Here is a 56,887-nt window from a genome sequence, read left to right on the forward strand (position 1 = left end):
CGGGCGCGGCCGCCCGGACGATCCGGCGCAGCCGCCAGGCCTCGGCGGCGGTGTGCGGGCCCGGCGAGCGGCCGGCCGGCCAGTCCTGGACCAGCGCGCCCACGGCGGCGGCCTCCTCGGCCAGCCGCCCGCCGCGCGGACAGGCGACCAGGACCCGGTGGCCGGCTTCCCGCTGCCCCCGCACGAGGTCGGTCACGACGCGGGCGACCCCGCCGTCCACCGGTTGCGAAATGTGAAGGATCGTCATATGCACGGCGGCGAGCCTAGGGTGGCTCCCCCGTGCCGGGCGGCCCTCGTCACCCGGAGGTGGCGGTTCGGCCACCCGTACGGCTTTTGTATCGCACGGGCGGCCGAACCACTCGAATTCCCTGGCGATTCAAGCGCGTTGACGGGTTCGTGCGCTCGGATGCCCGGTTTCGCCCGCCCGTCGCCGGCCGCTTCCGGCGCGCGGGGCGCGCTTCGACGGGCTTCGACGTGCTTCGACGGACCGTGGCCGGCCTGGGCGGCCGGGCGGCCCTGGGCGGGCTTTGGCGGGTGCCGGCCGGCTTTGGCGGGTGCCGGCGGGTGTCAGCGGACCTCGGCGGCCAGGTTGGCCAGCACCTGGTCGTGGATCCGGTTCAGGCCCTTCGGGGCGAAGGTGCGCTCGAAGAAGCCGCCGATGCCCGTCGCGCCCTGCCAGGTGGCGGTCACGGTGACCTTGGAGCGGCCCTCGCCGGCGGCGGCGACGGTCCAGGTGATCACCATGCTGGAGTTGGCGTCCTTCTCCACCAGCTGGTCGGGCTTCGGCGCCGAGACGGTGAACAGGCAGTCGCGCACCCGCTTCTCGGTGGCCTGCAGCTTCCAGTGCACCTGGGTGCCGGCGCCGGTGCCGCCGACCCGGACCTCGTACTCGCTGTACTGCGCGGGCAGCAGCTTCGGGCGGGTCACCTGGTAGTCGGCCAACGCCTCGTACACCCGCTCGGGCGCGGCGTCGTAGACCCGCTCGGTGGTGGCCTGCACCTGTCCCATGACCTTGCTCTCCTCGTGTGGTGGGTAGCGCTCTCACCGGCAAGCCAACCACAGGGTCACGCCCGCGACACGGCGGGATAGGGTGACGGGTGTGCTCGATCTGGTGACTGCAGTGCGCTACGTCGACCCCCTGCGGGCCGGCGGCTCGGTACCGGGCGTGGTGGAGACCGACGACCTGGGAACGTACGTGGTCAAGTTCACCGGGGCCGCGCAGGGCCGCAAGGCGCTGATCGCCGAGGTGATCGTCGGCGAACTGGCCCGGCGGCTGGGGCTGCGGGTGCCGGAGCTGCGGCTGGTGGACTTCGACCCGGCCGTCGCCGCGGACGAACCGGACACCGAGATCCAGGACATGCTCAAGGCCAGCGCGGGCCTCAACCTCGGGATGGACCTGCTGCCCGGGGCGCGGGACTTCCGGCCCGGGACGATCGCGGTGGACCCCGCCGAGGCCGGCCGGGTGGTCTGGCTGGACGCGCTCACCGGCAACGTCGACCGCACGGTGCACAACCCCAACCTGGTGGTCTGGCACCAGCGGCTCTGGCTGATCGACAACGGCGCCGCGCTGGTCTTCCACCACCGGTGGGCGGGGGCCGAGGCGTCGGTCGGCAAGCGGTACGACCTCAGCGCGCACGCGCTCGGCGGCTCGGCACCGGACGTCCGGCTGGCCGACGAGGAGCTCGGCCCGCTGGTCACCGTGCCGCTGCTGGAGGAGGTCGTGGCGCTGGTCCCGGACGAGTGGCTGGCCGACGAGCCGGGCTTCGACTCGGTGTCCGCCGTCCGGCACGCGTACGTCGCCCACCTGGCGGCCCGGGTGGTGCTCTCGGAGGAGTGGCTGCCGGAGGGGTTCGCCACGCCGGCGCAGCTGCGGGAGGCCGAACGGCGGCGGGCGGCCCGGACCAGGGCCGGGCGCCCGGCCTGGCTGCGGGAGGTGCCGGACCTGCACGGGAAGCCGTCGGTGGAGACGGTCTGGGAGCCCCACGTCGGCGAGGACTAGCCGATCACGGGGCGCAGCCATCCGACGTACTCGACCGAGGTGCCGAGCAGCAGTCCAGCCATGAGCAGTGCGGCCACCACGGACGGGTTGGTGCGGCCGACGGCCGGGGCGAACAGCGCGACCAGCACGGCGGCGACGGCCGCCCCCAGGACCGGGCCGGCGGCCAGCGTCAGGAGCAGCAGGAGCGCCGAGCCCGGCGTCGCACCGGCGGCGAGCCCCATCACCCCGGCCACCAGGCCGGTCAGCGCGAACCGGACCAGGACTGGTGCGGCGGCCAGGAACTCCGCGGCGGCGAGCGCCAGCCAGGGCCAGTGCCGCGCACCCGCGGTGCTCCGACGGGCCGGGGCCTGCCGGCCGGGGAAGGTCTGTGCCATGCCGCTCAACTCCTGGGGTGACTCCGTCGGTGACGGAACCATCGTGGGCGGCGGCGGGGGTCGCGGGCCTGAGTACGGGTACTCAAACGCGACCGGGGAGCGGGACCCAGTGGGCCCGCTCCCCGGCTCAACGATCAGGTGGTGCGGTGGTGGTGGGGGTGACGGCCGGCCGAGGGCCGGGGCAGCGTCAGCGCCACCACTGGACCGCCTTCTCGGCGTTGATGATGCCCGCGCCGTAGAAGCCGTTGTCGTCCGCGCCGCCCTCACAGGTGGCCTTCCACTGGCCGGTGCCGCCCGGGTTGAACTCGCCGGTCGGGCACGGGTGGGACTCGGCCTGGCTGGTGAGCATCTCGGTCAGCTCCTCCGGGCTGGCCCACGGGAAGGTGCTGGCGAGCAGGGCGACCACACCGGTGGTGTGCGGGGAGGCCATCGAGGTGCCCTGCATGTAGCCGTACTTGCCACCGGGGATGGTGGACAGGATGCGGCCGTCCTTGTCCGGGGTGTCCGGCAGCTGGAAGCGGCGGTCGCCGCCCGGCGCGGCGACGGTCACGACGCCCTTGCCGTAGCTGGAGTAGTACGACTTCTGGCCGTTGACGCCCACGGAGGAGACGGCGATGACGCCGGGCAGCTCGGTCGGCAGCGACAGGCAGTCGTTGGTGACCGGGCGGGTGCCGGGGGTGGTGTCGTCCGGGCTGGAGACGTCAGTGGTCTTGTGCGCCAGGTCGATGTTCTCGTTGCCCGCCGCGGCGACGTTCAGGACGCCCTTGCGCTGCGAGAACGCGACGGCCTTGCGGACGGCGGCGGTGATGGCCGCCTGGTCCTTGTCGTTCGGGCAGTTGAACATCCACGGGTCGATGTAGTAGCTGTTGTTGGTCACCTTGAACTGGTGCTCACCGGCCCACACGAAGCCGCAGATCGCGTACTCCGGGTAGATGAACCCGGCGTCGTCCACGACCTTGACCGCGGCCAGCTTGACGTTCGGGGCGATGCCGACGATGCCCTTGCCGTTCTTGGCGGCGGCGATGGTGCCGGCCACGTGGGTGCCGTGGTCGCCGTCCGGGCCCGGCTGCCAGGCCTTCCAGTCGGTGTTCGGCTTGCCGCCGTCGATGCAGGAGACCGACTGCGAGGCGTCCACGTTGGCGGCCAGGTCCTCGTGCGTGGCGTCGATGCCGGAGTCCAGCACGCCGACGGTGACGTTGCGGCTGCCGAGCGAGAGCTTGTGCGCCTTGTCGACACCGATCTGGCGCATGTCCCACTGGTTGGCCTCGTACGGCTCCTGGCCGGGCGCGGCGGTGCCGGTGGGCTCGGCGGCGACGTCGGCCTTGCCCTGGTCGGCGGCGGTGATGCCCTTGGTGCGGCTGGCGCCGACGGAGTCGACGCCCTTCGCCAGGCGCAGCTTCTCGGCGAACTTGGTGTCGGTCGAGCGCGCGATGACGACGCCGATCTGCTCGTACGAGTAGACCACCGTGCCGCCGAGGCTCTTGACGGCCTGCTCGACCTTCTGCACCTGGCCGTGGTTGGCCTTGGTGTTGACGACGTAGCTGAGCAGCGGACCGGTCGTGGAGTCGGCCGTGGGAGCCGCGACGGCGGTGCCGGCCGGGAGCGCGAGGGCGCCGGCGGTGGCGAGCACGAGGCCCACCGCCGCGTACCGGGTCCGGCTGATCCGAGGAACTCTCATTGGGGTTGGCCCTCCCGAGTCGTCATGCGGGCAGCTGCGGTTGGCAGGTGCACCGGGAATGACCGGGACGCTAATGAATATTCGATGAGATGCGCAAGAGGTAGTCATCTAATCGTCACATCTTGACCAGCAGCGGATGTCAGGAGTCCGCAGGTCAACAAGAAGAACAGGTTCAAGATTGTTAAAAAGTGATGGTTCGCCGACGTGCGACAGTCACGCGCTACAACGCGTACAGCCGACGTGCGTTGTCCGCCCCGACCAGCCGCGCCAGCCGTCGGGCGTCGGCCGCGGAACACGCACCGCCGGCCTGCCAATCGTCCAGCAGCAGGCCCAGTCCGTACCGGAACTGACAGGTGCCCACCAAGAATAGTTCGGGTAGCCCGTAAGCGTCCGTGGAGAACAGCAATTTGCCGAACGGCGCCAGTTCCAGCATCTCGCCCAGGACCGCCGCCACCCGGGGGCCGGTGTAGGAGGCCGTCAGCCCGAGGTCGGTGAAGACCGTCGGAAAAGCCTGGGCGAGCCAGGCGGCCTGCCGGTGGTACGGGTAGCAGTGCAGCAGCACCAAGGGGACGCCACTGGGCTCGGCGGCGCGCACGAAATCCGTCAGCAGCGACGGGTCGGCCCGGTGCAGGGTGAGGTCGGGATCGCCGAAACCGGTGTGGAGCTGGATCGGCAGCCCGAGCTCGGCGCAGACGTCCACGGCCGTCCAGAGCAGGTGGTGCAGCAGGACCGGGTCGCTCAGCCGGCCGCGCCCCTCGCGCAGCCGGGCGCCGGCCGCGGTCACCACGGCCGCCCGGGACGGCCGTTCGGCGGGTGCGGCCAGACCGTGCCGGTAGGCGAGCACCGACTTGACCGCGACGGCCCGGCCGGCGGCGGCCGCCAGGGCTTCGGCGACGGCCCGCGGCCAGTCACCGGCTCCGCTCTCGACCGTCTCGGCGACCGACTCCAGCCGGACCACCTCGCGCACCGTCGCCCCGGTGGCCCCGGCCAGTTCGCCCAGCGGCAGCAGCGGCAGGCCCGCCGCCGCGGTCAGCCCGGTGTCCACCAGGCAGGTGTCCAGACCGGCCGCGGCGAGCAGCCGACCGGTCGCCTCGGCGGCGCCCAGCTCCCGCCGCCGGGCCAGGTAGTCGGCGGCCGGGGCGTGCGCCGGCAGGCCGAGCGCGGGCGGGCACCAGCGCCGGACGGCGAGGCCGAGCGCGCTGTCGAAGGGCGAGCAGCCGGGCGCGGGCGGCCGGTCGGACTCGGTGAGCAGCCCGGCCAGGGCCTCGTCGGTGAGCTCGCCCGCCACCACGCTGTGGCAGTGGTGGTCGACCAGCGGGACCGGGCCGAACGGTTCGACGGACCCGCCCGGCACGACCGGCTCGCCCGCCCCGGGCACGGCGGGCGGCTCGGGCGGCGGCGAGGCCGGCTCCGACCGGGGCACCGGTCAGTACCGCCAGCGGGTGGCCGTGGCCAACTCCTCGGCCGTGGCGGCGGCGTACTGCTCGCTCTCGGCCCGGCGCACCGCCAGCACCGCCTGGTAGAGCGGCTCGCCGAGCGCCTCGCGCAGCACCGCCGAGCGCTCGTACGCGGCCAGCGCCTGCGCCGGGCTCTGCGGCAGCCGGGGCACCGTGCCGGGTTCGGCGGCGGCCGGATCCCCGGTGAACTCCGGTGGCAGCGCGCGCCGTTGGTCAAGACCGGCGAGGCCGGCCGCGATCACCGCGCCGACCGCCAGGTACGGGTTGGCGCTGGCGTCGAAGCACTTGACCTCGGCGTTGGCGGCGGCGGCCCGCTCCCCGGTGGAGCCGGTGACCAGGCGCAGCGCGGCCTCGCGGTTCTCCAGCCCCCAGCACTGGTAGGCGCCGGCCCAGTGCGAGGGCACCAGCCGCAGGTACCCGGCCGGACTGGAGCAGCCCAGCACCAGCAGTTCGGGCAGTGCGTCGAGCACCCCGGCGAGGAAGCCCTCGGCCTCGGCCGTCAGGCCGTGCGGCCCGGGGCCGCCGTGCCCGAGGTTGAGCCCGTCCCGCCAGAGGCTGAGGTGCAGGTGCCCGCCGTTGCCGACGGCGCCCGCCTCGACCACCGGCGCGAAGGAGGCCCGCAGACCGTGCTTGGCGGAGACGGCGCGGATGGTGTGGCGGACCAGGACGGAGGTGTCCGCGGCGCCGACCGGGCCCTCGGGGGCGACCGAGACCTCGAACTGGCCCGGGGAGTACTCGGGGTGGATCTGCAGGACCTCCAGGCCCTGCCCGCCGAGGGCGCGCAGGACGTCCCGGAGGTAGTCGGAGAGGTCGGTGAGCCGGTGCATCCCGTACGCGGGGCCGTGCGTCGGGTACTGCGGCGCTTCCTGGGGGCCGCCGGCGAGGGCGACCACCCACTCGACCTCGATGCCGGCCTTGAGGATCAGGCCGCGCTCGGCCGCCGCGGCCTGGGCCCGGCGGGCGAACAGCCGCTGGCAGCCGGGGTGCGGGGCGCCGGCCTGGGTGTACCTGTCCCCCGGGGCCCAGGCCCAGCCGGGCTGGGCGGCCAGCGGGACGATCCGGTCGAGGGCGGGGTAGAGCCGCAGGTCCCCGGTGGGGCCGCCGATGATCGGGCTGGTGGTGATCGCGTCGTCGGCGAGGAACACGTCGAAGCAGGGCGCCGTGCCGACGCCCCACTGCGCGGCGTGCGTCAGGCCGCCGAGCGGCACGGCCTTGACGCGGGTGACGCCCGCGTTGTCCACCCAGGTGACGGCCACCGCCTCGACGGCGGCGGTGCGCAGCCGGTCGACGGCCTCCTCCGCGCGCTCGGCCCGCTCGGCGCGCGGGGGCAGCGCGACGGCGGCCGCGGGCCCGGCGAGGTCGAGCGGCCCGCCGGAGCCGGACGGCTGGGCGGGCCCGGACGCGGTGGCGCCGGCGGTGGCGGTGTCGAGGGTCATGTCACCATGCTGCCCCGGTGGCCGGGCCCGTGTAACTCCCCTATCGGGTGGTCCAAACGGAAGCCCGTCCACCCGGTCACCCGTTCGGGGCGAACCGGGCCGTCGGCTCCCCGGCGGTGATCCGCTCTGGGGCGTCCGGGGCGGCGGCCGCCCCGGCGCCCGGGCGGTTTCCCCGGTGCCCCGTTCTTTCGGCCGCCGCCCTCTTCCTACCGGCGAGTAGCTTCGCTACAGTGGCCGGACGCACCACCGCCGGGCTTCGGGAGCCGCACCGGCGGGAGTCTGCGGTCGCCGTGTCTGCGGCGCTCGCGCGGTGCGCTTTCACCGGCCGGTGCCGCGGACCGCGGCGGGCCGGGTTCCTCCTCGTATCAGAGCCGCTTCCTTCACCTTCGAGCGCCTGAGCACCACGGCACACCCGCAGTTCGGCCGGAGCGGACCGGCCGCTGCCCGGGTGGGCCGCACCCCGTCATCTCCCCAAGCCCCCGCGCGTGGACCCTCCCCCGGCGGCGGCCGTCCCCGGCGTGCGTCCGGGCGCGGCGGCGCGCCCGCCGGGGCACGCGCGGGCCCTTCATGACTAGGAGTCAGGACAGATGGAGCGTCCCTTCCCCGCCGTCGCCGTGGTCGGCCTCGGCACGATGGGTGCCGGCGTCGCGGTGGCGGTCGCCAAGAGCGGCCGCCGGGTGATCGGCATCGAGGCCACCGAGGACTCGGCCGCCCGGGCGCTGGCCCGGATCGAGGAGGCGACCGCGCACGCGGTCGACCGGGAGCGGCTCACCGCCGAGGAGCGCAGCGGGCTGCTGGCCCGGATCTCGGTCGGGCACGAGCTGGCGGCCGCCGCCGAGGCGGACCTGGTGATCGAGGAGGTGCCCGAGCAGCTGGAGCTGAAGCGGGAGGTCTTCGCCGAGCTGGACCGGATCTGCCCGGAGACCACCGTGCTGGCCACCGGCACCACCGCGCTCTCGGTCACCCGGATCGCCGCCGCGACCGCCCGCCCGGAGCGGGTGCTGGGCCTGCACTTCTTCAACCCGGTGCACACCATGAAGCTGGTCGAGGTGGTCCGCACCGTGCTGACCTCGCCGCAGACCGCCGAGGACGCCGCCGCCTTCGCCCGGGACCTCGGCAAGGAGCCGGTGGCCGCCGGCGACCGGGCCGGGTTCGTGGTGAACGGCCTGCTGTTCGCGTACCTGAACCAGGCCGCCGCGATGTACGAGTCCAAGTACGCCTCGCGCGAGGACATCGACGCCGCCATGCGGCTCGGCTGCGGCCTGCCGATGGGCCCGCTGGCGCTGCTCGACCTGATCGGCATCGACACCGCGCGCACCGTCCTGGAGGCGATGTACGAGCAGTCCCGGGACCGGCTGCACGCCCCCGCCCCGATCCTCGGCCAGCTGGTCGCGGCCGGGCTGCTGGGCCGCAAGACCGGCCGCGGCTTCTACGCCTACGAGGCACCGGGCTCGTCCAGGGCCGTGGACGCGGTCACCGGGCCCGCCCGGCCGAAGGTGCCCGGTCGCGCGGTGCGCACCGTCGGCGTCTGCGGCTCGGGCACCATGGCCACCGGCATCGCCGAGGTCTTCGCCAAGGCCGGGCACCCGGTGCTGCTGGCCGCCCGCAGCCAGGAGAAGGCCGACCGGGCCAAGGCGCAGCTGGCCAGGTCGCTGGAGCGTTCGGTCGCCAGGGGCCGGATGTCCGCCGAGCAGCGGGACGCCGCGCTGGCGCTGGTCACCCCGGTCGGCCAGTACGCCGAGCTGGCCGAGGTCGACCTGGTGGTCGAGGCGGTGGCCGAGGACCTGGCGGTCAAGCGGGAGCTGTTCGCCACCCTGGACAAGATCGTCAGGCCGGGCGCGGTGCTCGCCACCACGACCTCCTCGCTGCCGGTGATCAGCTGCGCGACCGCCACCTCGCGGCCGCAGGACGTGATCGGCATGCACTTCTTCAACCCGGCGCCGGCCATGAAGCTGGTCGAGGTGGTCTCCACCGTGCTGACCGCGCCCGAGGTCACCGCCACCGTGCTGGACCTGACCGCGAAGGTCCGCAAGCACCCGGTGGAGTGCGGCGACCGGGCCGGCTTCATCGTCAACGCGCTGCTCTTCCCGTACCTGAACGACGCGGTGCGGATGCTGCAGGAGCACTACGCGACGGTGGACGACATCGACACCGCGATGAAGCTCGGCTGCGGCTACCCGATGGGCCCGTTCGAGCTGCTGGACGTGGTCGGTCTGGACGTCTCGCTGACCATCGAGCAGGTGCTGCACCAGGAGTTCCGCGAGCCCGGCCTGGCCGCCGCGCCGCTGCTGGAGCACCTGGTCGCGGCGGGCTGCCTGGGCCGCAAGACCGGCCGCGGCTTCCGCGACCACGCGCGCCGGTGACCACGCCGCAGGCCGGGGGCGGCCGGTACGGGCCCGGCACGCCCGCCGGGCCCCCGCCGTACGGCGGTGCGGCCTACGGCAGCGGCACGGCTCCGGCCGGGGCCGCGCCCGGCGCGCGGCCCGGCTGGAGCCCCGGGACGGTCTCCGCCCGCTGGCCCCGGCCGGCCGTGACGGGACCGGTCGCCCCGGTGCGCCGGGGAAGGCCCGCGGCCGTGCCGCCGGGGCCGTGTAGCGTTCCGGACATGGATCGGGTTCAGTCAGCCTCCCCGCAGCACCCCGCCGGTTCGCACGGCGCCGACCGGCCGGCCCCCTCGACCGGGAGCACCGGGCCGGAGGCCGCGCCGGGCAGCCGCCGGGCCGCGGCGCAGCGCCAGCAGATGCGCCAGGACCTGGCCACGGCCGCGATGGAGCTGTTCGCCTCGCAGGGCTACGAGGAGACCACGGTCGACCAGATCGCGGCCGCCGCCGGGGTGGCCCGGCGCACCTTCTTCCGGTACTTCCGGTCGAAGGAGGAGGCGATCTTCCCGGACCACGACGACACCCTCGTGCGGGTGGCCGACCTGCTGGCCAGCGCCGAGCCGGAGGAGCACCCGCTGGACGTGGTCTGCCGCGGCATCAAGGAGGTGCTGCGGATGTACGCCTCCACCCCGGGGGTGTCGGTCGCGCGGTACCAGCTGATCCGTCAGGTGCCGGCGCTGCGCGAGCGGGAGATCGCCGTGGTGGCCCGCTACGAGCGGCTGTTCACCCGCTACCTGCTGGGCCGGTTCGACACCGGCGAGTCCATCCCGTCCGGCTGGCAGCGCGGCGGCGAGGACGACTCGATGCTGGCCGAGGTGTCGGCGGCGGCGGTCGTCGCGGCGCACAACCACGTGCTGCGGCGCTGGCTGCGGGCCGGCGGCCGGGGGGACGTGGAGGCGCAGCTGGACCACTCCTTCGAGGTGATCCGGCGGACCTTCTGGGCCTCCAGTGCCCCGGGTGCCAGACGCCGGGGATCCTTGGTGGCACCCGGTGCCAGTGGGATGCCCGGTGACCTCGTGGTGGAAAGCGCACTGAGTGCCAGTCCCGGAGGTGAGGTGCTCATCACAGTCGCCCGGACGGACGCTCCGCTGGACGTCGTGGTGGACAGCATCCGGGCGGCCCTGAGTGGCGCCCGGGAGTCATAGCGCCAGCGTTTACGCAGGTCAGAGCGATGCGAAAGGCCCGTGCCGATTCCCCGGCGCGGGCCTTCCGCATGCCCGCACAGCGCGCGTAGAGCGACGTTTCGACCCGTTTCGGACCGCCGGAATTCCTGACACCCGGTGTCTTTACGAGTGGCACAGGGTGCCACTACCTTGTTACCCACCAGTCGCGGCGCCGCGGCTCCCCACCTCGGCGCGCCTCGTCCGGCGTTCCCACACCCCGGGAACGGAGCCAGCACCGCCCGGTCCGCACCGGGCGCCCAGCCCGACCCACCCACCACCCACCTCAGCGAAGCCGGTGTCCGCTCCCGGTTCCCCCAGACGCCCTGTGACCCTCACACAGGTACGCCTTCGGAGGCAGCCATGCAGGAAATCCTCGACGCGATCCTCAGCACCGACAGCACGTCGGCGGACTTCGCGGCGATCAAGCTCCCCGAGTCCTACCGAGCGGTGACGCTCCACAAGGACGAGGAGCAGATGTTCGCGGGCCTCGACAGCCGCGACAAGGACCCCCGCAAGTCCCTTCACCTCGACGAGGTCGCCCTGCCGGAGCTGGGCCCCGGCGAGGCCCTGGTCGCCGTCATGGCGAGCTCGGTGAACTACAACACCGTGTGGAGCTCGATCTTCGAGCCGGTCTCCACCTTCGGCTTCCTGGAGCGCTACGGCCGGCTGTCGCCGCTCACCAAGCGCCACGACCTGCCCTACCACGTGCTCGGTTCCGACCTCGCGGGCGTGGTGCTGCGCACCGGCGCCGGCGTCAACTCCTGGAAGCCGGGCGACGAGGTCGTCGCGCACTGCCTCTCGGTCGAGCTGGAGTCCCCGGACGGCCACAACGACACGATGATGGACCCGGAGCAGCGCATCTGGGGCTTCGAGACGAACTTCGGCGGCCTGGCCCAGCTCGCGCTGGTGAAGACCAACCAGCTGCTGCCCAAGCCGAAGCACCTCACCTGGGAGGAGGCCGCCTCCCCCGGCCTGGTCAACTCCACCGCCTACCGCCAGCTGGTCTCGCGCAACGGCGCCGGAATGAAGCAGGGCGACAACGTGCTGATCTGGGGCGCCAGCGGCGGCCTCGGCTCGTACGCCACCCAGTACGCGCTGGCCGGCGGCGCCACCCCGATCTGCGTGGTCTCCAGCGAGGCCAAGGCCGAGATCTGCCGCGCCATGGGCGCCGAGGCGATCATCGACCGCTCCGCCGAGGGCTACCGGTTCTGGAAGGACGAGCACAACCAGGACCCGCGCGAGTGGAAGCGCCTGGGCTCCAGGATCCGCGAGTTCACCGGCGGCGAGGACGTGGACATCGTCTTCGAGCACCCGGGCCGCGAGACCTTCGGCGCCTCGGTGTACGTCACCCGCAAGGGCGGCACCATCGTCACCTGCGCCTCCACCTCCGGCTACATGCACCAGTACGACAACCGGTACCTGTGGATGTCGCTCAAGCGGATCGTCGGCTCGCACTTCGCGAACTACCGCGAGGCCTTCGAGGCCAACCGCCTGATCGCCAAGGGCAAGATCCACCCGACCCTGTCCAAGGTCTACTCCCTGGAGGAGACCGGGCAGGCCGCCCTGGACGTGCACCACAACAAGCACCAGGGCAAGGTCGGCGTGCTCTGCCTGGCCCCCGAGGAGGGCCTGGGCGTGCGCGACGAGGAGCTGCGCGCCAAGCACCTCGGCTCCATCAACCGCTTCCGGAACGTGTGAGACGGATCCGATGACCGAGCCCCGGAAGCGCGACCGCCCCTGGCTGATGCGCACCTACGCCGGCCACTCCACCGCGAGCGACTCCAACGCGCTCTACCGGCGGAACCTGGCCAAGGGCCAGACCGGCCTGTCCGTCGCGTTCGACCTGCCGACCCAGACCGGCTACGACTCCGACCACATCCTCGCCCGCGGCGAGGTGGGCCGGGTCGGCGTCCCGGTCGGCCACGTCGGCGACATGCGCACCCTGTTCGACGGCATCCCGCTCGAACAGACCAACACCTCCATGACCATCAACGCCACCGCGATGTGGCTGCTGGCGCTCTACCAGGTGGTCGCCGAGGAGCAGGGCGCGGACATCGCCAAGCTCACCGGCACCACCCAGAACGACATCGTCAAGGAGTACCTGTCGCGCGGGACGCACGTCTTCCCGCCCGGCCCGTCGGTGCGGCTGATCACCGACATGATCGCCTACACCGTCGGCAACATCCCCAAGTGGAACCCGATCAACATCTGCAGCTACCACCTGCAGGAGGCCGGCGCCACGCCCGTCCAGGAGATCGCGTACGCGATGTGCACCGCCATCTCGGTGCTCGACGCCGTCCGCGACTCCGGCCAGGTGCCGGCCGAGCGGATGGGCGACGTGGTCGCCCGGATCTCCTTCTTCGTGAACGCCGGCGTGCGCTTCGTCGAGGAGATGTGCAAGATGCGCGCCTTCGCCCGGCTCTGGGAGAAGGTCACCCTGGAGCGCTACGGCGTGACGGACCCGAAGCAGCGCCGCTTCCGCTACGGCGTCCAGGTCAACTCCCTCGGGCTGACCGAGGCCCAGCCGGAGAACAACGTCCAGCGGATCGTCCTGGAGATGCTGGCCGTCACCCTCTCCAAGGACGCCCGCGCCCGGGCCGTCCAGCTGCCCGCCTGGAACGAGGCGCTCGGCCTGCCCCGGCCCTGGGACCAGCAGTGGTCGCTGCGCATCCAGCAGGTGCTGGCGTACGAGTCGGACCTGCTGGAGTACGGCGACATCTTCAACGGCTCCGAGGTGATCGAGGACAAGACCTCGGCGCTGCTGGCCGGCGCGGAGGCGGAGATCGCCAAGGTGCTGGAGATGGGCGGGGTCATCCCCGCCGTCGAGTCCGGCTACCTGAAGTCCAACCTGGTCGCCTCGCACGCCGCCCGCCGGGCCCGGATCGAGTCCGGCGAGGACAAGATCGTCGGGGTCAACTGCTTCGACACCACCGAGCCCAGTCCGCTCACCGCCGACCTCGACACCGCGATCATGGTGGTCGACCCGGCCTCCGAGCGGTCCGTGCTCGCCGCCCTGGAGGCCTGGCGCGGGCAGCGCGACGAGGCCGCCGTCCAGGCGACGCTGGCCGAGCTCAAGGCCGTCGCCGCCACCGAGGCCAACCTGATGCCGGCCACGCTGGCCTGCGCCCGGGCCGGCGTCACCACCGGCGAGTGGGCCTTCGCCCTGCGCGAGGTCTTCGGCGAGTACCGCGCCCCCACCGGCGTCGGTGGCGCCCCCGTCGCCGTGGCCGCCGAGCCCGGCGGGGAGCTGGAGCAGGTCCGCGCCGCGGTCGCCGCGACCGCCGCGGAGCTGGGCGCCGGCAAGCTGCGCCTGCTGGTCGGCAAGCCCGGCCTGGACGGGCACTCCAACGGCGCCGAGCAGATCGCCGTCCGGGCCCGCGACGCCGGGTTCGAGGTGGTCTACCAGGGGATCCGGCTGACCCCGGAGCAGATCGTCTCGGCCGCCGTCGCGGAGGACGTCCACTGCGTGGGCCTGTCCATCCTCTCCGGCGCGCACTGCGAGCTGGTGCCCGACGTCCTCAAGCGCCTGGAGCGCGCCGGGGTGCAGGATGTCCCGGTGATCGTGGGTGGCATCATCCCGGCAGCGGACGGCGAGGCCCTCAAGGCCGCCGGCGTCGCCGCCGTGTTCACCCCGAAGGACTTCGGCATCACCACCATCATCGGCCGGATCGTGGACGAGATCCGGCTGGCCAACGAGCTCCAGCCCTGGACGCCCGCACCCGCGACCACCAGCTGACCACTGGGAAGGACAGAACCACCCCCATGACAACCGTGAACCGCCTGCGCCCGCGCCGCTCCTGCCTCGCCGTACCGGGCAGCAACCCGCGCTTCCTGGAGAAGGCCCAGGGCCTCCCGGCCGACCAGGTCTTCCTCGACCTGGAGGACGCGTGCGCCCCGCTGGTGAAGGAGAGCGCCCGCCACAACATCGTCGACGCCCTCAACAACGGCGACTGGGGCGGCAAGACCAAGGTCGTCCGGGTCAACGACTGGACCACCCACTGGACCTACCGCGACGTGATCACCGTGGTCGAGGGCGCCGGCCCGAACCTGGACTGCATCATGCTCCCCAAGGTCCAGGACGCCGAGCAGGTCAAGGCGCTCGACCTGCTGCTCACCCAGATCGAGAAGACCATGGGCTTCGAGGTCGGCAAGATCGGCATCGAGGCGCAGATCGAGAACGCCAAGGGCCTGATCAACGTCGACGCGATCGCCGAGGCCTCGCCCCGGCTGGAGACCATCATCTTCGGCCCCGCCGACTTCATGGCCTCGATCAACATGAAGTCCCTGGTGGTCGGTGAGCAGCCGCCCGGCTACGGCGCCGACGCCTACCACTACATCCTGATGCGCATCCTGATGGCCGCCCGCGCCAACGACCTGCAGGCCATCGACGGCCCCTACCTGCAGATCCGCAACGCCGAGGGCTACCGCGAGGTCGCCGGCCGCTCCGCCGCCCTCGGCTTCGACGGCAAGTGGGTGCTCCACCCGGACCAGGTCGCCGCCGCGAACGAGATCTTCTCGCCCTCGCAGGAGGACTACGACCACGCCGAGCTGATCCTCGACGCCTACGACTACTGCACCTCCGAGGCGGGCGGTGCCAAGGGCTCCGCGATGCTCGGCGACGAGATGATCGACGAGGCCAGCCGCAAGATGGCCCTGGTCATCGCCGGCAAGGGCCGGGCCGCCGGCATGGAGCGGACCACCAAGTTCGAGATCCCGGAAAGCTGAGGACCTGAGCCATGCAGTTCGGACGCACCTACGAGGAGTTCGAGGTCGGCGCGGTCTACAAGCACTGGCCCGGGAAGACGGTCACCGAGTACGACGACCACCTCTTCTGCCTCCTCACCATGAACCACCACCCCCTCCACATGGACACCAACTATGCGGAGAAGACGACGGACTTCGGCAAGAACGTCGTGGTGGGCAACTACATCTACTCGCTGCTGCTCGGCATGTCCGTCCCGGACGTCTCCGGCAAGGCGATCGCCAACCTGGAGATCGAGTCGCTGCGCCACGTCGCGCCGACCTTCCACGGTGACACCATCTACGGCGAGACCACCGTCCTCGACAAGTGGCCGTCCAAGTCCAAGGACGACCGCGGCATCGTCTACGTCGAGACGAAGGGCTACAAGCAGGACGGCACGGTCGTCTGCGTCTTCCGCCGCAAGGTGATGGTGCCGACCGAGACGTACACCAAGGAGCGCGGCGGCGAGCAGCCCGGTCGCCCGACCCCGCTGTCCTGACCGCTCCCCCTCCCCGCAGACCCCGGAGGGGCAGGCCGCCGTCATCGGCCGACCCCCACCCGGTAACGGGGGCCCTGCTGCCGCAGCCACGCCGGCAGGGCCCCCGCAATCCCCCCCCCCCGCCTTTCTTCAGACATTTTCGGAGCCGCACGATGGGACGCCTCGCACAGACCGACGGCCTCACCGAGATCCAGCGGGACATCCTCGCCACCGTGCGGGATTTCGTCGACAAGGAGATCATTCCGGTCGCGACCGAGCTGGAGCACAAGGACGAGTACCCCTCCGCGATCGTCGAGGGCATGAAGCAGCTGGGCCTCTTCGGCCTCACCATCCCCGAGGAGTACGGCGGCCTCGGCGAGTCGCTGCTCACCTACGCCCTGGTGGTCGAGGAGATCGCCCGCGGCTGGATGTCGGTCTCCGGCATCGTCAACACCCACTTCATCGTGGCGCACATGATCAACGCCCACGGCACCCAGGAGCAGAAGGACTACTTCCTGCCGAAGATGGCGGCCGGTGAGATCCGCGGCGCCTTCTCGATGTCCGAGCCCGGCCTCGGCTCCGACGTTTCGGCCATCTCCACCAAGGGCGTCAAGGACGGCGACTTCTACGTCCTCAACGGCCAGAAGATGTGGCTCACCAACGGCGGCACCTCCACCCTCGTCGCGGTCCTCTGCAAGACCGACGAGGGCGGCAGCACCCCGTACAAGAACATGACCACCTTCCTGATCGAGAAGGAGGCCGGCTTCGGCCCGAACCCCCGGGTTCCCGGCCTGACCGTGCCCGGCAAGATCGAGAAGATGGGCTACAAGGGCGTCGACACCACCGAACTGGTGCTGCAGGACGTCCGGATCCCGGCCGACCGGATCCTCGGCGGCGTCCCGGGCAAGGGCTTCTACCAGATGATGGACGGCGTCGAGGTCGGCCGCGTCAACGTCGCCGCCCGTGGCTGCGGCGTCGCCCGCCGCGCCTTCGAGCTGGGCATCTCCTACGCCCAGCAGCGCTCGACCTTCGGCAAGAAGATCGCCGAGCACCAGGCCATCCAGTTCAAGCTCGCCGAGATGGCCACCAAGGTCGAGGCCGCCCACCAGATGATGGTGATGGCCGCCCGCAAGAAGGACGGCGGGGAGCGCAACGACCTCGAGGCCGGGATGGCGAAATACCTCGCCTCCGAGTACTGCAAGGAGGTCGTCGAGGACGCCTTCCGCATCCACGGCGGCTACGGCTTCTCCAAGGAGTACGAGATCGAGCGCCTCTACCGGGAGGCCCCGATGCTGCTCATCGGTGAAGGTACTGCGGAGATCCAGAAGATGATCGTCGGACGGCGGCTCCTGGAGGAGTACCGGATCGCCGAGTGATCCGCGGGCCGCCCGCCGAGCGATCGCCGCGCCGGGTGGCCTCCTCGAACCGCCGGTCGACGGGCGTGCGGGCCCGTCCCGGCGCGGTGCCGTGCCCCGTCACGGGCCCGGCCTGGTCCGCCAGGGTCCGGCACGGCCCTCCGGAAGCGGCCGTAGGGCGTACAGCTGCGACAACGCGCCCTGCGGCCGCTTCCGCACACCTTCTTCCGACCACCGCGGCCGTTACCTCCGGCGGGTTCCGCAAGGGCGGCTGTTGAGACAAGTCTCACCAGCCGTGTCCGGCCCCTTGGGAACCGGACCGGGTCGAGCTACGGTCGTAGAGGCGGGACGCGCGGACGCGCTCCCACCGGACACATGAACGAGCAGGCGGGTTGCCCACCCACCGTGTGCTCCCGATAGCATCCACCGGGACAGCAAGCCGTCCCCTTCTATTACCGATCCCGCGGTGGCCCCCCGTCCAGCGGCCATGATCCCCCGCGACAAAGGTCTTCGATGCCCATCAGCCCGTCCCCTCACACCTCCGTCACGGACCGCGATGCCCTCGCACCCACGACGGCCGGTCGGCGACCCCGCGTGACCATCGCGCGCGGAGCCACCCCCTGGTTCGTCCCCACCCTCGCCACGGCCGCCGTGACCACCGCCCTCACCCGGCGCAGCGGCACCTGGGCCCTGGCGGCGGTACCGGCCTGTGCGCTCAGCGCGGGCATGCTGTGGTTCTTCCGCGACCCCGAGCGTGAGATCGGCACGGGCAGAGTGATCTCCCCCGCCGACGGCGTGGTGCAGAGCATCGACGCCTGGCCGGACGGCCGCACCCGGATCGCGATCTTCATGAGTCCGCTCAACGTCCACGTCAACCGCGCGCCCCTGCCGGGCACGGTGACGTCGGTCGAGCACGTCGCGGGCGGCTTCGTCCCCGCGTTCAACAAGGACAGCGACCAGAACGAGCGGGTCGTCTGGCATTTCGACACCGAGCTCGGCGACATCGAGATGGTCCAGATCGCGGGGGCCGTGGCCCGCCGCATCGTGCCGTACGTGGCCGCCGGAACCAAGGTCGAGCAGGGCGAGCGGATCGGTCTGATCCGGTTCGGGTCCCGGGTCGACACCTACCTGCCGGCCGGCGTCGAGGTCGGCGTCGAGGTCGGCCAGAAGACCACAGCCGGGGTGACGCGCCTTGACCGTGACTGATCCTGAGACAATCGTCGGCCTGGACGACGAGGAGACGGCCCTGCGGCGCCGCCGCTGGGCGCGCGACCGCGAGCTGCGCGCCCCGCGCTCTCCCCAGCACCTGTCCACCGCCGACTTCCTGACCCTGGGGAACGCCGTCTGCGGCTTCCTGGCGATCTACTCGATCACCACCGGGGTCCTCGTCCCGCACATCACCAACCCGGACGCGGCTCCCGACCGGCACAGCGCCGCCACCGCGGTCACGCTGCTGCTGATCGGCTCGATGTGCGACCTCTTCGACGGCCTGGTGGCGCGCAAGCTGCGCTCCTCCGCCCTCGGAGCGGAACTGGACAACCTGGCGGACCTGATCAGCTTCGGCATCGCGCCGGCCTACTTCGTCGCGGTCTGGGGCATGGTCTCCCAGGGCTCCAACAGCAAGCTCTCGGCGCTCATCGCGCTGACCGTGCTGCTCGCGGTCGTCCTGCGGCTGGCCCGCTTCTCGGCCGTCAAGATGCGGCCCGGGGTGTTCCAGGGCATGCCCTGCCCGATGGGCGCCATGACGGTGATCGCCATCGTGCTGCTCGACCCGCCGTTCCTGCCCGGTCTGCTCGCCATCTTCGGCGCCGCGTACCTGATGGTCAGCCGGATCGAGTACCCGAAGCCGCAGGGGCTGCTGGCCACCGCCACGCTCTGCTGGATCGTGGTCTCCATCGGCTGCCTGGCCGCCTGGGCCACCGGCCTGCCGGGCGGCGACAAGCTGATGCACGTCGGCGCGTTCGCCCAGATCACGCTGGCCGCGATGGCACCGCTGCTGGTCATCCGCCGCAAGGTGGGGCAGAAGGTCGGCGACGTCCGCGCCCGGCGGGCGGAGTCGCGGCTCGGCTGAGCCGCTCGACGTGCGGAAGGGCCCGGAACCGATCGGTTCCGGGCCCTTCCGCATGTCGCGCTGGAGTGTCGCGGTCCGGAGCGTCGCAGGGCGCTCCGCCGGGGCTACGCGCCGCCGGTGTGGACGCTGAAGGCCGAGCGGCGGGCCGCCCGGGCCACGCCCGGGTCCGGGTGCACGCCCGAGACCGCCGTCAGCACCGAGGCCGCCCGCGGGTGGCCGGACTGCCGCGCCCGGGCGAACAGCCGCACCGGGTCCCCCGCCGCGGCGCCCTCGACGTGGCCCACCAGCAGCTCGGTCTCACCGTGGTCGAGCACCGCGGCCGCGGTGTCCACCCAGAGCCAGGCCGCGTCCTGCGCGCCCAGCACGTCCGCCGGGGAGACCCCCTCGTCCGCGCGCTCCGCCAGCCACAGCAGCGCGTACGGGCGCAGCACCGGCTCGTCCACCGAGGCCCGCACGGCCTGCTCGGCCGGCCCGCCGGCCACCCGCAGCGCCTCGAAGGCCAGCCCGCGCACCAGCGCGTCGTCGCCCTGCGCCGCCTCCAGCAGCTCGGCCACCGCCCGGTCCGCCGGACGGGCCGCGACCCAGGCGCGGTACTCGGCGCGGGCCGGGCCCGGCGAGTAGTCGGCGCAGGCGTTCAGCAGCTCGAAGGCGCTCTGCTCGATGTGCCCGGCGGCGGTCTGCGCGACGGTGCAGATCTCCTCCAGCTTCGCCCGCACCGCCCAGTGGCCCAGCGGCGACAGCTCGGCGGCGTCGTCGCGGCGCGTCAGGGCGCCGACGGCCGCCAGGCCGTCCAGCATCCAGTCCAGGACGGCGGCCACGTCCGAGGGCGCGGGCGGAGTGTCGATCTGCGGCTCCCGGCAGGTGCCGCGGACCGCGGACACCGCGGAGGCGGCGTGCGGCACCGGCGACAGGCCCGGGCCCCCGGCGCCGCCGCCGACCCGGCGCTCGTCCAGGCCGCGGCGCAGCAGCTCCAGCAGCTCGCTCTCGGCCACCGGTCCGTCCACCAGGTGCAGGAAGGAGAGCAGCTGCGGGGCCTGGTCCACGGCCTGTCCGGCCAGCAGCGCGAACACGCCGCGCAGCGCGGCGGGCGGCACCGGGGCGAGCAGGGTCCAGGCGTCGAACAGCGCCGACCAGCCGCGCACCACGGCCTCGTCGTCGTGCTCCCAGGCGTGCAGCCGCCACCCGGGGCCGGCCCCGCCGTCCCGGGCCTCCACCAGGCCGACCAGGAGCGCCTGCCCCCAGGCCTTGGCGGCGGCGCCGACGGTCATGGCCAGCGCCCGGCCCGCCGCGCGGGCGTCCTCCGGGAGCAGCTCGCCGCGCTTGTCGACCTCTTCCAGCTCTCCGGCCCAACGGGCGATCCGGACGGCGTCCACCAGCATCCGGCGGGCCAGCGGGGCCAGCTCGGCCGGTGCCGGGAAGCCCTCGGGCACGGGAACCCGGCCCCGCCCGGGGGCCGGTGCGGGCCCCCGTCGCCGGGGGACGCCGTTACGGGGTACACCCGCCCCGCCCGGCCTGCCACCGGCGGGCCGGTTGGCCGTACCTGGGAGACGGGTCACCGTCGCACCGGTACCGATCGTCGGCGGGAGCGGGGCATCACGGTCGCGCGGGTTCCGAGACGTCACGTCGAGCAGTCTTCCCCTTGTACCGGCCTTCTGTCACATCCGGTTGTCCGTACGAGCGGACGACCGCCCGCGGCACCTCCGCAAGATCGGGCAACAGTGGCAAACCGCCTGGCCGGAAACGTGTGGCCTGCCCATGCCAGGTGAACCGGGACGGTTGCGGGGCCCGCTCGCTCGGTGACGGAGTGTAGCCGACGGGTGGGGAGGCGGGGGCCACCAGGTGCCCCTGACCGGACCTCCGGCCCCACGGGGGCCATCGGTGCCCTCGGGGAACGGCGGGGGTGTCCAGCCGGAATCCGGACGGATGGCGGGGCGGACCGGCCGATCCCGTGGCGGGGGACGTCGGGGGGCCGACGTCCGGTACGGGTGGGGCGCCCGCGGCCGGGCTCCACCCGGGCGACGCGGCGCCGGTCCCGGGGCCGGGGGCTCGCTCAGAGCAGGGGGGTGAGCCAGCGACGCAGGAGTTCGGTGTAGTGGTCCGGCGCGCTGTTCCAGAGGGTGGCGTGGTCGCCGCCGGGGAAGGGCTGGAGGTTGACCACGTCGGGCCGGGCGGCGGCGAGGCGTCGGGCGCCGCGGAACGGGGAGATCCGGTCGTCCGGGCTGTGCAGCAGCAGGGTCGGCACGCGCAGGTCGGCGCCCTCGGCGATGCGGGAGAAGTCGGCCAGGTCGACGCCGGTGCGGCCCTGGGCGGCCAGGACGCCGAGTTCGGCGACGGCCCCGCGGAAGCCGTGCCGTTCGGCGTCCCGGCGGGCGGAGCCCGGCAGGTCGAGGACCGGCGAGTCGAGGACCAGGCCGCTGACGGCGTGCGACCAGGCGGAGCGGGCCGCCGTCTGCAGGACCATGGTGGCGCCGACCGACCAGCCGTACAGGATCACCCGGCCCGCGCCGTTGTCGAGCGCCAGCCGTACCGCCGCCTCGACGTCGCGCCACTCGGTCTCGCCGAAGTGGCTGTACCCGTCCGGGGAGGCGGGGGCGCCCTCGTCGCCGCGGTAGGTGACGCACAGGACGGGCAGGGACAGCCGGTCGAGCACCGGCAGGACCGGGAGGGTCTGCCCGCGGTCGGCCTCCGGGCCGTGGACCAGGATCACCCAGGTGCCGCGCTTGCCCTCCAGGCGCCAGGCGGGGAGGTCGCCGAGTTCGCCGTCGACGACGGTGTCCGTGTAGGCGAGGCCGAGCGCCCGGGTCGGGTCGCCGAGGTGGACGCGCGGGGTGAAGCGGACCTCGGTGCCGGGCGCGAGGGTGCCCTGGTCGGCGCGGACCAGCCGGCGGGTGACGCTCTGCTCGTCGCTGTGCAGCACCTCCTCGACCACCGCGTGGCCGTCGTCGCCCCACTCGACCGCCCAGCGCCCGGGGCGCAGGCTCCCGGGACCGCGGGTGAAGGTGACCCGCCCGGCGCCGAGGCTCCTGACCAGGACCGGCCCGGACTCCTGGACGGCGGTCACCGGACGCACCATCCGCTCGGAGGCCCGGCGGCCGATCACCAGGACGACGGCCCCGGTCCCGACGGCGGCGGCAGCCACGGCGGCGGCGGTTCCCCAGCGCATATCGATCCCCGCTCTGTTGGTCACGGACCGGACGGTGTTCGTGCACCAGTCCACCGGCGCCCCGCCCGCCCGGCCACCGGGCTGGGCCGTCCGGGGTACGCGTGGCGGGGCCGGGCGGGGCCGGGTCGAGGGCGGGGCCGGACCGGGTCGAGGGCGGGTCAGTGCGGCGGGGGCCGGGGCGGGGCTTCGCGGGGTGCGGCGGTCAGGGCGTCTCGGCCGCCGTCTCGACGCCGAGGAGGTGCCAGAAGCGGGGGACGAGGTCGTCGGTGGCGGGGGCCTGGTCGGCGCGGGCGCTGCTGCCCCAGTGGGTGGGGACCTGGTGCTCCTGGTGGAGGGTGGCGAGGACGGCGGAGAGCGCCTCGGCGGGGGCGGGGACGATCCGGGCCAGGGCGCGGAGCTGGGGCTGCCAGCGGCCGCCGACGCACTGGCGGAGCAGGCTCTCCAGGGCCTCCTCGCGACCGGTGGCCGCGACGAGCTCGGGCAGGCTCAGGCCGAGGACCTGGGCGAGGGCGGCGGTCTGGTCCTCGTCGCCCTCCCACCGCCCGGTCAGTTCGGCCCGCTGGTAGGCGGTGAGGGTGGTGCCGGTGCGTTCGGCGACGGTGCCCTGCGGGAGTTCGCGGGCGACCCGGTGGTCGCGCAGCAGCACGGGGCGGGCGTCCATCAGCTGGACGGTGGGGCACCAGAGGGCGCGGGCGAGGGCGATGAGCTCCGTTTCACTGGGGCGCAGCCGGCCGTCCTCCCAGGCGAGGACGTGGCCGGGCAGCAGCCGGACGCCGTTCGCGGCCATGCCCTCCGCGACCTGTTCGGGGGTCAGGCCGAGTCCTGAGCGGTGGGAGCGGGCGGCTGCGGGGGAGAACGGCACCGGGGGCGGGGCGGCGGGGGACTTTCTGCGGCGCATGCCCCCGAACGTAGGCGCGCGGCGGGGCGCGCCCCCACCGACCGAACGCACGAAGCGGCCGGTGCCGGGGCGGCGCCGCGCTGGGCGATCCCACAGGCTGTCAGGCGCTGTCGGTGCCCGGCCTCCGTGTGACCAACCCCTCCGTGACCTCGGTTGACTCCCGGTTCGGGCGCGTGATGGGATCCTGAGGCCAATCGGAGGCATGGAGAGGAAGCCGGTGCGAGTCCGGCGCGGTCCCGCCACTGTCACCGGGGAGCACGCTCGGAACTATCGCCACGGCGGGCCGTCAGAAGCCGCTGGAAGGCCCCGGGGGTGCGTCCGACCCGGAAGCCAGGAGACTCTCGCCCCCGTTACGTCGACCCAGGGCGCGGACCCTGAGTGAGGACACGCACGCGATGCAGGCTGCCCCGCCCGGCCGGACTCCGAGCTGCCTTCCGCCGTGCGGCCGATGACCGCCCGTGCGCTGACGCCGCGCCCCTCGCTCCTTGCCCCGGCCCGCCTCCCGGCCCGCGGCGCGGCCCGCCGGTCGGCCCGCGCCGCCGCGTTCGCGCTGGGCGCCGTCGCGGGCTACGCCGCCGACGCCCGCTTCGCCGACCCGCGCCGGGGCCACCCGGTGGCGCTCTTCGGCGCCGCCGCGACCCGGCTGGAGCGCCGGCTGTGGCGCGACGACCGGGCCGCCGGGGCCGGGTACACGGCGCTGTGCGTGGGCGCCGTCGCGGCGGGCGCGCTCGCCCTGGACCGTACGGTGGGCCGGCGTCCGCTGGGCCGGGCGGCGCTGGCCGCGGCCGCGACCTGGACGGTGCTCGGCGGCACTTCGCTGACCCGGGAGGCCCGCACCGTCGGCCGCTCGCTGAGGGACGGCGACCTGGCCGCCGCCCGGGAGCGGCTGCCGCACCTGTGCGGACGGGACCCGAGCGCGCTGGACGAGCAGCAGATCGCCCGCGCGGTGGTCGAGTCGGTGGCCGAGAACACCGCCGACGCCGTGGTCAACGCGCTGGTCTGGGGCGCCCTGGCGGGCACGCCCGGTCTGCTGGCGTTCCGCGCCGTGAACACCCTGGACGCCATGGTGGGCCACCGCTCGCCGCGGCACGCCCGGTTCGGCTGGGCCTCGGCCCGGCTGGACGACGTGGCGGGCTGGCCGGGCGCCCGGCTGACCGCGCTGCTGACCGTCGCCGCCGCCCCGCACCCCCGGACGGCCTGGCGGGTCTGGCGGCGCGACGGCTCCGCGCACCCGAGCCCGAACGCGGGTCAGGCGGAGTCGGCGTTCGCCGGCGCGGTGGGCGTACGGCTGGGCGGCGCGCTGCGGTACGGCACGAGGGTGGAGCACCGGCCGGTGCTGGGCGCGGAGCTGCGGCCGGTGACGGTCGACGACATCGAGCGGGCCTGCGCGCTCTCCCGGCGGGTGGGCGCGCTGGCACTGGGTACGACGGTCGCGGGGCATCTGGCGATCAGGGCGTTCCGCACGAGGAGGGGTGGGGCATGAGCAACGCGCTGCTGGTCGCCGGGACGACCTCGGACGCGGGCAAGAGCGTGGTGACGGCGGGCATCTGCCGCTGGCTGGCCCGCCAGGGCGTGCGGGTCGCGCCGTTCAAGGCGCAGAACATGTCGCTGAACTCCTTCGTCACCGCCGACGGGGCCGAGATCGGCCGCGCCCAGGCGATGCAGGCGCAGGCCGCCCGGGTGGAGCCGGAGGCGGCGATGAACCCGGTGCTGCTGAAGCCCGGCGCGGACGGCCGCAGCCAGGTGGTGCTGCTGGGCAGGCCGGTCGCCGAGGTGGGCGCGCTGGACTACCGCGAGCGCAAGCCCGTCCTGCTGGAGCGCGCGCTGGAGTGCCTGGCCGATCTGCGCCGGCGCTACGAGGTGGTGGTCTGCGAGGGCGCCGGATCGCCCGCCGAGATCAACCTGCGCGACCGGGACATCGCCAACATGGGCCTGGCCACGGCCGCCGGGCTGCCCGTGGTGGTGGTCGGGGACATCGACCGGGGCGGCGTGTTCGCGGCGATGTACGGGACGCTGGCGCTGCTGTCGGCGGAGGACCAGCGGCACGTGGCGGGCTGGTTCGTCAACAAGTTCCGCGGCGACGCCCGGCTGCTCGCGCCCGGACTGGAGATGCTGCACGGGCTGACCGGCCGTCCGGTGCTGGGCACCCTGCCGATGCTGTCCGGGCTGTGGCTGGACGCCGAGGACTCGCTGGACCTGTCGACCGTGGTGGACCGGGTGGACGGGCGCGGGCCGCTCGGCGCGGACGTGCTGCGGGTGGCCGTGGTGCGCTTCCCCCGGCTGTCCAACTTCACCGACCTGGACGCGCTGGCGCAGGAGCCGGGCGTGCTGGTGCGCTGGGCGACCCGGCCGGAGGAGCTCGCCGACGCCGACCTGGTGGTGCTGCCCGGCACCCGGGCCACCGTCGCGGACCTCGCCTGGCTGCGCGAGCGCGGCCTGGAGCCGGTGCTGAGCGCGCGGGCGGCGGCCGGGCGGCCGGTGCTCGGGGTGTGCGGCGGCTACCAGATGCTGGCGCGCGGGATCGTCGACGAGGTGGAGTCCAGGGCGGGCGCCGTCGACGGGCTGGGGCTGCTGCCGACGCACGTGCGGTTCGGCGCCGAGAAGGTGCTGGCCCGTCCGGTCGGCGAGGCGTACGGGCAGCGGGTCGAGGGCTACGAGATCCACCACGGGGTGGTGGCCGTGGAGGGCGGGGAGACGTTCTTCTCCGACGGCCGGGGGCGGCCCCTGGACGGCTGCCGGGTGGGGGCGGTCTGGGGCACGACCTGGCACGGCGCGCTGGAGAACGACGGCTTCCGCCGCGAACTCCTGCGCGAGGTCGCCGAGTTGTCCGGACGGGCGTTCGTCCCGGCACCGGACACCTCCTTCGCCGCGGCGCGCGAGGCCCGGCTGGACCGGCTGGGCGACCTGATCGAGGAGCACGCGGACACCGACGCGCTGTGGAAGCTGATCGAGGGCGGGGTACCGGCGGCCGGATCGCTGCCGTTCCTGGCGCCCGGGGCACCTGGGAGTGACGCATGACCGACGTCCGCTATCCGTTCACCGCGATCGTCGGCATGGCCGACCTGCGGCTCGGGCTGCTGCTGAACGCCGTCTCCCCGGCCGTGGGCGGCGTGCTGGTGCGCGGCGAGAAGGGCACCGCGAAGTCCACCATGGTGCGCGCGCTGGCCGGCCTGCTGCCGTCCATCGCCGCGGTGGACGGCTGCCGCTTCGCCTGCGACCCGGCCGCGCCCGACCCGCAGTGCCCGGACGGGCCGCACTCCGCCGCCGGGAGCCACGAACGGCCCTCCCAGCTGGTGGAGTTGCCGGTCGGCGTGGCCGAGGACCGGATCGTCGGCTCGCTCGACCTGGAGCGCGCGCTGGCCGAGGGCGTCAAGGCCTACGAGCCCGGGCTGCTGGCGAAGGCGCACCGCGGCGTGCTCTACATCGACGAGGTCAACCTGCTCCAGGACCACGTGGTGGACCTGCTGCTGGACGCCGCCGCGATGGGCCGCTCGTACGTCGAGCGCGAGGGCGTCTCCGTCCGGCACGCGGCCCGGTTCCTGCTGGTCGGCACGATGAACCCGGAGGAGGGCGAGCTGCGGCCGCAGCTGCTGGACCGGTTCGGCCTGACCGTCGAGATCGCCGCCACCCGGGACCCGGCCGAGCGCGCCGAGGTGGTCCGCCGGCGGCTCGCGTACGACGCGGACCCGGCCGGCTTCGCCGCGCGGTTCGCCGAGGAGGAGCGGGCGCTCGCCGCGCACATCACCGCCGCCCGGGAGCTGCTGCCGCAGGTGCGGCTGACCGATGTGGCGCTGCGTCAGATCACCGCCGTGTGCGCCGCGTTCGAGGTGGACGGCCTGCGCGCGGACATCGTGATGGCCCGCACCGCCGTCGCGCTCGCCGCCTGGGACGGGCGCACCGAGGTGCTGGAGGAGGACGTCCGCCGGGCCGCCCGGCTGGCGCTGCCGCACCGGCGCCGGCGCAACCCCTTCGACGCGCCCGGGCTGGACGAGGAACAGCTGGAGCGGACGCTGGAGGAGCACGCGCAGCCGCAGGAGCCGGAGCCCGACCCGGAGCCCGAAGGCGACGGTCCCGACGGCGGCGGTCCGGACGGCGGCGGCCCCGAGGGCGGCGACCCGGACGGGGACGGCCCGGACGGCGGCGACGGCGGACCGGGCGGCGGCGCGCCCGAGCCCTCCGACGGCGGCGCCCCGGAGGCGTCCGCCCCCGAACCCGGCACCGAGGACACCGGCGCGCACCCGGCGGGCGGGGACGACCGGCCGCAGCAGCCCGTCCCCGCCCAGCACCCCTCCCCCGCGCGGGAGTCGGCGCCGGTCGCGGCCGGCGACCCGTACCGCACCAAGCTGTTCACCGTCCGCGGCACCGGCCACGGTGCCCAGGGCCGCCGCTCCCCCGCCGAGACCACCGGCGGGCACACCATCCGCTCCCGCCGCCCGCAGGGCGCGCTCGGCCGGCTGCACCTCACCGCGACCCTGCAGGCCGCCGCGCCGCACCAGGTGGCGCGCGGGCGGGGCGGCCGGGCGCTGGTGCTGCGGAAGGACGACTTCCGCGAACAGGTGCGCCAGGGCCGGGAGTCCAACCTGGTGCTGTTCGTGGTCGACGCCTCCGGCTCGATGGCCGCCCGGCAGCGGATGACCGCCGTCAAGGGCGCCGTGCTGTCCCTGCTGACGGACGCCTACCAGCGGCGCGACAAGATCGGCATGATCACCTTCCGCGGCGCCGGCGCCGAACTGGCGCTGCCGCCCACCTCCTCGGTGGAGGTGGGCGCGGCCCGGCTGGAGTCGCTGCCCACCGGCGGACGGACCCCGCTGGCCGAAGGACTGCTGCGCGCCCACGAGGTGCTGCGGGTCGAACGGCTGCGCGACCCGAGCCGGCGCCCGCTGCTGGTCGTGGTGACCGACGGCCGGGCCACCGGCGGGCGGGACGCGCTCGCGCGCTCCCACCGCGCGGCCGCGCTGTTCGCGGCGCAGGGCACCTCCAGCGTGGTGCTGGACTGCGAGTCCGGCCCGGTCCGGCTGGGGCTGGCCCGCACGCTGGCCGGGCGACTCGGCGGCAGCGCCGTCAGCCTGGACGAACTGCGCGCCGAGGGCGTGGCCTCGCTCGTCCGCGAGAACCGTCGCGAGGGCCGGCGCGAGAACGGTCGCGAGAACGGTCGCGAGAGCCGGCGCGACAACCGTCGTGAGAACCGTGCAACCACCCTGCGAAAGGCGGCCTGACCCATGCCCAAGGGCGTCCCCGAGAGCGTCCCCGACGACGGCCTGACCACCCGCCAGCGCCGTACGCTGCCGATCACCGCCGTGCACACCGGCCCTGGCAAGGGCAAGTCCACGGCCGCCTTCGGCATGGCGCTGCGGGCCTGGAACCAGGGCTGGTCGGTCGGGGTGTTCCAGTTCGTGAAGTCCGCGAAGTGGAAGGTCGGCGAGGAGAACGCGCTGCGCGTGCTCGGCGCCTCCGGCGAGGGCGGCACCGTCGACTGGCACAAGATGGGCTCGGGCTGGTCCTGGATCCAGCGCTCCGCCGAGCAGGAGATGTCCAGCGAGGAGGCGGCCAAGGAGGGCTGGGAGCAGGTCAAGCGCGACCTCGCGGCCGAGACCTACCGCTTCTACGTGCTCGACGAGTTCACCTACCCCATGCACTGGGGGTGGATCGACGCGGACGAGGTGGTCGCCGTGCTCAAGGACCGTCCGGGCAGCCAGCACGTCGTGATCACCGGCCGGTACGCGCCCGAGGCGCTGACCGGCTTCGCCGACCTGGTCACCGAGATGACCAAGGTCAAGCACCCCATGGACGCCGGCCGCAAGGGCCAGCGCGGTATCGAGTGGTAGGCCGTTGAGCACCGTCCGCCGCCCGTCCGGCACCGCCCCCGGCCCGTCGGTCACCGTCCCCCGCCTCGTCATCGCCGCGCCCTCCTCGGGCGCCGGCAAGACCACCGTCGCCACCGGCCTGATCGCGGCGCTCGCCGCGCGCGGGCTGGCGGTGTCGCCGCACAAGGTCGGCCCGGACTACATCGACCCGGGCTACCACGCGCTCGCAGCCGGCCGCCCGGGCCGCAACCTGGACGCCTTCCTGTGCGGCCCCGAGCGGATCGCCCCGCTGTTCCTGCACGGCGCGGCGGGGGCGGACGTCGCGGTGGTCGAGGGCGTCATGGGCCTGTTCGACGGCGCCTCCGGGCGGGGGGAGCTGGCCTCCACGGCGCACGTCGCCAAGCTGCTGCGGGCGCCCGTGGTGCTGGTGGTCGACGGCTCCTCGCAGTCCCGCTCGGTCGCCGCGCTGGTGCACGGCTTCGCGTCCTGGGACCCGCGGGTCCGCCTCGCCGGGGTGATCCTCAACCGGGTCGCCTCCGACCGGCACGAGCAGCTGCTGCGCGAGGCCCTGGAGGAGGGCTCCGGTGTGCCGGTGCTCGGCGCGCTGCGGCGCTCCGCGGCGGTCGCCACGCCCTCCCGCCACCTCGGGCTGATCCCGGCGGTGGAGCGCTCGGCGGAGGCGCTGAAGGCGGTCTCCGACATGGGCGACCTGGTCGCCTCCTCCGTCGACCTGGACGCCCTGCTGGAACTCGCCCGCACCGCACCCGCGTTGGACGCCGAGCCGTGGGACCCGTCGGCCGAGGTCACCCCGGTGGCCGGGCGGCCCCGGATCGCGGTGGCGGGCGGCGCGGCGTTCTCCTTCTCGTACGCCGAGAACGCCGAACTGCTCGGCGCGGCCGGGGCCGAGGTCGTCCCCTTCGACCCGCTGCACGCCACCGCGCTGCCCGCCGGGACCACCGGGCTCGTCATCGGCGGCGGCTTCCCCGAGCTGTACGTCCGGGAGTTGAGCGGCAACGCCGAACTGCGCTCGGCCATCGCCGCGTTCGCCGCCTCGGGCGGGCCGATCGCCGCCGAGTGCGCCGGACTGCTCTACCTGGGACGCGAGCTGGACGGCCTGCCGATGTGCGGCGTGCTGCCCGCGGAAGCCCGGATGACCGAACGCCTCACCCTCGGCTACCGGGAGGCCGTCGCCCTGCACGACTCCCCGCTCGCGGCGGCCGGCACCCGACTGCGCGGCCACGAGTTCCACCGGACGGTCTGCGAGCCGGGCTCCGGCGAACACCCCGCCTGGGGCTGGCACCTGCCGACCGGCCCGCGCACGGAGGGCTTCGCCCACGGCAACGTGCACGCCTCCTACCTGCACCTGCACTGGGCCGGGGCGCCGGCGCTGGCCTCCGCCTTCGCGGCGGCCGCGGCGGCGTACGGGAGCGGCCGCTAGGCCGGACGCGGCCTGCTGGGCCGGGAGCGGCCGCTGGGCCGACCCCCGCCCGGCGGGGCGCGCCCGGCAGAGCGCGGGTCGGGGGCGCGCATCGCACGGCGGAGGACGGGGGTATCTCCCGGCCGAAGGCCGGGGGGAGCGTCGCGCTCCCGGCGGGAACGGTCAGACGCCCCTTAGGATGCCGCCATGCACGTGATCGTCCTCAACGGCGGTTCCAGCTCGGGGAAGTCGAGCATCGCCCGGGCCCTGCAGGAGCTGCTGCCCGAGCCGTGGCTGCACCTCGGCGCGGACACCCTGGTCGGCGCGCTGCCGCCCGCGCTGCTGGACGGCGGCGAGGGCATCGGCGGCCTGGCGGGCGGGGACGGCACGGTCGAGGTCGGACCGGTCTTCGCCGCGCTGGACGCCGCCTGGACGGCCGGGGTGGCCGCGATGGCCCGGGCCGGCGCCCGGATCGTGGTGGACGAGGTGTTCCTCGGCACGACCGCCTCGCAGTCCCGCTGGAGGACGGCGCTGGCCGGCCTGGACGTGCTCTGGGTCGGGGTGCGCTGCGACCCGGCGGTGGCCGCGGCGCGGGAGGCCGCGCGCGGCGACCGGGTCGCCGGGATGGCCGCCGCGCAGGCGAAGGCGGTGCACCGGGGCGTCGAGTACGACCTGGTGGTGGACAGTTCGCGGACCTCCGCCGCCGAGTGCGCGCGGGCCGTCGCCGCCCGGGTCGCCGCGGTGCGGGCCGCCTACGCCCGGGCGTCCGCCGGCGGGTGAAGCCCCGCGCGGGTGAGCGACGCGCGGGTGAGCGACGCGCGGGTGAAACCACCCTCGGGTGAGCGGCGGGCGGCTCCCGTCAGGATGCGCCCCAGGGCCGGTCGAGCGGCGCGTCGAGGTGGCACGCCGCCTCCTCCTGCCGCTCCTCCCGCTGCTCCGGCACCGGCGCGCACCGCCGCCCGCTGCCGGCCGTCGCCTTGCGAAACGCGTTCCGGGGTCGATCGCGATCGCCGCGCGGCCCGGCGGCGGTGTCGGTGGTGGGGGTGACAATGCCCGCGTGAGTGGATCCGAGCCTGACATCGCGCAGTACTGGGACGCGGCCGCCGAGCGGTTCGACGAGGAGGCCGACCACGGGTTGCGGGAGGTGTCCGTGCGGGAGGCGTGGGTGCGGCGGGTACGGGGGTGGGTGCCGGGCCGGGCGTCGGACGTGCTCGACGTCGGGTGCGGCACCGGCTCCCTGTCGGCGCTGCTCGCGGCGGACGGGCACCGGGTGACCGGGGTGGACCTGGCGCCGCGGATGGTCGCGCGGGCACGGGCGAAGCTGGTGGCGGCGGGGCTGCCGGGGCGGTTCCTGGTGGGGGACGCGTCGGCGCCGCCGGTGCCGGGTGAGCGCTTCGACGTGCTGCTCTCCCGCCACCTGGTCTGGACGCTGCCCGATCCGGAGCGGGCGCTGCGCACCTGGGCGGGGCTGCTGCGGCCGGGCGGGCGGCTCGTCCTGGTCGAGGGCCGGTGGCGCGAGGCCGGGCAGGCGGCCCGGGCGCCGTACGCCGCCGGGGCGCAGGCCCTGCCGTGGGGTGGCGGCGTCGGGGCGGAGGAACTCGCCGAAGCCGTGCGGCCGCTGGTGTCCGGGCTGCGCGTCGAACCGCTCAGCGGGGAGGCCGGGCTGTGGGGCGGCCCGGTGGAGGACGAGCGTTACGCGCTGGTCGCGTACCGCTGAGCGGCCCGGACGGCCGCGCGCCCGGGCCGGCTGCGTCAGGTGCCGTTGCCGAAGGTGCCGCGCAGGGGGTCGGCGCGGTGGCAGGCGGCGCAGCGCAGCCGGGTGTAGATCGCGACCGGGCCCATGAAGACGTCCTCGCGGCCGTCGGCCGGGGATTCGGAGGCGGCCGGCTGCCCGCAGTCCAGGCAGGTGCGGTGCGGGCGGGCGGCGATGGAGCAGGCACGGCAGACCAGGTGGGTGGGGTGCTCGGCGTGGACGACGACGGGCTGGGGGCTGCCGTAGAGGAGGTGGTCGCACCAGGTGCAGGACTCGTCCTCCTGGGCGGCCAGCATCCGGGCCCTGGTCTCGCGCTGCCACGCGGCCGCGTTCTGCAGCGGCACCTTCACCGGCGTCCCCCAGCCGGCGGCGGCGAGCCACTGGGCGCCCTCCGCGCCGGCGGCGCGCAGCTGGTCGTCGACGGCGATCTCCTGCGGCGTCCTGTCCTTCATCGGGCGTCTCCTCCGGTGCGGCTCCGCGCCGTTCGCGCGGTTCCGCCGGGTTAACGCGGGCGGGAGGACGCGGGACACGCCCTTCCGTCCGCGCGGCCGCCGTCTCAGTCGAGGAGCGCCTCGGTGTCCCCGTGGGCGATGAGGAGTTTGCGCAGCAGCCCGTCGAGCTGGGCGCGCTCGTCGCCGTCGAGTGCGGCGAGCAGTCGTTCCTCGTTGTGGACGTGGCCGGCCAGGGCGCCGTCGATCAGTTCCTTGCCCGCGGGGGTGAGGCGGATCAGGACGGCGCGGCGGTCGTCGGGGCACGGGTTGCGCTCGACCAGGCCCTTGGCGGAGAGCCTGTCGACCCGGTTGGTGATGGCGCCGGAGGTGACCATGGCGGCCTTGAGGAGGGCGCGGGCGTTGAGCTCGTAGGGCTCGCCGGAGCGGCGCAGGGTGGCCAGGACGTCGAATTCGGAGGAGTCCAGGCCGAAGGTGGCGAAGTACGCGCGTAGGGAGGCGTCGACCCTGGCGTTGAGCCGTCGCAGCCGGCCGATCAGGCCCATGACCTCGGGGTTCAGGTCGGGTCGGGTCCTCGCCCACTGTTCGACGATGTCGTCGACGGTGTCGCGCTGCTCCATGGTCTGCCGCCTTTCCGGGGGTCGTCCGGCCCGGGGCCGGTCATCCGCCCGACCCCGGAAATATCTTAACCTTCACATACTTGACGTTCACCTACTTCGACGCGTAGAACTTATCTCAACGTTCAGATAGTCAACGTTGAGGGGATTGCCCGTCATGGACCGCAAGCGCGCAGGAATCGCCGTCACCGCCGCCCTCGCCCCGGCGATGTGGGGCACCACCTACCTGGTCACCACCCAGCTGCTGCCCGAGGGCCGCCCGCTCCTGCTCGCCGCGCTGCGCGCCCTGCCCGCCGGCCTGCTGCTGCTCGCGATCGGCCGCAGACTGCCCAAGGGGCGCTGGTGGGGGCGCGCCGCCGTCCTCGGAATGCTCAACATCGGGCTGTTCTTCCCGCTCATGTTCGTCGGCGCGTACCGCCTGCCCGGCGGGGTCGCGGCCACCATCGGGGCGATCCAGCCCCTGCTCGTCGCCGGGTTCTCCATCGGCGTGCTCGGCGTACGGCCCGGACGGCGCGCCGTGGCAGCCGGACTGGTCGGCGTCGCCGGGGTGGCCCTGCTGGTCCTCAAGGCCGGCGCGAAGCTGGACGGCGTCGGCATCGCCGCGATGGTCGCCGGCATCGCGCTGATGGCGATGGGCACCGTCCTCACCCGCCGCTGGGGCCGCCCCGAGGGCGCCACCCTGGCCGACCTCACCGCGTGGCAGCTGCTCGCCGGCTCGGTCTTCCTCGTCCCGCTCGCCGCGATCGTCGAGGGCGCGCCGCCCGCGCTGAGCGGCGCCAACCTGGCCGGCTTCGCCTACCTGGGCATCCTCAGCACCGCGCTCGGCTACGTCCTCTGGTTCCGCGGCATCGAGCACCTCGGCGCCGGCCCGGCCTCCTTCCTCGGCCTGGTCAACCCGGTCGTCGCCACCGTCGGCGGCCTGATCGTCCTCGGCCAGACCCTCACCCCCTGGCAGGTCCTCGGCCTCCTGCTGGCCCTCGGCGCCCTGGTCGCCGGACAGGGCCCCGCCCGCCGGACCCCGGCCGAAGCCCCGGCCACCGCTCGGATCCCGGCCCCGGAGGCGACCCCGCACGCGGTCGCCCCGCCGGCCCCGGCCCAGGTCCCGGCGGCCACTCGCTGACCGCCGCCACGCATCCCCTCGCCGCCGCCCCGCCGAGCCCAGCCCGGCGGGGCGGCGGCGTCTGCGCGGCCGAGCGGCCGAGCGACCAAGTGACCAGGTGACCAAGCGGCCGATGACCCCGTGGCCACATGACCAAGCGGACGTACGGGTGGGGCTCGCCCCGCGGTCAGCCGGTGGCGCGGATGTAGATGTCGGCGGCGCCGGGCAGGCCGCCCGGGATGGTCACGACGTAGAAGCGGCGGGCGGAGGGAGCCGGGGCGGGCACCGGCGTCGCGGTCGGGGTCAGGGTGGGAGCGGGGGGTTCCCCGACGACCGCCGGGGCCGGGACCGCGGCGGGGCCCGGGCCGGGGGCGAGCGCGGGGCCGGTGTCCTCGTCCGCGTCCGCATCGGCGTCGGAGTCCGCTTCGGGGCCGCGGGCCGCCTCCTCGGTGGGTGAGGCACAGGCCGTGGGCGAGGCGGAGGCCGTCGCAGCGGCGGAGGGCGCCGGCGCCGCGCTGATGGGCACCGAGCCGGCGGGCATCGAGGTGGGCAGCGTGGGAGTGGGCAGCGCGCCGGCGGGCGCGGCGGACGGCGCGCCGAACGGCCCCTCCCGGAGCTCCGGGGCCTCGGCGGGCTCGTCGCCGCCGAGCGCGGCCACGAGGTCGGCCGGGAGGGGGGCGGCGGGGCCCGGGTCGGGGAGGTCGTAGGCGCTGAGGAAGTCGCCGACGCCCGGGGCCTTGCCACCGCCGAGGCGGTAGTGCAGGTACGCGACGGGGGCGCCGTCGGAGGTGTGGGTGTAGACGGCGCCGACCGGGACGTAGTAGCGGCCGACGCCGGGGTGCTGGGAGGGGTGGAGGCCGGCCAGGCGTTCGGCGCGGTCGCGGTCGGTCTCGTGGCCGGGCCCGCGGATGGTGAGCGCGTTGACGCCGCGCACCACCAGGGCGGCGGCCACGGACACGAAGAGCACCAGGCCGACGGCGACGGTGCGGCGCAGCACCGGGCGGCCGTGCAGGGCGGGCCAGGAGTCGGTCACCACGCGCTCGGGTGGGATGCCGTCCACGGTTGCTCGCTCCCCCTCGATCAGGACGTTCGATCCGGACATTCGATCAGGACGTCACAGTGTGCTCGACGTGGGACCGTAGCCGAGAGTTCCTCAGCCCGGGTAGGCGGGGGCCACGGCGGCCTCGGCCACCTCCCGCGGGCTGCCGGAGCCGTCCGCCGGGACGGTCCACAGGTCGGCGCCGTAGTCGCCGGGCAGGGCGTAGACCAGGGTGCCGTCGCCGGACCAGAGGGCCTGGTCGTCGATGTTGCGCTGTTCGGCCGTGGCGGTCTCGGTCATGGTGGCCAGGTCGAGGACGTACAGCCGCCAGGGGGCGTCCTCGGGCAGGCCGGGGACGCGCTTCTTGTAGGCGATGCGGGTGCCGTCCGGGGAGAGCGAGGGGCATTCGACGTTGTCGTGCAGGCCGGTGAGGGTGCGGGCGGCGAGGTCGCCGCGGACGAGGTGGGTCTGCCCGGCGCTGGCGACGGTGGCGTAGAAGGTGTTGTCGTCGGCGAAGGTGACGCCCCAGATGTTGGTGTCGTGCGCCTGGTACGGGTGGCCGTCCAGGATGATCGCGAAGTCCTCCAGGTTCTCCCGCAGGTTCCAGTCCCGGACGTCCACGATCGACGTGCGGGTGGAGAAGTCGCTGCCCGCGTACGAGTCGCCGCTGACGAAGACGGTCCAGGCGGCGAGGTGCCCGGACGGCGAGACCCGGGAGCGGGTGGGGATGCCGGCGGCCGGGAAGGCGCGCCGTTCGCGCAGGTGGTCGTCGAGGACGACGGCCCGGTAGGTGTCCTCCAGCGCGCCGTGCTGGGCCTGCAGGCAGATCCCGGTGCCGGCGGCGGCGTGGAACCGCAGGCACTGGACGCCGGAGGCGGTGCGCGGGCCGTCGGGGCGGTCGGCGGGGACGGCGGTGATCTCGTCCCGGTGCGGCCCCCAGGCCATGTTGCGGAACAGCAGCTGCCGTCCGCCGCCCGGGGCCGCGAGCGACACCGGGCCGGGGACGACGGACGGTCCGCCGGGCTGGGCCTGGTCCCGGCGGGCGGTGCGGTCGGCCGCGTAGAGGACGGCTCCGGTGCCGACCGCGCCGAGCAGGAGGACGGCGACCAGCAGCACGATCACTCTGGTCCGGTTCTGCAGGTTCACGAACGCTCCTCGGCGACGGTGGTCGCGGATCCGGCGACGGTGGTGGCGGGTCCGGCGGCCGCCCCGGCGGGTCCGGCGACCGCCCCGGCGGGTCCGGCGACCGCCCCGGCGGGTCCGGCGACCGCCCCGGCGGGTCCGGCGACCGCCCCGGTGGGTCCGGCGGCCGCCCCGGTGGGTCCGGCGGCCGGCCCGGACGGGCGCAGCACCGCCGCCGCGCCGACCACGCACAGCGCCAGCGCCCCCGTCGACCAGCCCAGCGCCGACGGGCCGCCGATCGCGCCCCACAGCGCGCCGAACAGCAGCGAGCAGGTGAACCGGGCCAGCGCCTGCCCGGTGCCGACCAGGGCGAGTCCGGCGCCGCGCTGCTCGGCGGGGACGGCGTCGGCGGCCGCGGCGGCGAGCACGCCGTCGGTGGCCGCGTAGAACGCGCCGTGCAGCACCAGCACGCAGATCGCCGCCGGCAGGCCGCGCAGCGGTGACAGCAGCACCCCGTACGCGAGCAGCAGCACCCCGTGCCCGGCGAGGAAGAGCCGGTGCCGGCCGATCCGGTCGGCGAGCGCGCCGAGCGGGACGGCGAGCAGCAGGAAGGCCGCCGCGGTGCCCAGCGGCAGCAGCGGGAAGAGGCTGACGGACAGGCCGAGCCGGCGCTGGACGAGCAGGTAGAGGAAGGAGTCGCTGACGGTGGTGAGCCCGAGCAGGACGGCGCAGAGCGTCAGTCGGCGCAGGCCGGGCAGGCGCAGCAGGGCGAGGCCGTCCCGCAGGGTGGGGGCGGGGGTGGACGGGTCGTCACCCTCCTGCCGGTTGGGCACGAACAGCAGCAGGATCAGCACGCCCAGGGCGGCGACGCACGCGCTGACCGTGAACACCGCGTCGTAGCCGTGCCGTTCGCCGCCGTCGGCGAGCAGCGGGCCGCCGGCCAGTCGCAGCACCAGGAAGGCGGTGAGCGGGCCGAGCAGGGCGCCGGCCGTGTCCATCGCCCGGTGCACGCCGAACGCCCGTCCGCGGTGGGCGGGTTCGGTGGCGAGCGAGATCATCGCGTCGCGGGGCGCGGTGCGCAGGCCCTTGCCGGTGCGGTCGACGGCGATCACCGCGCCGATCAGCGGCACGGTGTGGACGAACGGCAGCAGCGGCCGGCAGAGCGCGGACAGCCCGTACCCCACGGTGGCGACGGTCTTGTGCCGGGTGGCGCCGTCGCGGCCGCGCCGGTCGGCGAGGTGGCCTCCGGCCAGGCGGACGAGCGCGCTGAAGCCGTTCTGGATGCCGTCCAGCAGGCCGAAGCCGAGCGGGGACAGGCCGAGCCCGGTGAGCAGGTAGAGGGGCAGGACGGCGGTGACCATCTCGGAGGAGATGTCGGTGACCATGCTGACGGCGCCGAGGGCGAGCACCGTCCCGGGGACGGCGCCCCGCCGCACCGGGCCGGTGGCCGGTGCGACGGGCGCCTTGGAGCTGCGGGAGTCCGCGACGTACACGGGCGTCAGTTCCAGATGCCGGTGATGTCGGTGGCGTTCGCCGAGTTGCCCGCGTGGGCGTTGACCCCGGCCAGGTCCTCCAGGGTGTGCAGCACGTCGTAGTGGTTGTACGTGGTGGCGGTGCTGCTGCCCGGGGCGACGTGGGCGCCGTAGACCAGGGTCGGGATGCGGTTGCCGGACAGCTTGTTGTCCTCGTCGAAGGTGACGACGAGCAGGCTGTTGTGGCTCTTCGCCCACTGCGCGTACCCGTCGAGGTTGTCCCGCAGCCAGGAGTCGCCGGTGCCGACGGAGCAGTCGTGCATGTCGTCGCAGAGGTCCGGGACGACGAAGGAGACCTTGGGCAGGGTGCTGTAGTCGGTCGGGAACGCGTCCATGCCGTACGCGCTGTCGGTGGGCACGTTGCCGAAGCCGAACCACGGGTTGTGCTTCTGCGCGTAGGAGTCCACGCGGCAGTCGGTGGCGCCCTGGGCGGGCAGGCCCTCGTTGTAGCTGGCCCAGGTCTGGCCGGAGGCGAGAAGTTCGGAGGCCAGGTTGGGCTGCTGCAGCGCGCCGACGTCCACGCAGCTGTCGTCGACGATGCCCTGCGAGCTGCCGGAGAACAGCATGTAGTAGTTGGGCTGGCTGGGGTGGGTGAGCGCGTAGGACTGGGTCAGCCGGGCGCCGCCGGCCGCCAGGGTGCCGTTGATGTACGGGGCCTTGGAGCTGCCCACGACCTGCGAGTAGGCGTGGTTCTCCAGGACGACGACCACCACGTGGTCCGGGGTGGGCAGGCCGGCGCCGGTGACGGCGGCCGCGCTGCCGCCCGCGGCCCAGAGGCCGAGCGAACCGGCCACCAGGCCGAGGCCGGCGGCGAGGGCGGTCAGCGGGCGGCGGCCGCGGCGGCGGGCGGTGGCGCGGGCGGGGGCGGTGGTGGCGGCGGGGTCGGTGGTGGCAGGGTCGTCGGGGGTGCGCGGTCGGGTGATGGCCATGGGGTCCTCCGGAGGTCGGGGCGGCCGGGGCGGGAGCGCCGAAAACAGTAGGAGCGCCGCGGTGTCGTGTACCGCACAAGACAAGTGAAGAACAGGCGAACAGCTGCCGCGCGCGGACCGTCCGGTCCGTGGACGGACGCCGCCCCGGTCCGCACACCCCCGCGGCGGACGTCACACGCGGCGCGATTGACCCCCTCCGGCCGCCCGTGGTGGGATCGCGGGGGCCCGCTCCCGGAGGGCGGGCCGGGGACGGCAAGGAGTGCGGTACGTGATCGGACTGGTCGCCATCGACGGGCCCGGCCGGCCGCTCGCCGACGAGTTGCACGCCCGCTGGCCGGAGGGCAGCCACGTCCACCGCGCCTCGCGCGGCAACTGCTCCCAGCCGCCCGACGTCCTGCACTTCGCCCTCCACCGCTACCGGCGCGTGGTGGCCGTCGCCCCGCTGCCGGCCGTCGTCTCCCTGCTGACCGGCGGCCTCGTCGACCTGCCGCGCGACACCGCCCTGGTCTGCGTGGACCCACGGCGGCGCTGGGCGGTCCCGATGGCCGGGGGCGACGCCGCCGAGGAGCTGTCCGTCGAGGTGGCGGCCGCCCTCGGCGTCACGCCCGTCCCCACCGGCCACGGGCCGAGTCCGGCGGCCGGCCGCGCGCCGGGCCACCCCGCGGGACCGAGCGCCCACGCACCCGAGGACGCTCCGGTCCTGCGGATCACCGACTGGGACGACCCGGGCGACGGTGACCTACTGGTCCTGCCGCGCACCCTGGTGGTCGGGATCGGCGCCGGCGGCGCCGCCGGGGAGACCGAGGCGATGCGGCTGCTGACGGCCGTGCTCGACGAGGCCGGCCTGCCGCGCGCCGCGGTGGCGCGGCTGGCCACCGTCACCGGCAAGGCGGACCACCCGGCGGTGCGCTGGGCCGCGTTCTGCCTCGGCGGGGTACCGGTGGACGAGCACCCCGCGGAGGTCCTGGCGGGCGTGCCGGTGCCGAACCCGTCCGCACGGGTGGGGACGGCCGTGGGGACGGCGAGCGTCGCCGAGGCGGCGGCACTCGCGAGCGCGCCGGGCGGCCGGCTCGTGGTCGCCAAGCGGAAGTCGGCGACGGCGACGGTGGCGATCGCGCGGGCGGCACTGCCGGGGCGGCTCACCGCGGTCGAACTCGGCTCCGGCGGGCCCGGCCGACTCGCACCGGCCGCACCGGCCGCACCGGCCACCCCGACCGCACCGGCCACCCCGACCGCACCGATCGCGCCGGCCCGAATGCCCTCGCCTGCCCGAGCGCCGGAACCGGCCGCACAGGCCGCACAGGCCGAAATCCGGGCCGTCCTGCGCTCGGCCTCGGCCGTCGTGGGCACGCCTGAGGCGGTGGAGGCGGCCGAAGCCCTGGCCGGACCGCTCCGGCCGACCACCCGGCGGATCGCGGTGGAGGTCCCGCCCGGCCCGGCCCCCGACGCCCCCGGCCCGGCCCCGGCCCCGAACGCCTCGGCCCCCGGCACCGCGACGGACGGCACCGGAGCGCCGCTCGACCCGGCCGGGGCCGCCGCCCACCTGGCCGCCCACGGGCACGACGTCGTCCTGGTCACCCTCGGCGGGAACGACGGCGACGGTGCCCCACCGCCGTCCGTCCCGTACGAGTCCCGGCCCACCGCGCCTCGCACCGCCCCCACCCACCACCTCCACCACCCCCACCACCGAGGAGACCCCGCGTGACCGCCCCCGAACCCGACCTGCGCCACCACGGCGACGCCGAGGTCCGCGCCGACGGGCTCGGCCTGGTCGACCTGGCCGTCAACGTCCGCACCGGCACTCCCCCGACCTGGCTGCGCGAGCGCCTCGCGGCCACCCTCGGCGACCTCGCCGCCTACCCCGACCAGCGCACCGCCCGCGCCGCGGTCGCCGCCCGGCACGCCCGCCCGGTCGAGGAGGTGCTGCTCACCTCGGGTGCCGCGGAGGCCTTCGTCCTGCTGGCGCGGGTGGTGACGGCCCGGCACATCGCCGTCGTGCACCCGCAGTTCACCGAGCCGGAGGCGGCCCTGCGGGACGCCGGGCACCGGGTGCACCGGGTGCTGCTCTCCCCCGGGGACGGCTTCCGGCTGGGCGCCGTCCCCGAGGAGGCGGACCTGGTCGTCCTCGGCAATCCGACCAACCCGACGTCGGTGCTGCACCCCGCCGAGGCCGTGGCCGCGCTGGCCCGGCCGGGGCGCACGCTGGTGGTGGACGAGGCGTTCATGGACACCGTGCCGGGCGAGCGGGAGTCGCTCGCCTCCGTACGGGACCTGCCCGGCCGGGTGGTTGTCCTGCGCAGCCTCACCAAGACCTGGGGGCTGGCCGGCCTGCGGATCGGCTACGTCCTCGGCCCCGCGCCGCTGATCGCCGAACTCGGCGCCGCCCAGCCGCTCTGGCCGGTCTCCACTCCGGCGCTGGCCGCCGCCGAAGCCTGCAGCGGCCCGGCGGCGCTCGCCGAGGCGGACCGGGCTGCCGCCGAACTCACGCTCCGGCGCGAGCACCTGGTGAAGGGCCTCGCCTCCTTTCCGACCGTACGGCTGTACGGCGAGCCGGCCGCCTCCTTCGTGCTGGTCCGGCTGCCGGGCGCGGCGGCCGTCCGCGAGCGGCTGCGCGAGCGCGGCTTCGCCGTCCGGCGCGGGGACACCTTCCCGGGGCTGGGCGAGGAGTGGCTGCGGATCGCCGTCCGGGACGAGGAGACCACCGACCGCTTCCTCGACGCCCTGGCGGCGGTGCTCGGTTCAGCCTGAGACCGTCACCGCGTCCCCCGTCCGGATCCGCCCCGGCACCACCACCCGCGCGTACACCCCCGCGCAGGGCAGCGCCGGCAGGCCGGCCAGGGGGACCACCCGGTTCCGCTCGGCCGGGATGCGCAGGGCCTCCGTGCGCCGGGGCAGCGGGCCGTGCCGCAGGGTGGGGACGGCGCAGCGCGGGGTGGGCGCCAGGACGTGCAGGCGCAGCGTCGGCCCGATGGCCAACTCCCGCCCCACCCAGGCGTTCTCGACGAATCCCTCGCCCTCGGTGCGGATCACCAGGTTCGGCCGGTAGCGCTCCGCCGCCGAGCCGGTGGCACGCAGGGTCGCGGAGGTGATCAGGTGCACCGGCGCGTAGTCGAAGAATCCGCCGTGCGGCGCTTCGCGGCCCAGCGCGCTGATCGTGAAGCCGACGTCGGCCGCGGCGCCGTGGGCCAGCACCTCCTCCGGCACGGCCCGCTCGATCGTCGCGTCCGGCGGGCGCTCGGCCGTCAGCGCGACCTCGCGGCCGAGCGCCGCGGACAGTTCCGCCTCGCCGGCGGCGCGCCCGTCCGGTCCGGTGACCGCCACCCCGCCGTCCGCCGTGACGGCCGCCGCGTAGCGGAGCAGGCCGGACCAGAGCCGGGGGTGCTTGGCACTGGCCACCCGGCCGCCGGTCAGGTCGATCAGGGCCAGCTCCCGGTCCCCGGCCAGGCCGCGCCCGGTCACCTCGACCCCGTCCAGCTCCTCCCCCAGCAGGGACTTCACCGGATAGCGCCACAGCCGCTCGACGGTGCCGACGGGGGCACCGGAGGGGGTGTCGGCGGGGGAGGCGGTCACGGCTCCTGCTCCGCCCACTCCCGGAGGGCGTCGAAGTGCAGGTCCCGCAGCCCGTACCGGGGGTCGACCCAGAGCGCCACGGCCGGCCCCGGGTGGTTCGCCTCGATCCACTCGATGTCCTGCGGGCCGAGTTCGTCGTCCACCCAGACGAACGGCCGCCCGTCCGCCCAGGCCACCACGTCCCTGGTCTTCCAGTGCAGCCCGTCCGGATCCTCCCCGAACATCGCCGTCCACCGGATGTACGGGAGTTCGGGCAGTCCGATGGTCGGCGCGATGAAGGTGTTCGCCTCCTCCATCCAGGTGGTCGCCCACACCAACTCGTACGGCAGCGCGAGCAGTTCCGGCCCGTGCGCGGGGTTCAGCCAAACCCGCAGCGGCTTCACCCGGTTGCGCGGCGTGGGCGCCTTGCGGGCCACCCACCCCTCGGGGAGCATCCGGTGGGTCCGGTAGCCCTGCGGACGGCGGGTGGCGGGCGCGGCGTAGGGGTTGAGCGGTCCGTCCACGTCGAGCAGCAGCAGGGGCTTTCCGGTCATGCGGCGGCCGCCCATTCCCGCAGGGTCGCGAAGTCGTCGGCCAGCAGGCCGGTGCGGGGGTTGACGTGCAGGGTGAGCGCGGGCCCCGGGTGGTTCGCCTCGATCCACGCGGCGTCCTGCGGGCCGAGTTCGTCGTCCACCCAGACGAACGGCCGCCCGTCCGCCCAGGCCACCACGTCCCTGGTCTTCCAGTGCAGCCCGTCCGGATCCTCCCCGAACATCGCCGTCCACCGGATGTACGGGAGTTCGGGCAGTCCGATGGTCGGGCCGATGTGGGTGTTGGCGTCGCTCATCCACCCGGTGGCCCAGACCAGTTCGTACGGCAGGGCCAGCAACTCGGGCCCGTGCGCCGGGTTCAGCCACACCCGCAGCGGCTTGACCCGCCCGACCGGGCGCTTGGCGTGCCTGGCCCGGCCGTCCGGCCTGGCCTGCGCCGCCGCCAGCCGCTCCTGCTTCGCGATCCACCAGGCGGGCGACAGGCGGTAGGTGCCGTAGCCGTCCGGACGCCGCTTCGGCGCGGCGAAGGGGTTGAGCGGTCCGTCCACGTCGAGGAGGAGCAGGGGCTGCTGGGTCATGCCCTGAATTCTCGGTCCGGCGGCGGGTGTTGACCAGCGAATTGCGGACCGCTCCGCCGGCAGCGGGCCCCGGCGCCGCAACGCCCGTGGGCCCCTCCCCGGCGGGGGGGGGAGGGGCCCACGGGCGTGGCACGCACCCGGAGGGAGGGGGATCAGACCTGGCCGGCCTTCTCCAGCGCCTCGCAGCAGGTGTTGATCAGCAGGCGGGTGACGACGTAGGGGTCGACGTTCGCGTTCGGGCGGCGGTCCTCGATGTAGCCCTTCTGCTCCACCTCGACCTGCCACGGGATGCGGACGGACGCACCGCGGTTGGAGACGCCGTAGCTGTAGACGTTCCACGGGGCGGTCTCGTGCTTGCCGGTCAGGCGGGACTGGATGTCGTCACCGTACTGGTTGACGTGCTCCAGGACCTTCTCCTGGGAGGCGCCGAGCGACTCGCAGGCGGTGATGATGGCGTCGTAGCCCTCGCGCATCGCCTTGGTGGAGAAGTTGGTGTGGGCACCCGCGCCGTTCCAGTCGCCCCGGGCCGGCTTGGCGTCCAGGGTGGCGTCGATGCCGAACTCCTCGGCGGTGCGGTAGAGCAGGTAGCGGGCGATCCACAGGTCGTCCGAGACGGTCAGCGCGTCGACCGGGCCGATCTGGAACTCCCACTGGCCGGGCATGACCTCGGCGTTGATGCCGCAGATGGCCAGGCCGGCGTCGAGGCAGCGGTCCAGGTGCAGCTCGACGATCTCGCGGCCGAAGACCTCCTCGGCGCCGACACCGCAGTAGTAGCCGCCCTGCGGGGCCGGGTAGCCGCCCTCCGGGAAGCCGAGCGGGCGGGAGCCCTTGAAGAAGGTGTACTCCTGCTCGATGCCGAAGATCGACTCCTGCGCGGCGTACTTCTCGTCGACCTCACGCAGCAGGGCGCGGGTGTTGGACTCGTGCGGGGTGCCGTCCGTCTCCAGGACCTCGCAGAGGACCAGGATGTGGTCGCCGCCGCGGATCGGGTCCTTGACGACCTTCACCGGCTCCAGCACGCGGTCCGAGGCGTGGCCCTCGGCCTGGTTGGTCGAGGAACCGTCGAAGCCCCAGGTCGGGATCTTGTCGGCGTTCGGCAGGACGCGAGTCTTGGAACGGAGCTTCGCGGTCGGCTTGGTGCCGTCGATCCAGATGTACTCGGCCTTGATTGCCACGGCGTGTCCCTCGCATTGCTGGGTGGTGGGTGCCCGCGTAGCGTCGCAAGCCGCCGTTTCCCGGTTGTTCCTCTCATGTAACGCGCAGGTGAACCAACCGTCCGCATTGGCACGGTCACGGTGCGGGAGTGCCGGGAGTGACACTCCCGCACCGCCGCGTGCCACGGCCTGGGGGGTCGGCGCCGAGCGGCCGGCGCCGGCGGTCAGTGCCGACGGGCGTGCGCGGCCCGGCGGCGCCGGGTGGCCCATAGCGCGGCGGCCCCGCCCGCGACCAGGGCGGCGGCCCCGGCGGCCAGCGGGCCGGTGGCACTGCTGCCGCCGGTGGCGGCCAGCCGCTCCGGCTGCCCGCTCTTCTCCGCCCCGGCCCGTGGCGCGGCGGCGCGCGAGGTGGTGGTGTCGGCCACCGGCTGGGCCGCGGCCGGCGCGTTGGTCGGCGCCGTCGCCGGGACGGACGCGGTGGCCGACGGACCGGCGGGCTTCTCGCAGCCCACCGAGGCGACGGTGACCTTGCCGCTGACCTTGGCCACGTTCAGGTTCAGCGGGTTCACCTCCACCTGCACCTCCAGGGCCGAGGCGGCGGCGGTGGTCGTGGTGGTGGTCTTCTTGGAGAACTCCACCGACACGCTGCCGATCAGCGGCACGTCCACCGTGGTCGGCCCGTACAGGCCGACGGTGACTGGCTTGCCGAGCACGGTCAGCTTGGCGGGCGCGACCACGTCGGCGGTCGGCGGCCCGTCCACCGGGCAGGTCACCTCGGCGCTCATCGCCTCCAGGCCGAGCAGCGCGGTGGCGGGCAGGCCGGGGGCGTGCACGTCGGCGTTGACCAGCTTGACGGAGGCGGCGGCGCCCCGGGCGTCGACGCGGGTGACGGACGTGCCGATGTCCGCCTTCACCAGCTCGACCGGGCCCTGCTGGTCGACGCCGTCCACCTTGGCGGTGAGCACCGAGCCGTTCCGCTGCGCGGGCGACTCCACCTTGTTCAGCGCGATGTTCACCGGGACGTCCACCGCGTTGTTCAGCAGCTTGACGTCCAGGGCGAGTTCGGCGGTGACGGCGCGCGCCTTGCCCGGCGCGGACGCCTGAGCGGACGCCGATGCCGGCGCGGACGAGGCCGGGGGCGCGGCCGGAGCCGCCTGGACGGGGCCGGCGGTGAGCGCGGTGCTCACCACCACGACGGCGGCTGCGGAAACGATTCGGCGAGAAGACATGGCGGTACCCCCACACGAGCCCGTACGGGCCCATACAGATGAAACGATGAGCCGCCAGTCTTCTCGAACAACCCGTCACATGAGCAACACGGAACGTCATTTCACTCGTTGGAGTGAGATTGACGTTCCGCGCTGACCCGACTCTGCTACAGCGACGGCAACTCCGTTACGGCAGACGCCAGTCCACCGGCTGCGCCCCCTGCCGCACCAGCAGCTCGTTGGCCCGGCTGAACGGCCGCGAGCCGAAGAACCCGCCGTTCGCCGAGTACGGGCTCGGGTGCGCCGACTCGATCGCCGGGATGTCCCCCAGCAACGGCCGCAGGTTACGGGCGTCCCGCCCCCAGAGGATCGCCACCAGCGGCCCGCCGCGCGCCGCCAGCGCCCGGATCGCCTGCTCGGTGACCTCCTCCCAGCCCTTGCCACGGTGCGCGGCGGGCTTGCGCGGCGCGGTGGTCAGCGCGCGGTTGAGCAGCAGCACGCCCTGCCGCGTCCACGGCGTGAGGTCCCCGTTGGACGGCTGGGGCAGGCCGAGGTCGTTGCCGTACTCCTGGAAGATGTTGATCAGGCTGGCCGGGATCGGCCGCACCTCCGGCCCGACCGAGAAGCTCAGCCCCACGGCGTGCCCGGGGGTCGGGTACGGGTCCTGCCCGACGATCAGCACCCGCACGTCCGCGAAGGGCTGCTGGAAGGCCCGCAGCACGTTCGGCCCGGAGGGCAGGTAGGTACGGCCTGCGGCCAGTTCGGCGCGCAGGAAGTCGCCCATCGCGGCGACCCGTCCGGCGACGGGTTCCAGGGCGGTGGCCCAGCCGGGCTCGACGATCTCGTTCAGTGGACGCGGTGCCATGGTCGCCACCCTATCGGCCTACACCGACAGGGGTGTTCAGCGGATGATCATGTGATCGAGGGCCCCGCGAAGGCCGGGCGACGGTCGTCCGGAGGCGGCCCGACACCCCCGGCGAGCATCCGGCGCGCCACCTCCGGGCAGCCGGCGGCGCGCCACCTCCGGGCAGCCGCCGGGCGGCCGCACCGAGACGGCCCGGACGCGGCCCGGCTCACCCCACCGGGCGCCCCCGCAGCACCACCAGCCGAGGAGCCGCCAGCACCCGGACGTCCGCCCTCGGGTCCTCCCCGTAGACCACGAAGTCCGCCGACGCGCCCTCCTCCAGGCCCGGCCGCCCCAGCCACGCGCGCGCCCCCCAGCTCGCCGCCGAGAGCGCCTCGGCCGGGCTCAGCCCCGCCTTCACCAGCTCCGCCACCTCCTCGGCGACCAGCCCGTGCGCCAGCGAGCCGCCCGCGTCGGTGCCGACGAACACCGGGATGCCCGCGTCGTGCGCGGCGCCCACGGTGTCGTACCGGCGCTCGTGCAGCCGCCGCATGTGCGCCGACCAGGCCGGGAACTTGGCCTCTCCGCCGGCCGCGAGGTCCGGGAAGGTGGCGATGTTGACCAGGGTCGGGACGATGGCGACGCCGCGCTCGGCGAAGACCGGGATCAGCTCCTCGGTCAGCCCGGTGGCGTGCTCGACGCAGTCGATCCCGGCCGCCAGCAGGTCCGGCAGGGACTCGGCGGAGAAGCAGTGCGCGGTGACCCGCGCGCCCTCCTCGTGCGCCGCCGCGATCGCCTCGACCAGCGCGTCGCCGGGCCAGCAGGCGGCGAGGTCGCCGCGCTCGCGGTCGATCCAGTCGCCGACCAGCTTCACCCAGCCGTCCCCGCGCCGGGCCTCGGCCCGCACGTAGGCGGCCAGGTCGCCGGGCTCGATCTCGTGCGCGTAGTTGCGGATGTAGCGGCGGGTGCGCGCGATGTGCCGGCCGGCCCGGATGATCCGGGGCAGGTCCTCGCGCTCGTCGATCCACCGGGTGTCGGCGGCCGAGCCGGCGTCGCGGATCAGCAGGGTGCCGGCGTCGCGGTCGGTGAGCGCCTGCTTCTCGCTGGTCTCCGCGTCCACGGCGCCGTGCGCGTCCAGGCCGACGTGGCAGTGCGCGTCCACCAGGCCGGGCAGCACCCAGCCGGTCACCGTACGGACGTCCCCGGCGGTCCGCGGGCGGGTGAAGCTCACCCGGCCGTCCACCACCCAGAGTTCGTCCCGGACGTCCTCCGGACCGACCAGCACCCGACCCCGCACGTGCAGCACCGCAGCATCGCTCATGGCCGCACTCTACCGACGGGGGCGTTCCGTGGAAGCGGCGGGAATGCGGCAGACTCGTTCCCGCACCCACGACCGCTGCCAGTCCCGCGAAAGGCCACCCGTGAGCCCCTTCCTCGACCTCCCCCCGCTCAGCGCCGCCGAGTTCGCGAAGATCGAGGACCAGGTGGCCGCGCTGCTGCACACCGAGGCCGACGTGATCGTCACCCAGGGCGAGGCGCTCCTGCCCCTGGAGGCCGCGATCCGCGGCGCCGCGCACCCGGGCTCCACCGCGCTCAACATCGTCACCGGCCCGTACGGGCAGACCTTCGGCAGCTGGCTGCGCTCCTGCGGCGCGACCGTCGTCGACCTCGCCGTCCCCTTCGACAGCGCGGTCAGCGCGCAGCAGGTCACCGAGGCCCTGCGGGCCGAGCCCGGGATCGACTTCGTCTCGCTCGTCCACGCCGAGGCCGCCACCGGCAACACCAACCCGGTCGCCGAGATCGGCGCCGTGGTCCGCGAGCACGGCGCCCTGCTGATGCTCGACGCGGTCGCCTCCGTCGCGGCCGAGCCGCTGCGCACCGACGAGTGGGGCGTCGACCTGTGCGTGATCGGCGGCCAGAAGGCGATGGGCGGCCCGGCCGGGGTCTCCGCCGTCTCGGTCTCCGAACGCGCCTGGGAGCGGATCACCGCCAACCCGGCCGCCCCGCGCCGCTCCTACCTGTCGCTGCTGGACTGGAAGGAGCGCTGGACGGACGCGGGCCGGACCGTCCTCCCGCACGCCCCGGCCCAGTTGGAGATGCTGGCGCTCGGCGCCTGTCTGGACCGGATCGCCGCCGAGGGCCTGCCCGCCGTCATCGCCCGCCACCGCGCCGCCGCGGCCGCCACCCGGGCCGGTGTCCGCGCGCTCGGCACCCTCGCCCCCTTCGTCACCGAGGACGCCCACGCGGCCCCGGTCGCCACCACCCTGCGCACCCCGGACGGCCTGGACGCGACGGAACTCGCCGCCCGCCTCGACCCGGCCCTGCCCGTCCAGCCGGGCGGCGGCGCGCTGGCCGCCTCGATGCTCCGGGTCAACCACTACGGCACCGCCGCCGCGCTGGACACCGTCCGCGCCTGCCTCACCGGCCTCGCGACCGCCACGAACGCCGACGCCGAGCCGGCCCTGGCCGCCGCCGAGTCCGCGTGGGCCGCGACCGCCGCGGCCGTCGCGGCGGCCTGACGCACGGAGCGGCGGCCCCGGGAAACGCTCCCGGGGCCGCCGCTCGCGTACGGCCTCAGTGGCCGCCCGCGTCCACCACCTCGACGCCGCGGATGTTCCGCTCGATCTCGGCGGGCGGCAGCGCGACCGCCAGCGCCCAGTAGTAGACGACCAGCGAGAACACCACCACGACGCCGATGTCCCACCACAGCGGCAGGTTCCCCTGCGCGCCCTCGCCGAAGGTGCCCTGCCAGGAGATGATCCCCATCCCGACCAGGTAGGCCGGCAGCCACTGCCCGGCCTTGAAGTCCATCCGCGGCGCGTTCGGCACCCCCTTGGACGCGGCGTACGCGGAGTACCCGCCGAGCAGCACGTACCCGATGACGATCGCCAGGCCCAGGCGCCACAGGGTGTCCCACCCGGACCAGTAGATGATCAGGCTGGCCACCGCGAAGGCCAGCGGCGAGATGATGGTGCCGCCGGGCAGGTGGTAGGACCGCTCCAGCCCGGGCAGCCGCTTGCGCAGCACCCCGAAGGCCAGCGGGGCGCCCGCGTACATCAGCACCACGGCCGAGGTGATGAACCCGACCAGCCGCTGCCAGCTGGGGAAGGGCAGGAAGCAGATCACGCCGGCGACCCAGGCGATCACCAGGCCGAGCCAGGGCACCGAGTTGCGGTCGGTGTACTGCAGGGCCTGGGGCGCGTAGCCGTTGCGGCTCAGGCCGTAGGTGACCCGCGAGCTGGAGGTGATGTAGACCAGTCCGGTGCCGGCCGGGGAGATGATCGCGTCGATGAAGAGGATGGTGGCCAGCCAGCCGAGGCCGATCAGGGTGGCGAGGCCCGCGAACGGCCCGCTGATGCCGGGGTAGGTCAGCGTGCCCCAGCCGCCCGCGAAGGTCTCCGGCGGCAGGGCTCCGATGAACACCACCTGGAGCATCACGTAGACGATCGTGCCGATCACCACCGATCCGAGCACCGCCCGGGGGATGTCCCGGCGCGGGTTGCGGCTCTCGCCCGCCCACTGGATGGCCTGCTCGAAACCGAGCAGCGCGAAGATCACCCCGCTGGTGCTGATCGCGGCGAGCACGCCCTTGGCGCCGTCCGGCGCGAAGCCGTGGACGGTGAAGTTGGAGCCGTGGAACTCGGTGATCCCGAGGGCGAAGATGGCCAGGATCGGGACGGCGACCTTCCAGACGGTGGCCACGCTGTTGGTGTGCGCGAGGAGCCTGACGCCGAGGAAGTTGATCGCGACGAAGACCGCCATCAGCACGGCCGCCACCACGAACCCGGCGCCGGTGAGCGTCAGGTCCTTGTTCAGCAGGCCGTCCGCCCAGGACCAGTGCTGGGCGTAGTTGATCATCGCCTGCACCTCGATCGGCGCGATCGTCGCCGCCTGCAGCCAGGTGAACCAGCCGAAGGACATCCCCGCGAAGCCGCCGAACGCGTAGTGCGGGTACCGCGCCGTCCCGCCCGCCACCGGGAACAGCCCGCCCAGCTCGGCGTGGATCAGCGCCAGCAGGACGATCGCCACCGCGCCGATCCCCCAGGACAGCAGCGCGGCGGGCCCCGCCGCCACCGCCGCCTTCTGCGCCCCGAACAGCCAGCCGGACCCGATGATCGCCCCGACCGAGGCCCACAGCAGCCCGATGACCCCGACCTCGCGCTTGAGCCCGGTGTGCCCCGAGGCTCCCGTACTCGAATTCGTATCGGCATGCGCCATGCCCGGCCGCCTCTCGTCAGGGAAAAATCCACCCCGACAGTGCCGTAGCCCCGCCGCCTCCCCCGCCCCGAAACGCGCTGCGCCCCGGCCCCGTCAGCCAGACGGACGAAGCGGCCGCCGATGCCGGCCGCTCCCCTGCGCGGCCGTGCCGGGACCTCGTCGGACCGCGTACCGCCGGTCGGCGGGTGAGCGGGTCCGTGCCCGCGCATCCGAGCAGGTCCGGAACACCGGCTCGGCAGCGCCCCAGGGGCCGCGGGCCGGCGCGGGCGCAAGGGGGTTCGGGCGCCCCTCCCGACACCGTTCCCGCAGCGTTCACCTGCCGGGCACCCGGAACTCACCGGCGGCAGGCAGGCTCCAGCGGGCGGGCAGAGTTGGCTATACAACTTTGCCCCCCAGGCCCGTCGAAGAGGAGAGTCGGACATGACCGAGCTGCCGCCGTACTGGCTGCGCGACAACTGCCCCTGCGCCGAGTGCCGGGATCCGCGCAACGGGCAGAAGCTGTTCCAGATCGACGACCTGCCGCAGGACCTGGCGATCGCGGCGAGCACCGAGACCGCCGGGCAGCTGGAAGTGCTCTGGTCGGACGGCCACCGCTCCCGCTACCCCCTCCCCTGGCTGACCGAGGAGGACGAGGGCGACGGGCGGACGGAGCAGGGCAAGCGGCTCTGGGTGGCGGCGGACTTCGCGCGCGGCATCCCCGAGGCGCCGTGGGAGGCCTACCTGGCCGACCCGGCCGAGCAGGCCGCGGTCCTCGCCGCCGTCCGGCGCAGCGGGTTCGCCGTCCTGCGCGGAGTGCCGGCCGTGGAGCGGCAGGTGCTGCGGGTCGCGGAGAGCTTCGGGTACGTCCGCGTCACCAACTACGGGGAGCTGTTCGACGTCCGGGTCGAACCGGACCCGAACAACCTCGCCTTCACCAGCGTCGCGATCGCCCCGCACACCGACAACCCCTACCGCGACCCGGTGCCGACCCTGCAGCTGCTGCACTGCCTGGAGAACTCCGCGACCGGCGGGGACTCCGGGCTGGTGGACGGGTTCACGGCGGCGGCGCTGCTGCGCGAGGAGTCACCGGCGGACTTCGAGACGCTGACCCGCACGCCCGTCCCCTTCGTCTTCCGCGACCGCCGCACCGAACTGCGCGCCGACCGTCCGCTGATCGATGTCGACCCGCTCGGCCGGATCCGGGAGGTGCGGTTCAACAACCGCTCGATCGGCACCCTGCGCGCCGGCGCGGCCGAGCGCGACGCCTTCTACGCCGCGTACCGCCGCTTCGCCGCGATCACGCTGCGCCCGGAGCTGCGGCTCAGCTTCCGGCTCGGCCCCGGCGACTGCCTGGTCTTCGACAACACCCGCCTGCTGCACGCCCGCACCGCCTTCCGGCAGGACGGACACCGGCACCTCCAGGGCTGCTACGCCGACCTGGACTCGCTGTCCTCCACCCTGTCCGTGCTGCACCACCGCACCGCCGCCCTGGACGCGATCGCCGCGCTGTTCGAGGGCGAGGGCGCCGGGGAGTACCTCGGCGAGGAGGTCACCATGGCGGAGCACATGCTGCAGGCCGCCGCTGCCGCCGAGGCCGCCGGAGCGCCGGACCACCTGGTCGCCGCCGCCCTGCTGCACGACGTCGGCCACTTCCAGGGCGCCCTGCACGGACGGGACCTGATGCGGGGCCAGGACAACCGGCACAGCGAGTCCGGCGCGCACTGGCTGGCCCGCTGGTTCGGCCCGGAGGTCACCGAGCCGGTGCGGCTGCACGTGGCGGCCAAGCGCTACCTGTGCGCGGTCGAGCCGGGCTACACGGAGCGGCTCTCCGCGGCCTCCGCGTACACGCTGGCCGTCCAGGGCGGTCCGATGTCCGAGCGGCAGGCCGAGGAGTTCGCCGGACTCCCGGGCGCGGCCGACGCGGTGGCCGTCCGGCGCTGGGACGAGCAGGCCAAGGTGGCCGGCGCGGTCACCCCGGGCTTCGACCACTACCGCCCGCTGCTCGCCGCCCTCATGCGGTAGCGCGGCGGCACGCCGCCGGCCCGCGCGGGGGCGCCCCTCAGTCCATCTCCCGCGCGTGCCGGGAGAGCGCCGAGGTCGCCAGGGAGTTGTGCACGCTGAACGCCACCGTCCCCGGCAGGTAGCGGTCCTGGGACCACTCCACCGGCGTGCCGGTCGGGTCGGTGGTGCGGCGCCGTTCGCGCAGCAGCGGGCCGCCGCGGCGGCAGCCGAGCAGCCGGGCGTCCTCGGCGTTGGCGGCGACGATGTCGATGGTGTGGTCGGCGTCGGTGAACAGGATGCCGTGCTCGCGCAGCACTTCGGTGTGCGAGACGACGTCCGGCGGCAGTTCGGCGACGATCTCGCCGACCCGCGGCGGGTAGACGGTGCGCTCGACCATGACCGGCGTGCCGGACAGCGTGCGCAGTCGGACCGTCACGTACACCTCGGCGCCCGGCTCCAGGCGCAGTTGCTCGCGTTCGGCGGCGTCGGCGGGGCGGCGCACCAGCGAGTCCAGGATGCCGCCGGGCTCCTCGCCCATCGAGTACGCCCAGTGCGTGAAGCTGAGCAGTTCGGAGAAGCTCTGCACCCGGGCGCCGCCGAGCACCACCCGGCGGGTGCCGCGGCGGGAGGTGACCAGCCCGTCGGAGCGCAGCACCGCGAGCGCCTGGCGGACGGTGCCGCGGGAGACGCCGTACTGCTCGGCCAGCGAGCCCTCGGCGGGCAGCCGGCCGGCCTCGCCGTACGCACCGGTGGTGATGGCCTCGCGCAGATCCGCGGCCACCTTCCGGTACAGCGCGCCGGAGGCCCGCTCCCCGGTCGAAGAGGCGCGCTCCCCCGTCGCGGCGGGGCGCTCTCCGGCCGCCGGGCCCTCGGCCCCGGGCCGCTGGGGCTCAGTTGCCACGTCAGTCAATGTCCCTCCTGGGGCGGTGTCCTGCGCAGCGGTACCGGCGCGGACAGCCCGACCCTATCCCGCTGCGTCTTCGAAGCATCGCACCGAACGGATCACGCTCCGATGGCCGGATTCCACCGTTCCCGCAGCCGACCCCGGTTCTGGGCCGTCCGTTCACCTTCCCGTCACCGGACTCCGGCGTACTTACCCCCGTCAGCGAAGTTGGCTAGTCAACTCGGACGGCTCCGAACAGCCCCCAAGCCCGGACGACTCCCCGACGACTCCGGACGACTCCGGACCGCCACTCGCCAGATCCCCCGATCGAGACGCCCACTCGCAGTTCCCCCTTCTCAGGAGACTGACCCGTGTCCGTGCACCGCGCCCGCTCCGCCGCCTTCGCGGCCGTCCTGACCGCTGCCGCGCTCTCCCTCACCGCCTGCGGCTCCGCCGGATCCTCCGCGAAGTCCGGTGACGCCGCGGGCGGCAAGAACGCCAAGACCGCCACCTCGGTCGCCGACTTCGGCGGCATGGACGGCCTGGTCGCCGCCGCCAAGAAGGAGGGCAAGCTGCACGTCATCACGCTGCCGCGCGACTGGGCGAACTACGGCAAGCTGATGGACGACTTCAAGGCCAAGTACGGCATCGAGATCGAGGACGAGAACCCCGACGGTTCCAGCCAGGACGAGATCAACGCCGTCACCTCCCGCAAGGGCCAGGACCGCGCCCCCGACGTCGTCGACCTGGGCTCCGCCTTCGCGCTGAGCGCCGCCAAGCAGGGCCTGCTGGCCCCGTACAAGGTGACCGACTTCGACAAGATCCCGGCCACCATGAAGGACGCGGACGGCCGCCACTACAACGACTACGGCGGCTACATGTCGATCGGCTGCGACGCCAAGAAGGTGTCCGTCTGCCCGAAGACCTTCGCCGACCTGCTGAAGCCCGACTACAAGGGCATGGTCGCCCTGAACGGCAACCCGACCAAGGCCGGTGCCGCCTTCGGCGCCGTCTACGCGGCCGCGCTGTCCAACGGCGGCTCGCTGGACAACATCCAGCCCGGCATCGACTTCTTCGGCAAGGTCAAGCAGGCCGGCAACTTCAATCCGGTCGAGGTCACCCCGGCGACCATCGAGAAGGGCGAGACCCCGATCTCGATCGACTGGTCGTACCTGAACGCCGGCTACGCCGACAAGTTCAAGGACAAGGGCATCGACTGGCAGGTGGCCATCCCCTCGGACGGCTCCTACGCCCAGTACTACAACCAGGCCATCAACAAGGACGCCCCGCACCCGGCCGCCGCGCGCCTGTGGGAGGAGTACCTCTACAGCGCCCAGGGCCAGAACGGCTTCCTCGGCGGCTACGCCACCCCGGCCCTGTTCGACGCCATGAAGGCCGCCGGCACCCTGGACGCGGCCGCCGCGGCCAAGCTCCCGACGGTCGAGAAGCCCTTCACCACCTTCCCGACCCAGGACCAGACGGACGCGGCCAAGAAGGTCGTGACCGAGAACTGGGCCAAGGCGATCGCGGGCTGACCTGAGATGACCACGGCTCCCACCCCGGTGCCGGCCTCCGCCTCCGCCGCCCAGAGCGGCGGGGGCGCGCCCGGCCCCGCCTCCCCCACCCCGGCCTCGGCCCGCACGGCCCAGGCCCCCCGCCCCGGCAGGCGCCGGGCCGGGCGCGGCAGGGCCTGGCTCGCCGCCCTCCCCCTGCTGCTGTTCTTCGTGGTCGGCTTCGGCCTGCCCGCCGTCGCGATCGCCGTCGGCGCGTTCACCACCTCCTCGGACGCCCCGGACGGCGGCGGCGCCTTCACCACCGACAACCTCACCGCCTCCCTCCAGGGCGCCTACTGGACGGCCCTGTGGGGCAGCGTGAAGCTCTCGCTGCTGACGGCGCTGATCGCCACCGTGGTCGGCCTGCCGCTGGCCCAGGCCGTGGCGACCTCCCGGTTCCGGATGTTCCGCGAGGCGGTGATGTCGGCCTCCGGCGTGCTGGCCAACTTCGGCGGCGTGCCGCTGGCCTTCATGTTCGTCGCCACCCTCGGCAACTCCGGCGAGGTCACCAAGAAGCTCGGCCTGACCGCCCACGGCTGGAACCTCTACACCTTCTCCGGCCTGTCGGTGGTCTACCTCTACTTCCTGGTCCCGCTGATGGTCATCACCATCACCCCGGCCCTGGAGGGCCTGCGCGTCCAGTGGCGCGAGGCCGCCTCCAACAACGGCGCCACCTCGCTGCAGTACTGGCGGCACGTCGCGCTGCCGGTGCTGCTGCCCTCGCTGCTCGGCGGCTTCGTGCTGCTGTTCGGCGCCTCCTTCGCCGCTTACGCCACCGCCGAGGCCATGGTGGGCAGTTCGGTGCCGCTGATCTCGATGCAGATCGGCGACGCCCTGTCCGGCAACGTCCTGGTCGGCCAGGGCAACCTCGCCCTCGCCCTGGGCCTCGACATGATCGTGGTCGCCTGCCTGGTGATGGCCGTGTACCTGCCCCTTCAGCGCCGGAGTGCCAAGTGGCTCGCCTGATCGATCGCATCCGTTTCGGCCGCGGCCTGGTCCTGCTGCTCTGCGGCGTGTACTTCGCCGTGCCGATGGCCGCCTCGCTGTGGTTCAGCATCGACGACAACAAGGGCGGCACCACCTTCCGCGCCTACACCGAGCTGCTGAACGCCCCCGGCTTCACCGACAGCCTGGTGCTCAGCCTCGAACTGGCCGGCGTCACCGTCGCGGTGCTGCTGCTCCTGCTCGTCCCGGCGATGCTCGCCGCCCGGCTCGGGGCGCCCCGGCTGCGCCCGGTGATCGAGGTGATGTGCTCGATGCCGCTGGTCGTCCCGGTGGTCGCGCTCACCACCGGCATCATCGGCGTGCTGCGCTGGGGCCCGGACTACCTGCAGGACACCCCGCTGTTCCAGACCATCGTGGCGATCCAGGACCCGGCCTTCCCGGTCGTCCTGGTCATCGCGTACGTGCTGAT

At 74.5% G+C, this 56,887-nt stretch carries 49 protein-coding genes and 1 riboswitch (2 of these 50 cut by a window edge); of the genes, 25 read left to right on the forward strand and 24 right to left on the reverse strand.

The features are described 5' to 3' along the window. A protein-coding gene (locus ACZ6Y7_RS19670) for a glycosyltransferase (RefSeq protein WP_465759389.1) crosses the window boundary here: on the reverse strand, positions 1–247 show its 5' portion. Its footprint begins 908 nt before the window's first position; 247 of the gene's 1,155 nt are visible here — the first part of the coding sequence; the start codon lies at positions 245–247; the stop codon falls past the left edge of the window. A 320-nt stretch (positions 248–567) separates the two neighbouring features. Next, on the reverse strand, positions 568–1,008 hold the full coding sequence (locus ACZ6Y7_RS19675; protein WP_030285618.1) for an SRPBCC family protein: 441 nt from the start codon (positions 1,006–1,008) through the stop codon (positions 568–570). Positions 1,009–1,099: 91 nt separating this feature from the next. On the opposite strand from ACZ6Y7_RS19675, the gene ACZ6Y7_RS19680 reads away from it, so the two are divergent. Further along, complete coding sequence (locus ACZ6Y7_RS19680) at positions 1,100–1,999, forward strand: HipA family kinase (RefSeq protein ID WP_465759175.1); 900 nt, start codon at positions 1,100–1,102, stop codon at positions 1,997–1,999. Here the strand turns inward: ACZ6Y7_RS19680 and ACZ6Y7_RS19685 are convergent. From ACZ6Y7_RS19685 to ACZ6Y7_RS19700, 4 genes are all read right to left on the reverse strand, one after another. After that, complete coding sequence (locus ACZ6Y7_RS19685; protein ID WP_465759176.1) at positions 1,996–2,373, reverse strand: hypothetical protein; 378 nt, start codon at positions 2,371–2,373, stop codon at positions 1,996–1,998. The genes ACZ6Y7_RS19680 and ACZ6Y7_RS19685 overlap by 4 nt on opposite strands. A 187-nt stretch (positions 2,374–2,560) precedes the next feature. Next, positions 2,561–4,051, reverse strand: a complete 1,491-nt coding sequence (locus tag ACZ6Y7_RS19690; protein WP_465759177.1) for a S8 family peptidase — start codon at positions 4,049–4,051, stop codon at positions 2,561–2,563. A 220-nt stretch (positions 4,052–4,271) separates the two neighbouring features. Then, positions 4,272–5,474: an amidohydrolase family protein gene (locus ACZ6Y7_RS19695; protein WP_465759178.1), complete on the reverse strand. Its 1,203-nt coding sequence runs from the start codon at positions 5,472–5,474 to the stop codon at positions 4,272–4,274. Between the two features lie 3 nt (positions 5,475–5,477). Next, positions 5,478–6,944: a type I glutamate--ammonia ligase gene (locus ACZ6Y7_RS19700; protein WP_465759179.1), complete on the reverse strand. Its 1,467-nt coding sequence runs from the start codon at positions 6,942–6,944 to the stop codon at positions 5,478–5,480. A gap of 587 nt (positions 6,945–7,531) precedes the next feature. On the opposite strand from ACZ6Y7_RS19700, the gene ACZ6Y7_RS19705 reads away from it, so the two are divergent. The 9 genes from ACZ6Y7_RS19705 to ACZ6Y7_RS19745 all read left to right on the forward strand — a co-directional run bounded on the left by ACZ6Y7_RS19705 (position 7,532) and on the right by ACZ6Y7_RS19745 (position 19,133). Beyond that, the gene (locus ACZ6Y7_RS19705; protein ID WP_465759180.1) at positions 7,532–9,307 is read left to right on the forward strand and encodes a 3-hydroxyacyl-CoA dehydrogenase family protein; all 1,776 of its coding nucleotides are present in this window, start codon (positions 7,532–7,534) and stop codon (positions 9,305–9,307) included. 242 nt (positions 9,308–9,549) lie between these two features. After that, positions 9,550–10,470 (forward strand): TetR family transcriptional regulator, encoded by a 921-nt coding sequence (locus ACZ6Y7_RS19710; protein WP_465759181.1) that lies wholly within the window; start codon positions 9,550–9,552, stop codon positions 10,468–10,470. A gap of 378 nt (positions 10,471–10,848) precedes the next feature. Further along, complete coding sequence (gene ccrA / locus ACZ6Y7_RS19715) at positions 10,849–12,186, forward strand: crotonyl-CoA carboxylase/reductase (protein ID WP_465759182.1); 1,338 nt, start codon at positions 10,849–10,851, stop codon at positions 12,184–12,186. 10 nt (positions 12,187–12,196) lie between these two features. Continuing rightward, a complete protein-coding gene (locus tag ACZ6Y7_RS19720; RefSeq protein ID WP_465759183.1) occupies positions 12,197–14,224 on the forward strand; it encodes a protein meaA in 2,028 nt (675 codons plus the stop codon). Between the two features lie 26 nt (positions 14,225–14,250). Beyond that, entirely contained in the window at positions 14,251–15,213 is a 963-nt protein-coding gene (locus ACZ6Y7_RS19725; protein WP_465759184.1) for an HpcH/HpaI aldolase/citrate lyase family protein, read from the forward strand. A gap of 11 nt (positions 15,214–15,224) precedes the next feature. Continuing rightward, positions 15,225–15,728, forward strand: a complete 504-nt coding sequence (locus tag ACZ6Y7_RS19730; protein ID WP_465759185.1) for a MaoC family dehydratase — start codon at positions 15,225–15,227, stop codon at positions 15,726–15,728. Positions 15,729–15,880: 152 nt separating this feature from the next. After that, entirely contained in the window at positions 15,881–17,083 is a 1,203-nt protein-coding gene (locus ACZ6Y7_RS19735) for an acyl-CoA dehydrogenase family protein (RefSeq protein ID WP_465759186.1), read from the forward strand. Between the two features lie 492 nt (positions 17,084–17,575). Then, positions 17,576–18,268 carry a phosphatidylserine decarboxylase gene (locus ACZ6Y7_RS19740; RefSeq protein WP_465759187.1) on the forward strand — a complete coding sequence of 231 codons (693 nt, stop codon included), beginning with the start codon at positions 17,576–17,578 and terminating at the stop codon, positions 18,266–18,268. Further along, positions 18,255–19,133: a CDP-alcohol phosphatidyltransferase family protein gene (locus tag ACZ6Y7_RS19745; protein WP_402218759.1), complete on the forward strand. Its 879-nt coding sequence runs from the start codon at positions 18,255–18,257 to the stop codon at positions 19,131–19,133. Before ACZ6Y7_RS19740 ends, ACZ6Y7_RS19745 begins: the two co-directional genes overlap by 14 nt. Before the next feature lie 104 nt (positions 19,134–19,237). Here ACZ6Y7_RS19745 and ACZ6Y7_RS19750 read toward each other — a convergent pair whose 3' ends face one another. The 3 genes from ACZ6Y7_RS19750 to ACZ6Y7_RS19760 all read right to left on the reverse strand — a co-directional run bounded on the left by ACZ6Y7_RS19750 (position 19,238) and on the right by ACZ6Y7_RS19760 (position 23,194). Then, positions 19,238–20,563: a hypothetical protein gene (locus ACZ6Y7_RS19750; RefSeq protein WP_465759188.1), complete on the reverse strand. Its 1,326-nt coding sequence runs from the start codon at positions 20,561–20,563 to the stop codon at positions 19,238–19,240. Between the two features lie 620 nt (positions 20,564–21,183). Continuing rightward, the gene (locus ACZ6Y7_RS19755; RefSeq protein ID WP_465759189.1) at positions 21,184–22,320 is read right to left on the reverse strand and encodes an alpha/beta hydrolase family protein; all 1,137 of its coding nucleotides are present in this window, start codon (positions 22,318–22,320) and stop codon (positions 21,184–21,186) included. A 178-nt stretch (positions 22,321–22,498) separates the two neighbouring features. Further along, positions 22,499–23,194 carry a helix-turn-helix domain-containing protein gene (locus tag ACZ6Y7_RS19760; RefSeq protein ID WP_465759190.1) on the reverse strand — a complete coding sequence of 232 codons (696 nt, stop codon included), beginning with the start codon at positions 23,192–23,194 and terminating at the stop codon, positions 22,499–22,501. 208 nt (positions 23,195–23,402) lie between these two features. Beyond that, a riboswitch (cobalamin riboswitch) is annotated at positions 23,403–23,534 on the forward strand. A 108-nt stretch (positions 23,535–23,642) separates the two neighbouring features. Between ACZ6Y7_RS19760 and ACZ6Y7_RS19765 the strand changes: the two genes are divergently transcribed. The 7 genes from ACZ6Y7_RS19765 (at position 23,643) to ACZ6Y7_RS19795 (ending at position 32,132) form a co-directional block, all read left to right on the forward strand. Beyond that, the gene (locus ACZ6Y7_RS19765) at positions 23,643–24,677 is read left to right on the forward strand and encodes a cobalamin biosynthesis protein (RefSeq protein WP_465759191.1); all 1,035 of its coding nucleotides are present in this window, start codon (positions 23,643–23,645) and stop codon (positions 24,675–24,677) included. Further along, complete coding sequence (locus tag ACZ6Y7_RS19770; RefSeq protein WP_465759192.1) at positions 24,674–26,212, forward strand: cobyric acid synthase; 1,539 nt, start codon at positions 24,674–24,676, stop codon at positions 26,210–26,212. Before ACZ6Y7_RS19765 ends, ACZ6Y7_RS19770 begins: the two co-directional genes overlap by 4 nt. Next, the gene (locus ACZ6Y7_RS19775) at positions 26,209–28,410 is read left to right on the forward strand and encodes a putative cobaltochelatase (protein WP_465759193.1); all 2,202 of its coding nucleotides are present in this window, start codon (positions 26,209–26,211) and stop codon (positions 28,408–28,410) included. The genes ACZ6Y7_RS19770 and ACZ6Y7_RS19775 overlap by 4 nt, the downstream gene beginning before the upstream one ends. 3 nt (positions 28,411–28,413) lie before the next feature. Further along, positions 28,414–29,019, forward strand: coding sequence for a cob(I)yrinic acid a,c-diamide adenosyltransferase (gene cobO / locus ACZ6Y7_RS19780; RefSeq protein ID WP_402218743.1), 606 nt, complete (start codon positions 28,414–28,416; stop codon positions 29,017–29,019). A 4-nt stretch (positions 29,020–29,023) separates the two neighbouring features. Beyond that, a complete protein-coding gene (locus ACZ6Y7_RS19785; RefSeq protein ID WP_465759194.1) occupies positions 29,024–30,436 on the forward strand; it encodes a cobyrinate a,c-diamide synthase in 1,413 nt (470 codons plus the stop codon). A 186-nt stretch (positions 30,437–30,622) separates the two neighbouring features. After that, a complete protein-coding gene (gene cpt / locus ACZ6Y7_RS19790) occupies positions 30,623–31,195 on the forward strand; it encodes a chloramphenicol phosphotransferase CPT (RefSeq protein ID WP_465759195.1) in 573 nt (190 codons plus the stop codon). A gap of 277 nt (positions 31,196–31,472) precedes the next feature. Next, on the forward strand, positions 31,473–32,132 hold the full coding sequence (locus tag ACZ6Y7_RS19795; RefSeq protein ID WP_465759196.1) for a class I SAM-dependent methyltransferase: 660 nt from the start codon (positions 31,473–31,475) through the stop codon (positions 32,130–32,132). Between the two features lie 35 nt (positions 32,133–32,167). Here the strand turns inward: ACZ6Y7_RS19795 and ACZ6Y7_RS19800 are convergent, their stop codons facing one another. Then, positions 32,168–32,620 (reverse strand): hypothetical protein, encoded by a 453-nt coding sequence (locus ACZ6Y7_RS19800; protein ID WP_465759197.1) that lies wholly within the window; start codon positions 32,618–32,620, stop codon positions 32,168–32,170. A gap of 104 nt (positions 32,621–32,724) precedes the next feature. After that, positions 32,725–33,237, reverse strand: coding sequence for a MarR family winged helix-turn-helix transcriptional regulator (locus ACZ6Y7_RS19805; RefSeq protein ID WP_465759198.1), 513 nt, complete (start codon positions 33,235–33,237; stop codon positions 32,725–32,727). 154 nt (positions 33,238–33,391) lie between these two features. Here ACZ6Y7_RS19805 and ACZ6Y7_RS19810 point away from each other — a divergent pair, with 154 nt between their 5' ends. Then, positions 33,392–34,354, forward strand: a complete 963-nt coding sequence (locus ACZ6Y7_RS19810) for an EamA family transporter (RefSeq protein ID WP_465759199.1) — start codon at positions 33,392–33,394, stop codon at positions 34,352–34,354. A 166-nt stretch (positions 34,355–34,520) separates the two neighbouring features. Here the strand turns inward: ACZ6Y7_RS19810 and ACZ6Y7_RS19815 are convergent, their stop codons facing one another. Genes ACZ6Y7_RS19815 through ACZ6Y7_RS19830 form a run of 4 tightly spaced genes read right to left on the reverse strand, consistent with a single transcriptional unit; the run spans position 34,521 to position 38,955 of the window. After that, positions 34,521–35,435 (reverse strand): hypothetical protein, encoded by a 915-nt coding sequence (locus ACZ6Y7_RS19815; protein ID WP_465759200.1) that lies wholly within the window; start codon positions 35,433–35,435, stop codon positions 34,521–34,523. 51 nt (positions 35,436–35,486) lie between these two features. Beyond that, entirely contained in the window at positions 35,487–36,512 is a 1,026-nt protein-coding gene (locus ACZ6Y7_RS19820; protein ID WP_465759390.1) for a TolB family protein, read from the reverse strand. A gap of 2 nt (positions 36,513–36,514) precedes the next feature. After that, on the reverse strand, positions 36,515–37,987 hold the full coding sequence (locus tag ACZ6Y7_RS19825; RefSeq protein WP_465759201.1) for an MFS transporter: 1,473 nt from the start codon (positions 37,985–37,987) through the stop codon (positions 36,515–36,517). Positions 37,988–37,992: 5 nt separating this feature from the next. Then, a complete protein-coding gene (locus ACZ6Y7_RS19830; RefSeq protein WP_465759202.1) occupies positions 37,993–38,955 on the reverse strand; it encodes an alkaline phosphatase family protein in 963 nt (320 codons plus the stop codon). Positions 38,956–39,223: 268 nt separating this feature from the next. Between ACZ6Y7_RS19830 and ACZ6Y7_RS19835 the strand changes: the two genes are divergently transcribed. Beyond that, the gene (locus tag ACZ6Y7_RS19835; RefSeq protein WP_465759203.1) at positions 39,224–40,660 is read left to right on the forward strand and encodes a cobalamin biosynthesis protein; all 1,437 of its coding nucleotides are present in this window, start codon (positions 39,224–39,226) and stop codon (positions 40,658–40,660) included. Further along, the gene (cobC, locus tag ACZ6Y7_RS19840; RefSeq protein ID WP_465759204.1) at positions 40,657–41,703 is read left to right on the forward strand and encodes an Rv2231c family pyridoxal phosphate-dependent protein CobC; all 1,047 of its coding nucleotides are present in this window, start codon (positions 40,657–40,659) and stop codon (positions 41,701–41,703) included. The genes ACZ6Y7_RS19835 and cobC overlap by 4 nt, the downstream gene beginning before the upstream one ends. Here cobC and ACZ6Y7_RS19845 read toward each other — a convergent pair. The 7 genes from ACZ6Y7_RS19845 to ACZ6Y7_RS19875 form a co-directional block, all read right to left on the reverse strand. After that, positions 41,695–42,525 carry an MOSC domain-containing protein gene (locus tag ACZ6Y7_RS19845; protein WP_465759205.1) on the reverse strand — a complete coding sequence of 277 codons (831 nt, stop codon included), beginning with the start codon at positions 42,523–42,525 and terminating at the stop codon, positions 41,695–41,697. The two genes, cobC and ACZ6Y7_RS19845, sit on opposite strands and share 9 nt — an antisense overlap. After that, the gene (locus ACZ6Y7_RS19850) at positions 42,522–43,058 is read right to left on the reverse strand and encodes a hypothetical protein (RefSeq protein WP_465759206.1); all 537 of its coding nucleotides are present in this window, start codon (positions 43,056–43,058) and stop codon (positions 42,522–42,524) included. Before ACZ6Y7_RS19850 ends, ACZ6Y7_RS19845 begins: the two co-directional genes overlap by 4 nt. Next, a complete protein-coding gene (locus ACZ6Y7_RS19855) occupies positions 43,055–43,633 on the reverse strand; it encodes a hypothetical protein (protein WP_465759207.1) in 579 nt (192 codons plus the stop codon). Before ACZ6Y7_RS19855 ends, ACZ6Y7_RS19850 begins: the two co-directional genes overlap by 4 nt. A gap of 152 nt (positions 43,634–43,785) precedes the next feature. Further along, on the reverse strand, positions 43,786–44,808 hold the full coding sequence (gene glnII, locus ACZ6Y7_RS19860) for a glutamine synthetase (RefSeq protein WP_270143183.1): 1,023 nt from the start codon (positions 44,806–44,808) through the stop codon (positions 43,786–43,788). A gap of 203 nt (positions 44,809–45,011) precedes the next feature. Next, on the reverse strand, positions 45,012–46,016 hold the full coding sequence (locus ACZ6Y7_RS19865; RefSeq protein ID WP_465759208.1) for an SCO1860 family LAETG-anchored protein: 1,005 nt from the start codon (positions 46,014–46,016) through the stop codon (positions 45,012–45,014). Between the two features lie 166 nt (positions 46,017–46,182). Further along, positions 46,183–46,860: a uracil-DNA glycosylase gene (locus ACZ6Y7_RS19870; RefSeq protein ID WP_465759209.1), complete on the reverse strand. Its 678-nt coding sequence runs from the start codon at positions 46,858–46,860 to the stop codon at positions 46,183–46,185. Positions 46,861–47,068: 208 nt separating this feature from the next. Beyond that, the gene (locus ACZ6Y7_RS19875; protein ID WP_465759210.1) at positions 47,069–48,160 is read right to left on the reverse strand and encodes an amidohydrolase family protein; all 1,092 of its coding nucleotides are present in this window, start codon (positions 48,158–48,160) and stop codon (positions 47,069–47,071) included. Between the two features lie 43 nt (positions 48,161–48,203). Here ACZ6Y7_RS19875 and ACZ6Y7_RS19880 point away from each other — a divergent pair, with 43 nt between their 5' ends. After that, positions 48,204–49,358: a pyridoxal-phosphate-dependent aminotransferase family protein gene (locus tag ACZ6Y7_RS19880; RefSeq protein WP_465759211.1), complete on the forward strand. Its 1,155-nt coding sequence runs from the start codon at positions 48,204–48,206 to the stop codon at positions 49,356–49,358. A gap of 55 nt (positions 49,359–49,413) precedes the next feature. Here ACZ6Y7_RS19880 and ACZ6Y7_RS19885 read toward each other — a convergent pair whose 3' ends face one another. Further along, positions 49,414–51,057 (reverse strand): APC family permease, encoded by a 1,644-nt coding sequence (locus ACZ6Y7_RS19885; RefSeq protein ID WP_465759212.1) that lies wholly within the window; start codon positions 51,055–51,057, stop codon positions 49,414–49,416. Between the two features lie 420 nt (positions 51,058–51,477). Between ACZ6Y7_RS19885 and tmpA the strand changes: the two genes are divergently transcribed. Continuing rightward, a complete protein-coding gene (gene tmpA / locus ACZ6Y7_RS19890; protein ID WP_465759213.1) occupies positions 51,478–53,058 on the forward strand; it encodes a 2-trimethylaminoethylphosphonate dioxygenase in 1,581 nt (526 codons plus the stop codon). A gap of 37 nt (positions 53,059–53,095) precedes the next feature. On the opposite strand, the gene ACZ6Y7_RS19895 is transcribed toward tmpA, so the two are convergent. After that, positions 53,096–53,938 (reverse strand): GntR family transcriptional regulator, encoded by an 843-nt coding sequence (locus ACZ6Y7_RS19895; protein WP_465759214.1) that lies wholly within the window; start codon positions 53,936–53,938, stop codon positions 53,096–53,098. Between the two features lie 353 nt (positions 53,939–54,291). Here ACZ6Y7_RS19895 and ACZ6Y7_RS19900 point away from each other — a divergent pair, with 353 nt between their 5' ends. The 3 genes in view from ACZ6Y7_RS19900 to ACZ6Y7_RS19910 are tightly spaced (at most 6 nt apart) and all read left to right on the forward strand, a layout consistent with a single transcriptional unit that may run on beyond the window. After that, entirely contained in the window at positions 54,292–55,455 is a 1,164-nt protein-coding gene (locus ACZ6Y7_RS19900) for an ABC transporter substrate-binding protein (RefSeq protein ID WP_465759215.1), read from the forward strand. A 6-nt stretch (positions 55,456–55,461) separates the two neighbouring features. Beyond that, complete coding sequence (locus ACZ6Y7_RS19905) at positions 55,462–56,439, forward strand: ABC transporter permease (protein WP_465759216.1); 978 nt, start codon at positions 55,462–55,464, stop codon at positions 56,437–56,439. After that, on the forward strand, positions 56,439–56,887 hold the 5' portion of the coding sequence (locus ACZ6Y7_RS19910) for an ABC transporter permease (RefSeq protein ID WP_465759391.1). The gene runs 361 nt beyond the window's last position; 449 of the gene's 810 nt are visible here — the first part of the coding sequence; its start codon is at positions 56,439–56,441; the stop codon falls past the right edge of the window. The genes ACZ6Y7_RS19905 and ACZ6Y7_RS19910 overlap by 1 nt, the downstream gene beginning before the upstream one ends.

The organism is Kitasatospora sp. NPDC053308, assembly GCF_055585785.1.

Coding starts and splice junctions, on each gene's coding strand:
- ACZ6Y7_RS19675 (WP_030285618.1), bottom strand. CDS start 1,008: ATGGGACAGGTGCAGGCCACCACCGAGCGGGTCTACGACGCCGCGCCC.
- ACZ6Y7_RS19685 (WP_465759176.1), bottom strand. CDS start 2,373: ATGGCACAGACCTTCCCCGGCCGGCAGGCCCCGGCCCGTCGGAGCACC.
- ACZ6Y7_RS19690 (WP_465759177.1), bottom strand. CDS start 4,051: ATGAGAGTTCCTCGGATCAGCCGGACCCGGTACGCGGCGGTGGGCCTC.
- ACZ6Y7_RS19700 (WP_465759179.1), bottom strand. CDS start 6,944: ATGACCCTCGACACCGCCACCGCCGGCGCCACCGCGTCCGGGCCCGCC.
- ACZ6Y7_RS19705 (WP_465759180.1), top strand. CDS start 7,532: ATGGAGCGTCCCTTCCCCGCCGTCGCCGTGGTCGGCCTCGGCACGATG.
- ACZ6Y7_RS19710 (WP_465759181.1), top strand. CDS start 9,550: ATGGATCGGGTTCAGTCAGCCTCCCCGCAGCACCCCGCCGGTTCGCAC.
- ccrA (WP_465759182.1), top strand. CDS start 10,849: ATGCAGGAAATCCTCGACGCGATCCTCAGCACCGACAGCACGTCGGCG.
- ACZ6Y7_RS19720 (WP_465759183.1), top strand. CDS start 12,197: ATGACCGAGCCCCGGAAGCGCGACCGCCCCTGGCTGATGCGCACCTAC.
- ACZ6Y7_RS19725 (WP_465759184.1), top strand. CDS start 14,251: ATGACAACCGTGAACCGCCTGCGCCCGCGCCGCTCCTGCCTCGCCGTA.
- ACZ6Y7_RS19730 (WP_465759185.1), top strand. CDS start 15,225: ATGCAGTTCGGACGCACCTACGAGGAGTTCGAGGTCGGCGCGGTCTAC.
- ACZ6Y7_RS19735 (WP_465759186.1), top strand. CDS start 15,881: ATGGGACGCCTCGCACAGACCGACGGCCTCACCGAGATCCAGCGGGAC.
- ACZ6Y7_RS19740 (WP_465759187.1), top strand. CDS start 17,576: ATGCCCATCAGCCCGTCCCCTCACACCTCCGTCACGGACCGCGATGCC.
- ACZ6Y7_RS19760 (WP_465759190.1), bottom strand. CDS start 23,194: ATGCGCCGCAGAAAGTCCCCCGCCGCCCCGCCCCCGGTGCCGTTCTCC.
- ACZ6Y7_RS19765 (WP_465759191.1), top strand. CDS start 23,643: ATGACCGCCCGTGCGCTGACGCCGCGCCCCTCGCTCCTTGCCCCGGCC.
- ACZ6Y7_RS19770 (WP_465759192.1), top strand. CDS start 24,674: ATGAGCAACGCGCTGCTGGTCGCCGGGACGACCTCGGACGCGGGCAAG.
- ACZ6Y7_RS19775 (WP_465759193.1), top strand. CDS start 26,209: ATGACCGACGTCCGCTATCCGTTCACCGCGATCGTCGGCATGGCCGAC.
- cobO (WP_402218743.1), top strand. CDS start 28,414: ATGCCCAAGGGCGTCCCCGAGAGCGTCCCCGACGACGGCCTGACCACC.
- cpt (WP_465759195.1), top strand. CDS start 30,623: ATGCACGTGATCGTCCTCAACGGCGGTTCCAGCTCGGGGAAGTCGAGC.
- ACZ6Y7_RS19800 (WP_465759197.1), bottom strand. CDS start 32,620: ATGAAGGACAGGACGCCGCAGGAGATCGCCGTCGACGACCAGCTGCGC.
- ACZ6Y7_RS19805 (WP_465759198.1), bottom strand. CDS start 33,237: ATGGAGCAGCGCGACACCGTCGACGACATCGTCGAACAGTGGGCGAGG.
- ACZ6Y7_RS19810 (WP_465759199.1), top strand. CDS start 33,392: ATGGACCGCAAGCGCGCAGGAATCGCCGTCACCGCCGCCCTCGCCCCG.
- ACZ6Y7_RS19815 (WP_465759200.1), bottom strand. CDS start 35,435: ATGTCCGGATCGAACGTCCTGATCGAGGGGGAGCGAGCAACCGTGGAC.
- ACZ6Y7_RS19830 (WP_465759202.1), bottom strand. CDS start 38,955: ATGGCCATCACCCGACCGCGCACCCCCGACGACCCTGCCACCACCGAC.
- ACZ6Y7_RS19850 (WP_465759206.1), bottom strand. CDS start 43,058: ATGACCGGAAAGCCCCTGCTGCTGCTCGACGTGGACGGACCGCTCAAC.
- ACZ6Y7_RS19855 (WP_465759207.1), bottom strand. CDS start 43,633: ATGACCCAGCAGCCCCTGCTCCTCCTCGACGTGGACGGACCGCTCAAC.
- ACZ6Y7_RS19865 (WP_465759208.1), bottom strand. CDS start 46,016: ATGTCTTCTCGCCGAATCGTTTCCGCAGCCGCCGTCGTGGTGGTGAGC.
- ACZ6Y7_RS19870 (WP_465759209.1), bottom strand. CDS start 46,860: ATGGCACCGCGTCCACTGAACGAGATCGTCGAGCCCGGCTGGGCCACC.
- ACZ6Y7_RS19875 (WP_465759210.1), bottom strand. CDS start 48,160: ATGAGCGATGCTGCGGTGCTGCACGTGCGGGGTCGGGTGCTGGTCGGT.
- ACZ6Y7_RS19880 (WP_465759211.1), top strand. CDS start 48,204: ATGCGGCAGACTCGTTCCCGCACCCACGACCGCTGCCAGTCCCGCGAA.
- ACZ6Y7_RS19885 (WP_465759212.1), bottom strand. CDS start 51,057: ATGGCGCATGCCGATACGAATTCGAGTACGGGAGCCTCGGGGCACACC.
- tmpA (WP_465759213.1), top strand. CDS start 51,478: ATGACCGAGCTGCCGCCGTACTGGCTGCGCGACAACTGCCCCTGCGCC.
- ACZ6Y7_RS19905 (WP_465759216.1), top strand. CDS start 55,462: ATGACCACGGCTCCCACCCCGGTGCCGGCCTCCGCCTCCGCCGCCCAG.